The sequence below is a fragment of the Micromonospora sp. NPDC004551 genome, from assembly GCF_040609975.1.
GTDB lineage: Bacteria > Actinomycetota > Actinomycetes > Mycobacteriales > Micromonosporaceae > Micromonospora.
In genome coordinates this window covers 1-54,682 of the sequence record NZ_JBEXLM010000037.1, presented here as the reverse complement: position 1 = coordinate 54,682, position 54,682 = coordinate 1, and the positions used below count along the sequence as shown (strand labels likewise).

The window sequence follows — 54,682 nt, the reverse complement described above, 5'->3', positions numbered from 1 at the left end:
CTGAGCGGCGCGGACGGCGGCCAGGTGGGCGCGGGCGGCGTCGATCACCCGCTCGAGGGCGGCGTCCAGCTCACCGTGCTGGTCGGTCATGTGAGGCAGTCCCTTCGCGATGGGAGGTTCCGCGCCGGCGGCGGCGCGGCGGGCACCGTCAGCAGCTGCGGAGAAAGCGGTCCAGAACCCGCACGCCGAACTGTAGTCCGTCCAGCGGAACCCGCTCGTCGATGCCATGGAACAGGCCGGAGAAATTGAGGTCGGCGGGCAGCCGCAGCGGCGCGAAGCCGAAGCACCGGATGCCGAGCTGGGAGAACGCCTTGGCGTCCGTGCCGCCGGAGAGCATGTACGGCACCGGCCGGGCGCCCGGGTCCTCGGCACACAGGGCGGCGGACATGGCCTCGACCAGGTCGCCGTCGAAGGTGGTCTCCAGGGCGGGCTGGCGCTGGATGTACTCGATGGCGATGTCCGGCCCGACCAGCTCGCGCAGCTGCCGCTCCAGCAGCTCGCTCTGCCCGGGCAGGCTGCGGCAGTCGATGGTGGCGGTGGCCCGGCCCGGGATGACGTTGTCCTTGTAGCCGGCGGCCAGCCGGGTCGGGTTGGCGGTGTTGCGGATCGTCGCGCCGATGATGTTGGCGATCGGGCCGAGCTTGGCGATCGCGGTCTCCGGGTCGTCCGGATCGATCTCGATGCCGAGGACGTCGGAGACCTCCGCCAGGAACGCGCGCACGGTGTCGGTCATCACCACCGGGAAGCGGTGCCCACCGATCCGGGCCACCGCCTCGGCGAGCGCGGTGACGGCGTTGTCGTCGTGCACCATCGAGCCGTGGCCGGGGCGGCCCTTGGCGTGCAGGCGCAGCCAGTCGATGCCCTTCTCGGCGGTTTCGATGAGGTAGAGCCGCCGCTGCTCGTCGACGGAGTAGGAGAAGCCGCCGACCTCGCCGATGGCCTCGGTGCAGCCGTCGAAGAGGTGCCGGTGCCGCTGCGCGAGGAAGTGCGCGCCGTAGTCGCTGCCGGCCTCCTCGTCGGCGGTGAAGGCGAGCACGACGTCCCGGGACGGGCGGATCCCGGCGCGCTGCCAGCCGCGGACCACGGCCAGCACCATCGCGTCGAAGTCCTTCATGTCGATGGCGCCGCGGCCCCACAGGTAGCCGTCGCGGATCTCGCCGGAGAACGGGTGCACCGACCACTCGTCGGGGTCGGCGGGCACCACGTCGAGGTGGCCGTGCACGAGCAGCGCGTCCCGTCCCGGGTCGGTGCCGGGGATCCGGGCGACCAGGTTGGCCCGGCCCGGCGCGGACTCGATGAGTTCCGCGTCGACGCCGACCTCGGCGAGCTTCTCGGCGACGTACTCCGCCGCCCGGCGCTCCCCGACGCTGGTGTCGTTGTCCCCGGTGTTGGTGGTGTCGATGCGCAGCAGGTCGCGGCAGAGGTCCACGACCTCGTCGGTGGGGTCGGGCCGGGCGGAGGCGGGGTCGCTCGTCATCGCTTCTTCATACCAGCCGGTCCGGCCGGCCGGTCGACCCCGGTCGGGCCGCGGTTTCGCGGATCGCGGGCGCGGGTACCGCCGGACCACCACGCCCGTCGATCGGCTGTCCCGGGCCGGGGCGCGGCGTCAGACGCGCCGGGTGCGGATGGCCGTAGCCGCCACCTGAAGGAGGGCACCATGACCGTCCCCCTGCCGCCGTTGCCGCCCGCCGCCGACGACGCGTACCGGCCGGGCGGCCGGAGCCTGGCCGACCTCGTGGACCGGGAGCACCGCGCGCTGCTCGGGCTGGCCGCGCAGGCCACCGACGCGGCCCTGGAGCCGGCACGCCGCCGCGAGGTGCTGGACGTGCTGACGGCCGCGGTGTCCCGCCACCTCTCCGCCGAGGAGCAGTATCTCTTCCCGGCCGCCCGGGCCGCCGTCCCGGAGAGCGCCGAGCTGGTGGACCGGGAGATCGAGGCGGACGCCGCCCTGCTGACCGCGCTGAAGGGACTGTCCGGACCGGACGACCCGGCGGTGGCCGACGTCGCCGAGCGGGTGCGCCGGCACGTGAGCCGGGTCGCCGCGCTGGTGACGCCGTTGCGCGAGGTGGCCAGCGACGCGGAGCTGATCCGGCTGGGCAACCGGTGGGAGATCGCCGAGGAGGCCGCGCCGACGCGCCCGCACCCGGGCACCCCGGCCACCCCGCCGTGGAACAAGATCGTCGAGCCGGCGGTGGGTGTGCTGGACAAGGTGCGCGACGTGGTCAGCGGGCGGCGGACCCGGCTGGCGGACCTGGAGCGCCCGCGCGACCTCTGACCACTGCCCCATACAGCTATACCGATGCCCGAAGACCCTTCCGCGCAGCCGCTGGGTGGTCCTACCGTCACCCTATGAATCTGGAGCTGCGACACCTGCGGGTGGTGTGCGCGATCGCGGAGACGGGGAGCGTCACCAAGGCGGCCTCGACGCTCGGCCTGGCCCAGCCGGCGCTGACCGCCCAGCTCCAGCGCATCGAGCGGACCCTGGGCGGGCCGCTGTTCGAGCGGGATCGCCGGGGCGCCCGGCCCACGGCGCTGGGCGAGCTGGTGCTGGACCGGGCCCGGGTGCTGCTGCCGGCCATGAAGGGCCTGCAGGACGAGGCGGCGCGGCTGGCCGGGGCGGGCGACCGGCTGAGCCGCTACCGGTTCGGCGGGGTGAACAGCCCGATCCTCGGCCGGCTGGTGCACCGGCTCGCCGCCGAGCGCCCCGACGTGCAGATCACCACGTACGCGTCGTGGTCGGTGGACGAGCTGGCCCAGCTCGTGGCCGGCGGGCGGCTCGACTTCGCGCTCAGCGGGGTGTGCGGCGACGCCACCCCGTCGGCGGAGTCCGGGCTGAGCTGGCGGGAGGTGGCCGTCGACCCGGTCTTCGTGCTGCTGCCGCAGACCCACCCGATGGCCGGCCGCGACGAGGTGCGCCTCGTCGACCTGCGACGCGAGCAGTGGGTCGCCGCGCCCGGCGACGGGTGTTTCGGCGACTGCTTCGCCGCCGCCTGCGCCCGCGCCGGCTTCACCCCCCGCAAGGTCTACGAGGCGGACGTGCGGGCCTGCCTCGACCTGGTCGACGCGGGCGAGGCGGTGGCGCTGTGCCAGGCCACCTTCCGCCCCGTGGCCGGCCTGGTGACCCGCCGGCTGGCCGGGACGCCGCTGCGCTGGCGGCTGCTGCTCGGCTGGCACCCGGACGCCCCGGCGGCCCGGGTCGCCGAGCCGGTGCTGGAGACAGCGGTGTCGGCGTACACCGACGCGCTGGCGAACCACCCGGACTATCTGGCCTGGCTGCTGGCCCACCCTGACTTCGGCGCACAGCCGACTGGCGCGGGCGGGGTGCGAACCGCCTGAGCGCGGGTATCTGGGCGGCATGACTGATCTGTACCCGGCCGCCGACCAGCGGGAGCTGCTGCGCCAGGCGGCCGCCGCGCACACCGCCGCGTCCGCCGACCTGGAGGCGTTCCTGCGCCGGCTGCCCGAGGTTCCCGAGCCGGCCGACATCACCGAGTTCGCCAACCTGCTCAGCCGGGAGGAGCGGGCCCGCGGCGAGCGGCAGGACGCGGCCGACGCGGCAGGGCTGCAGCTGCCGAGCATGGAATCGGAGTAGACCGACGGCGGCACCCGGGACGCTCCCGGGTGCCGCCGTGTTGAAGGTCAGCGTTCGATGAGGACGTCGTGGCCGAGGTCGAGCAGGGAGTGCCGCCACTCGTCGTCGGCGTTGCCCCGGCTCGGCTTCGCCGCGCTGAGCGTGCGGATCCGTTCGATGGCGTCCCGCATCACCTCGATGTCCTCCGGGGTCAGGTCCACCTTGCGCTTGGTGAGCACCTGGAGGATCCGCCGCCCCGGTTCGGGCAGGTCGAGATCCGGGTTCGGGCCGAACGCCTCCTCCCCCGAGCCCCGGGTGAGCAGCCACCGCCGCAGCTGCTCGGAGGGGACGTTCACCTCGGCGTGGAAGTCGTCCCAGATCACCTCGACCTCTGGATCGAGTCGCGCCTCGCGTACCATCACGCCTCCTCTCCCGGCGGCGGCCCGGACGGCGTCGGGTCGCCCTCGTCCTTGTCGGTGTGCTGCTTCACGCCCTCCGGCGGCACCTTGACCCGGGCGGGGTTGGCCGTCGGGGGCGTGACGATGGGTTCGCTGCGCTCGGTGTCCTCCTGGGTCTCCTCGGGTTCGGTCATGTCCGCCCTCCGATCCGTCGGGGCTCGGGCGTCGTCCCTCATCGCGGATGGGACGTGGCCGCCGCGGTGTAGCCGCGGTCGCCGGCGGTCACGTCGAAGGCGAGCTGGCCCTCCCGGGCGTCGACGGTGATCTGCTGGCCGGGCGAGATCTCGTTCTCCAGCAGCATCCGGGACAGCCGGTTGTCGACCTCGCGCTGGATGACCCGGCGCAGCGGCCGGGCGCCGAACTCGGGCTGGTAGCCGTGCTCGGCGAGCCAGTCCACGCCGGCGGTGGTGAACTCGACCCGGATGTCCTGGGCGTGCAGCCGGCGGCGGGTCTCCTCCAGCAGCAGCCCGGTGATCTCGCGCAGCTGCTCGGCCTCCAACCGCTGGAAGATGATCACCTCGTCGATCCGGTTGATGAACTCGGGCCGGAAGTTCTCCTGCAGGCGGCGCATCAGCCGCTCGCGCAGTTCGCTGGTCTGCTGCTCGCCGGGCTCGCCGGCCCCGAAGCCGACGGTGCGCTGGGTGCCGGTGATCAGCTCCGAACCGAGGTTGCTCGTCATGATCAGCACGGTGTTCTTGAAGTTGACCGTGCGCCCCTGGCTGTCGGTGAGGCGGCCGTCGTCGAGCACCTGGAGCAGGATGTTGAACACGTCCGGGTGGGCCTTCTCGATCTCGTCGAGCAGCACCACCGCGTACGGGCGGCGGCGCACCGCCTCGGTGAGCTGGCCGGCCTCCTCGTAGCCGACGTACCCGGGAGGCGCACCGACCAGCCGGCTGACCGTGTGCCGCTCCTGGAACTCGCTCATGTCCACCCGGACCATCCGGTCGGCCTCACCGAACAGCGCCTCGGCGAGCGCCCGGGCCAGCTCGGTCTTGCCGACACCGGTGGGCCCGAGGAAGAGGAAGCTGCCCATCGGCCGGTCCGGGTCGGCCAGCCCGGTACGCGAGCGGCGGACCGCCTCGGCCACCGCGCTGACCGCCTCGTCCTGGCCGACGACCTTCTCGTGCAGGTGCCCCTCCAGGCGCAGGAGCCGGTCCCGTTCCTCCTCGGTGAGCTGGTTGACCGGGATGCCGGTGGCCCGGGAGACCACCTCGGCGATCTCCCGCGGCCCGACCTCGGGCACGTGGCTGGGGCCCTCGTCGCCGCGGGCGCGGCGGATCTGGTCCTCCAGTTCGGCCAGCCGGTCGCGCAGCGTGGACGCCCGCTCGTACTGCTCGTCGGAGACGGCCTGCTCCTTGTCCCGGCGTACGTCGTCGAGCTGCTGCTCCAGGTCGCGCACGTCGGCGGCGGGCGTGCGGGTGCGCAGCCGCACCCGGGCGCCGGCCTGGTCGATGAGGTCGATCGCCTTGTCGGGCAGGTAGCGGTCGGTGACGTACCGGTCGGAGAGCTCGGCGGCGGCGACCAGCGCCTCGTCGGTGAAACGGACCTGGTGGTGCGCCTCGTAGCGGTCGCGCAGCCCGCGCAGGATGGCGATGGTGTCCTCGACGCCGGGCTCGGGCACCAGCACCGGCTGGAACCGGCGGGCCAGGGCCGCGTCCTTCTCGATGCTCTTGCGGTACTCGTCCAGCGTCGTCGCGCCGATCACCCGCAGCTCACCGCGGGCCAGGGCGGGCTTGAGCATGTTGGACGCGTCCATACCGCCCTCGCTGCCGGCGCCGCCCGCGCCCACCAGGGTGTGGATCTCGTCCAGGAAGATGATCAGCTCCTCGCGGTGGGCGCGGATCTCGTCGATCACCTTCTTGAGGCGCTCCTCGAAGTCGCCCCGGTAGCGGGTGCCGGCGACCAGTCCGGCCAGGTCGAGCTGGATGACCCGCTTGCCGATGAGGGTCTGCGGGACGTCGCCGTCGCAGATCCGCTCGGCGAGCCCCTCTACGATGGCGGTCTTGCCGACGCCGGCCTCACCGATCAGCACCGGGTTGTTCTTCGTGCGCCGGGACAGGATCTCCACGGCCTGCTCGATCTCGTCGGCCCGGCCGATCACCGGGTCAATCTGGTCCATCCGGGCCAGGTCGGTGAGGTCCTGGCCGTACTGGTCGAGGGTGGGGGTGCCGCGGTCCGGCTTCGGGCCGGTCATCGGGCCGCGCTCGGCGCTGGCCGCCTGCAGCGACTCGGGCTGGATCCGCCCCGCGGCGAGCATCCGGCCGGCCGGCGACTCGGGGTTGAGCGGCAGGGCCATGAGGATGTGCTCGGGACCGATGTAGTTGGCGCCCATGGCCCGGGAGAGCTGGTGGGCGTCGAGCAGCGCCCGCTTGGCCGCCGGGGTGAGCGACAGGTTGGGCGGGACCTCACCCCTGGGCGCGCCGTCACCGCGCCCGCCGAGGGCGTTGACCAGCGCGTCCGGGTCGGCGCCGGCCCGCCGGACCAGGTCGCGCAGCGGCTCGCGCTGCAACGCCGCCCACAACAGGTGGTCGGTGTCCAGGTCATTGCTGTGCTTCTGGGCCGCGCGGCGGGCGGCGTCGGCCAGCATCTCCCGCGCGTCGGCGGTCATCAGCCGGGTGATGTCGACCCGGTGCGCCGGCCGGCGTCCCCCCTCACCCCGCCCGAAGTACCGGGCCAGGAACTCGTCCCACGGGTCGTTGCCGAAGTCACCGGGTCCCATCAGTTCTCCTCCGCAGTCGGTCGGCACGGCCGCCGGGGCGCGACATGAGCGCGGCACGGTCGGCGGTGGCTACCCGGCGGTCGGCGCGACAAACGCGGGCGGGTGGCACGCTGGGGACATGGAGACCACTCCCTTGCTGATCGTCGACGGCGCGAACGTGGTGGGTTCGCGCCCGGACGGCTGGTGGCGGGACCGGGCCGGTGCGGCCGCCCGGCTGCGCGACGCGCTGGTGCCGGTCGCCGCGGCGGGCGTGCCGCCGGAGCTGCCGCCGCCCGTCGAGGTGGTCCTGGTGGTGGAGGGCGCGGCCCGGAACGTCCCGGCGGTGCCCGGCGTCGCCGTGGTCTCCGCGCCCGGCTCCGGCGACGACACCATCGTGGCGCTGGTCGCGGCCGCGCCAGAGCGCCGGCGGGCGGTGGTCACCGCCGACCGGGAGCTGCGGGCCCGGGTGGGCGCGCTCGGGGCCGAGGTGTACGGGCCGCGCCGCCTGCCCCGCTGACCGGTCTCCGGCACTGCCGTACGTCCCGTGGGCGGGACCCGGCGGTCCGCCGGCGGGATCGGTCGGAACCGACCGTGCAGCGCCTTCCCGCACGTCAGGCCGGTAATCGGACACCCGGGCAGGAACGCCGCGAGGGTGGATGTTCGCCCACCCGTCGGGATGGGTTGTAATGGAGATCTCCCCCGCCCCCAGGAGGTCCCCCGTGGCGAGCGTCGCCGAGCTGAAGGCAGCGATCGATGTCGCTCTCCAGCAGATAGGAGACGGGCAGACAGCCGTGCAGGCGGCCGGCGAGAAGCTGGCCGAGGCACAGCAGACCCTGGCCGGCGCGCTGGAGGGCAGCGGCCACGAGACCGTCGAGGCGGCCCAGGCCTCGCTGACCCAGGCCAGCCAGGAGCTGGAGGAGTGCCTCGCCGCCACGCTGGTGGCGGTCGAGCAGGCGCAGCTCTACGTCGCCACCCTCTGAGGACCGGCCGTGTCCATCGTCGAGGACATCGGCGCGCAGGTCCGCGCCGCCGCCGAGGAACTGCCCCTGGCCCAGCTCGCCGCCGCGCTGGAGAAGTTCGGCCAGGCCACCGAGCGGCTGCGCTGGGTGCGCCAGGAGTCAGCCAACCCCATGGGGGTGCCGGAGCTCTCCGCCGCGACCGAGCACGCCGAGACCGCCGGGTACGCGCTGCGGGTGGCGCAGGAGCAGCTGTCGGCGTACCTGGCCGCGATCGGGCTGGCCGCCGACGGTGCGCCCGCGCCGACGGCCGGGGACCGGCGGCCCCGGCACGACGCACCCCGCGGCGACGTCGCGCCCCCGGCACCCGAGGCCGCCCCCGAGCGCGACGAGCAGCCCGCGGTACGCCGCTGGTGGGCGGTGCGGGTCGCGGAGCTCACCGGCGGCCGGGAAGGCGCGCCGGACGAGCCGGACGAGCGGGTCGAGGACTCCCGCGAGCTGCTGCGCCGGGTGGTGACCGGGATCCGCGCCGGCGACCGGGACCGGCTGCACCGGGAGCTGCGCCGGGCGCACGCCGACGTCGGGCTGGGACTGGCCGCGATCGCCCCGCCCATGCTCCGGGGCCTGGCCGGCGAACTGCTCGGCCACCCGCCGCGCGCCGACGACCTGGGCCGGCTGCGCCGGGAGCTGGACGGGCGGGTCCGCGACCTGCTGCCCGGCCTTCCGCCGCCGGTGCTCGACACCCTGCTCACCCGGGTCTGCCGGATGCCCCCGCCGCGCCGCGACGAGCAGGAGCAGCCGCACGCCGCCGACCCGGCCGTCACCGCCGGGGTGGTCACCGGAGTGCTGCTCGACCGGCTCGGCCGCGACCTGCCCAAGGACACCGACGACCGGGAGCCGTCCCGTGGCTGACGTCCGCGCGCAACTCGTCACGCGGGTCCGGGGGATGCTCTCCGAGGCCCTCGGCGCCACCCGCAACCGCCTCGCCGACGCCGACGCCGACCTGGCCGCCGGCCGCGACCGGCTGGCCCGGGTACGGCGGGCCGCCGCGGCCGTGCCCGAACGGGTGGGCGCGCAGCGGGACCGCCGGCTCGCCGAGATCGACACCCGGCACGCCGCCCGGATCGCCGAGCTGGCCCGCCGGGCCGCCGCCGCGGCCGGCCGGGAGGCACCCGGTGCGGCCTCCGCGCCGTGGGACCGCTGGCAGGCCACCCCCGCCGCCCGGGCCGAGCCACCCGGCGCGGTCCGGATCGGCACGGTACGCATCGCCGGCGCCGAGCCGGTGCCGGCACTGGTTCCGCTGCTCGACGCCGGACACGTGCACCTCGCCGGCAGCGACCGGGAGGGCGTCGCCGCGGTCGTGCCCGCGCTGCTGCTGCGCTCGGTCGGCCGGGCCGACCCCGGCACGGTCCGGCTCTTCGGGTACGACCCGGAGCACCTGGGCGGCGGGCTGGCCGGCTTCGCCCCGCTCGGCACCGCCGGGCTGCTCACCTTCGTCGGCCCCGGCGGCCTGGGCCGGCTGCTCGACGACCTCGTGGAGCAGATCCGCCGGATCAACGAGACCGTGCTGGCCGGCGAGTACGCGTCGCTGCGCGAGCTGGCCGCCGCGACCGGCCGGCGCCCGGAGCCGTGGCGGGTGGCGGTGCTGCTCGGCGGCGACGAGCTGACCCGGCACGAGCGCGGCCAGCTCGACCGGGTCGTGCGCACCGGGGCGGCCTGCGGTGTGCACCTGGTGGTCCGCGGCATCGACCTGCCCGACGGGCCGACCGTCACCCGGGTGGTCGTCGACCCGGACGACGCCCGGATCGGCGGCCTGCCGGTGGCGCTCGACGCCCCGCCACCGGCCACGCTGGTCACCGAGACCTGCCGCGACGTGGCCTCCCGGGTCAACGCCGGCCCGCCCCCGGCGCCCTTCACCGACCTGCTCCCCCCGACCGGGGAGTACTGGCGGGAGGACTCGGCACACGGGCTGACCGCGCCCATCGGCGAGGGCCCGCACGGGCGGCCGGTGCTGCTCACCCTCGGCGACTACCCGCCGCACGCGCTGATCGGCGGCCCGTCCGGCACCGGTAAGACCAACCTGATCTTCGCGTGGATCGGCGCGCTCGCCGCCCGCTACTCCCCCGCCGAGCTGGAGTTCTACCTGCTCGACTTCAAGGAGGGGGTGTCCTTCGCCCGGTTCGCCCAGGGCCGGCGGGACCCCAGCTGGCTGCCGCACATGCGGCTGGTCGGGATCAACGTCAACACCGACCGCGAGTTCGGGCTGGCGCTGCTGCGGTTCCTCGCCGAGGAGCTGCGCCGCCGGGCCGACGCCGCGAAGAAACACGAGGTCACCAAGCTGGCCGAGCTGCGCGCCGTGGACCCGACCGGGCACTGGCCACGGATCGTGGCCGTGGTCGACGAGTTCCAGGCGCTGCTCGCCGGCCGGGACGTGGTCGCCCGGGAGGCCGCCGACCTCCTGGAGGACCTGGCCCGGCGGGGCCGCTCGCAGGGCATCCACCTGGTACTCGCCTCGCAGGACGTGCGCGGCATCGAGGCGCTGTGGGGGCGACCCGCCCTGGTCGCCCAGTTCACCCTGCGCATCGCGCTGCCCAAGGCGCTACGGATCCTGGCCGAACGCAACGACGCCGCGCAGTCACTGCCCCGGCACCACGCCGTGGTCAACGCCGAGTCCGGACTGGCCGAGGGCAACGAGGTGGCCCGCATCCCGTCCGCCGGTGACTGGGAGACGTGGAGCCAGCTCCAGCACCGGCTGTGGCGGATGCGCCCGCAGGACGCCGCCCCGGCCCGCCTCTTCGACGGCGACGCGATCCCGAGGCTGGCCGAGGCGCCCGACTTCCGCGCGCTGACCGCCCCCGAACAGGGGGTACCCCGCAGCCCGGTGGCGCTGCTCGGCGAGATCATCGACGTGCAGGCCCGCTCGGCGGCGCTGCGCCTGCCCCGGGCCCCCGGGCGGAACCTGGCCGTGCTCGGCACCCGGGTCGACGAGGCGTGCGCCGTGCTCGACGCCGCCGCCCGCTCCCTCGCCCGGCAGTACCGCCCCGGCACCGCCCGGTTCTCCATCGCCTGCCTGGACCCGGACGCCGACCCGGCCGCCCGCGCCCTCTACGAGGACCTGGCCGACGACGCCGCCTGGTACGACGAGGAGACGGTGCCCGAGCTGATGGCCGAGGTGGGCGACACGCTCGGGAGCCCGGGCACCCCGCAGACCCCGCATTTCCTGCTGCTGTACGCGGTGGACGCGGCGGCCGGCCAGCTCGCCGGGAAGGCCGGCCGGCGGACCGGGCTGGAGCAGCTGCGCCGGATCCTGCACGACGGGCCGGAACGGCGTACCCACGTGCTGGCCTGGTGGCGCGGCGTGGCCCGGATGCGGGTGGACCTGGGCGGGCCGGCGGCGCGCACCGACCAGATCGGGGCCTGGGTGGCGCTCGACGTCCAGGGCGCCGAGCTGGGCTCCTCGCTCTATCCGGGCACCGGCGGGCCGGACTGGTACCCCCGCCCGTGGCGGGGCCTCTACTTCGACCGGGCGGTGCACCGCACCGGACAGGTGATCATCCCTTATGGTCCCTCCCGATGAACGAACCGGTCGCCAGTGAGACGTACGCCGCCCAGGTCCGCCGGCTCGCCGAGCTGACCGCCCGGGTGGCCGCCCAGCGTGCCGAGGCGCACGACTGGTACGCCCAGCAGGTCGCCGCCGCCGACCGCGCGGTGGCCGACGCCGCCGAGCAGGTGCGGCAGGCCGAGGCGGAGGTGGCGGAGGCGCAGCGGATGGTGGAGCGGGTGGACGGCGAGACCGCCCACCTGTGGGGGCAGCTCCGCGCCCGGATCGGCGCGGGCGGCCGGCGGCTGGGTGATCCGCCCGGGCCGGCCCGCGACGCCACCGGCGACCCGGTGCCGCTGCTGCGCGGGGTGCGCGAGCTGCTGGACCGGACCCGGCAGCCCGGTGAGCTGCCCGGTTCGGCGAACCCGCTGCTGATCGGGTGCGGGATCGGCGGCGCGCTGGTGGCGTACGCCCTGGGCGAGGGAGCCCGGGCGCTGGGCGCCGGCTCGGGCGGGGACCTGGCGGTCGGCATGCCGGTGTTGGCGCTGGTGGTGACGCTGCTCGGCCCGCTGGTGGGGCTGGCGCCGGCCCGGCTGCTCGCCGACCGCCGCCACGCCGTGCTGACCCCCCGCCCGATCCTCCTGGTCGCCGCCACCGGCCTGGCCACGACCGCCCTCCTGCTGGCCCTGACAGCCACCCGCTGACCGGGCCCGCCGCCGCCCGCCGCCCCGGACGCGGTCGATCATGAAGTTGGCGGCGTCGGCGACGGCGTGTCGTGCCGCCGACTTCATGATCACCGGGCCGGGGCCGGGCGCGGGTGGGCTCAGGCGGGGGTCAGGACGGCTTCCTTCAGGAGGCGGCGGGTCAGGACCAGGCGGTCGGCGTCGTCGTCCAGGCCGGGCAGGTCGCCGACCCGGGTCACCTCGCCGGCGAGCAGCGCGCGCAGCGCCGGCTCGCAGGTGCCGGGCAGGGTGATGGTGCGGTCGAACAGGCGCAGCGCCACCTTGCCGTCGGCGGCCGGGGTGAGCTGCCAGCGCAGCCCCGCGCGGGGTGCGACCCGGCTGTCCGCGTCCAGCGCGGCCAGGGCGGCGGCCTGCGCGAGGGGCTTGATCGGCGCCGGACGGGCGGCCGGCCAGGCCCGGGCGCGCAGCCGCGCGGCCACCGCCGCGGGGTCGGCCCGCAGGAGCCAGTCGCGCAGCGCCTCGACGGTCTCGGTCACCTCCGGCTCGATGGCGTCCGGGTCGGCCACGTCGACGCCGAACGGCAGCCCGGCGCGCAGCCGGGCGTCCTCGGCGGCGAGCGCCAGCAGTTCCTCGACCAGGGCGTACCGGGTCAGCGCCCGGATGCCGACGGTCAGGTGCAGGGAGCTGCACTCCTGCGCCTGTGCGCTGTGCAGCCAGCCGCGGGGCAGGTAGAGCGCGTCGCCGGGTTCGAGCACGACGTCCAGCGCGGGGCGGCCCTCGGCGACCGCGGAGACCTCGTCGGCCCGGCCACCCCAGGGCTGCCTCTCCAGCGGGTCGGGCAGCACCGGCGGGTGGATCCGCCAGTGCTTGCGTCCGTCCACCTGGAGCACGAACACGTCGTGGGTGTCGTAGTGCGTGGCGAACCCCTGGTTGCCGGCCGGGGTCAGGTAGGCGTTGACCTGCAACGGCTGGGCCAGCGCGGTGCCCAGGTCGCGGGCGAAGTCGACAAGCGCCGGCCAGATGCGGTGCAGGCCCTGGAGGACCAGGGTGGCGCCGTCGGCGTACTGGGCCAGGATCTTCTCGTCGAGGACCTGGTCGCCGATCTCCGCGCCCGCGCCGCCGCCGCCGGTCCAGCGCGCCGCCGGCACGAGCTCGCCCTCCTTGGCCACCCGCAGGAACGGGGTACGCAGGCCGCGCCGGCTCAGCAGCTCGTCGGCGTCGGCGGGGCTGAGCAGGTCGATGAAGCCGGCCGGGTTGGGCAGCTCGGCGGCGCGGGACAGCAGCGGGCTGCGCCCCCAGTGGTCGGCGGCGAACTTGGCGGGCTCGACCGCCACGCAGCGCGCGAGGGCGTCGGCCGCGGAAGACGGAACCGCCGGGCGGCCGTGGCCACCCGGCGGGTCGAGGTGCGTCGCGGTCATGCGTCAGGCGCTGCCGTCGGCGCCACCGTCGCGCTGACCGGGGGTCGCGCCGCCGTCCGCCGGACCCTCGGCGCTGCCGTCCGCGCCACCGTCGTGCTGGCCCGGGGTCGCGCCGCCGTCGGCCGGGCCCTCCGCGCCGGCGTCGGCACCCTGGTCCCGGCCGCGCTCCGCGCCACGGTCCGCGCCGCCGTCGGCGCCCCCGTCCTGCTGGCCCGGGGTCGCGCCACCGTCGGCCGGGCCCTCGGCACCGCCGCCGCCGGTGGTCTGCATGTCGTCGTCGTTGAGTGCCATGGGTGCTCCCTCGGTGTGCCGCCCCTGGTCGGGGTCCGTGTGCAGCGGGTGGTACCCCTCGCCCGATCTTCTCTAACCACACCGTAGACGCCCGGGAGGTGCCGTACGGACGGTTCGCCGGGCCCCGCGCCGCTCGCCGGGCGGCGGGGCGCGCCCGGTGCCAGGATGGCGGAAAAGGGAGCGGGAGGGAGGGGTGGCCGTGGAACAGCCGGAGCCGTTGACGCCGCTGGCCGAGGACTGGCAGCGGGTACTCGCCGTGGTGGCCCACCCGGACGACCTGGAGTTCGGCGCAGCCGCCGCGGTGGCCCGCTGGACGGGGCAGGGCAAGCAGGCGGCCAGCTTCGACCGCGGGGTGGCCTCGCTGCGGGCGCACGGGGCGTACCTGAGCGGGTTGGGCGACGGCGGTTTCGACGCCGAGGAGTTCCTCGAGGGGCTGGCCCGGCCGGCCGGCACCCGGCTGGGCGTCCGGTACGGGGCCGCCTTCGAGGTGTTCCGGATCGACCTCGCGTAGGCGGCCGGGATGATCCTGGTCGGCACCTCGGGCTGGCAGTACCGGGACTGGCGGGAGCGCTTCTACCCGGCGAAGCTGCCGCAGCGGCTCTGGCTGGAGCACTTCGCCGCGCGGTTCGCCACGGTCGAGGTCAACAACGCCTTCTACCGGCTGCCCGAGCGGGACACCTTCGTGGCCTGGCGGGACCGCACCCCGGACGACTTCTGGGTGGCGGTGAAGATGAGCCGGTACCTCACCCACATCAAGCGGCTGCGGGAGCCGGCCGAGCCGGTGGCCCGCTTCCTGGACCGGGCCACGGGGCTGGGCGATCGGTTGGGCCCGGTGCTGGTGCAGCTGCCACCCACCATGCGGGCCGACCCGGCGGCCCTGGCCGCCACGCTGCGACTCTTCCCCGCGCAGGTGCGGGTGGCCGTGGAACCCCGGCACCCGTCCTGGTGGACCGACGACACCCGGCGTGTCCTGGAGCGCCACCGGGCGGCGCTGGTCTGGGCGGACCGGCTGAGTCGCCCGATCACCCCGCTGTGGCGCACCACCGACTTCGGCTACCTGCGGCTGCACGAGGGCCGGGCCCGGCCGTGGCCCCGCTACGGCCGCGCCGCGCTGGCCACCTGGGTACGCCGGCTGGCCGCCGCCTTCCCGGCCGGCGAGCCGGCGTACGTCTACTTCAACAACGACCCGGGCGGCGCGGCGATCGTCGACGCGGTGGCCTTCGCCGGGCTGGCCCGGCGGGCCGGGCTGCCGGTCACCCGCACGCCGCCGGCCCGCCCCGCCGGTGCGGCGGAGCGGGCCGGGACGGTGTCGGTCACGGAATCATCTGCACCAGGTCGCGGGGCATCGCGGACTTGACGTCCTCCCACTCGCCCTGGGTCACGTGCTTGCGCAGGGTGTCCAGCACCACCTGCACCACCCGCTCCGTACCGCCCTCCACGTCGTACGGGAAGCCCTGCCGGGCCTCGTAGAGGAAGTCGTCGCGGTTCAGCTTGATCGGCACGTTCTCCGGCTGCCAGCCGTCGAAGTAGACGCCGCGCAGCAGCACCGGCAACTGTTGGGCGAACTCGACACTCTGCCCCACCGGCATCCGGTCCCGCAGCAGGTGCAGCACGGTACGCATCGCCGCGTAGGACTGGTTGCGCTGCTCCTTCGGCCAGCCGTACGCCGACTCGATCTCCTTGAGCATCACGTTCGTCTTGTCCAGCGAGGACTCGAACGCGGAAATCATCTGCTCAGCCATCTGCCCACCCCCGTGCGTCGGTTTCCCAGCGTCGGTCGTCGGTGCGTCGCGGTGGCCCGCTGGGCCCTCGCCAGAGCCGGGTCGGGCTGAACCGACCGGGCCGGCCGCCCCGCCGGGGCACGTCGGAGTTCCCGACCACGTGCAGCACCCCGCCGCGACGGCGGTCCGCTACGACCCGCACCGTCATGACCCCACCTCCTCCTCGGCCGCGCGGTCGTGTCGGTCGACGGACCGCGCACACCCTCCATGCTGCTGGCGCCCGGGGTGAGGCGGCCTCACCCGGGCCGGGTGAACCCGTCAGCCGACGTCGAGGAGACCGGCGAGGGTGGTGGCGTTGCGCTGGGCGTAGTCGCGGTAGCAGTTGTTCATGAGCACCTGGGTGCGCTCCGCCTCGCCGGCCAGCTCGCGCAGTTTCGGCGCCCAGTCGCGCAGTTCCCGGTCGGAGTAGTCGTAGCCGAACTTCTCGTGGATGTCCTTGCTCGTCCACTTGTCGCTGTGCCCGTGGAAACGGACCACCGCGAGGTCCGCGGTGGCCGCCAGCACCGGGGGTACGGACGACTTGTGTCCCTGCGGCATGTCCACGCAGACGAACGGCAGCTCGTGTTCCCGCAGGAAGCCCAGCGTCTCCTCGGCGTTGTCGCCGTCGAACCAGGAGGCGTGCCGGAACTCGAAGACCGGGCGCAGCGGCGCGCACCGGCGTGCCACCTCGATCAGGTACTGCTTGTTGTCCCGCCGGATGGTGAACCAGGGCGGAAACTGGAAGAGGACGGCACCCAGCTTGCCCGCCTCGACCAGCGGGTCCAGGGCGGACAGGAAGCGGGTCCAGACCTCCTCGTACGCCTGCGGCGGCAGGTCGTCCGGGTAGAGGTTCTTCTTCTCCGTCTCCGGGCGCAGGTCCTTGTAGAGCGCCGAGACCCGGGTCGGGTGCCCGGTCAGCATGCTGAAGGCCTTGACGTTGAAGGTGAAGCCGGGCGGGGTGCGTTCCGCCCAGAGCCGCGCGGTCCGCTCCGCCGGCGGCGAGTAGTAGGTGGCGTCCACCTCGACCAGCGGGAACTGCCGGGCGTAGTAGGACAGCCGCTTCTCCGGGGTGTCGGCGCTCGCCGGGTACCAGCCGGAGTCCAGCAGGGTCCGGTCGGTCCAGGAGGCGGTGCCCACCTTGATGTCACCCATGTGGCGAGTCCACCGCTACCGGGACCGACCGGCAACCCGGGCGACGCTCAGGCCGCCCGCCGCTCCCGGGTCTGCTTGCAGGACACGCACGAGGTGGCGGACGGGAAGATCTCCAGGCGCTCCACGGGGATCGGCGCGGAGCAGCCCTCGCAGAAGCCGTAGGTGCCCTCGTCGAGGCGGGCGAGCGCGTGCTCGAACTGGGCACGCCGGTCGAGGATGCTGCGCAGCAGGGACTGTGCGGTGTCCCGCTCGGCGGTCTTGGTGCCGCTGTCGGCCTGGTCGTCGCCGGCGGTGTCGCCGACCTCGACCAGCCGGAGCACCTGGCTCTGCAGCACGGCCTGCTCGTACTCCGCGGTCAGCTCGTCGTACCGCGACGTCAGGGACTGCCGGATCTGGTCGACCTCCGCCTGGGAGCGGCCCGTGGCTGTCGTGTCGTGGACGAGCATCGCTGCCTGCCTTTCCTGGGGCCTCATAACACCTCCGGGGCGCGAGCGCCCCGGAACGTGGTCCGATGGATGCACGGGCGCGATCACCCGTGCTCTGTGAGCCGGGCGATTACCCACCCGCTCCGCCGATCAAACCGTGGATTTCCGCGTTCTTCATCGCCGTTCGTGCGCAGTTGCGCCGCCCGGTCCCGCCCGATACGGGCGGCTCCGGGGCCGGACGTCCGGATGCCGGTCGTCCGCCCGGGTCAGGCCGCCTCCACCAGGGCGGGGCGCCGGGGGTCGTCGGCGCGGACCACCACGTCGGCGAAGGAGGCGGGGTCGACCTCGTCGGCGTACCGGGCGAAGGCCGGCAGGGTCCAGCGCAGGTCGGGGTCGGTCCGCCGGTCCAGCGCTGCCGGGGAGAGCACCAGGTGGACGGTGACGTCGAACGGGAGCCCGCCGCCGAGCAGCAGTGCGCCGCTGACCAGGACCACCCCGCCGGGCGGCAGGTCGACGTACGCGGCGCGGCTGGCCCGGTCGGCGGCGGCGTCCCAGAGCGACGGGAGCAGCCGGCCCGAGCCGTCCGGGCCGGCCGGGTCGAGCACCTCCCGGCGCAGGCCGGCCTCGTCGACCCAGCCCTCGTAGTACGCGTCCGGGTTGGTCCGCCCGTGCTCCAGGCGGGTCGAGGCGGGCCGGAGGAAGTCGGCGGCCCGGACGTGCAGCGCCGGGCGGCCCGCGGCGCGCAGCGGGTCGACCAGGGCGGCGGCGAGAGCGTCCGGCTCGGCGGCCGGCGGGCCGTCCACGGCCACCCGCAGCCGGCCGGGCACGGTGGCGCCGGCGAGGCGGTCGGTCAGCTCGGCGACGAGCAGCTCGGGGGTGATGGGACGGACGCGCATCCGACCATCCTGCCCGGCCGCCGGGACGGCTCACCACGCGATCGGCCGGGCGGTAGCGGCTCCGTCCCTGCGGAACGGGTCACGGTGCGATCGGCCGGGCGGGCGGGGCTCCGTCCGGAGGCGATCGGCAGGTGACAAGCGGACCGGGCGTCAGCCGGTGCGGTCGATGGTGACCCGGGCGTCGTCGGCGAGCCGGTAACCGACGCCGTAGACGGTGGTGACCAGCGGGACGTCCACCCCGACCTTGCCGCGCAGCCGGCGCACGTGCACGTCGACGGTGCGGACGCCGGCGTGCTCGTAGCCCCAGACGGCATTGAGAAGTTGCAGGCGGGTGAACACCCGGCGGGGATGGGCCACGAGGTGCAGCAGCAGGTCGAACTCCAGCCGGGTCAGCGGCAGCGGCTCGCCGTCGCGGAGCACGGACCGGGACGCGGCCAGGATGTGCAGGGTCGGGATGGTCGGCGCGAGGGGGCGCGCCGGGGAGCGGCCGGCCGGCACCGGGTCGGGGCGGCGCTCGGCCGGCGCGGTGCCGGTGCTGATCACGGCGTCGCCGCGTTCGAGGAGCTCACGGGCCGCGTCGAGCAGCCGGCGGGCGGCCGGGGTGAGCGACTCCTCGCCGGCCAGCGGGATGTTCAGGGTCACCGTGAGCACGGGTGTCGGGGTGCTGGCGGGGCGACGCTGGCCGCCGGGGGGACGACCGGGAACCGCGGGTTGGGACGTATGCCATCCGGCGCGCGACGATGCGGGGCTGACCGACATGGTCCTCCTTGGCTGGTCCGGGTATCTCCCCACGGCCCGGGACGCCGCTTCATCGATGCTTCCCGGCGCCTGTGCGAGGGTCAAGGGGCGGCCGCGTTGCATGAATGTGACAATTGACGAACACATCGGAGCCGGATGCTCGCTCTGCGTACGAGGCCGAGTTGATTACAGCAGAGCGACGAGTTGACCCGTTACGGGGGGTCCCCGCCCGGTTCACAGTGGCCGGTGCGGGCGCGAACGTGAACGCGGCGTACCCGGGGACCGGGTACGCCGCGCACCGGCCGGCGAGGGCTCAGCGCTCGCGGTCCACCACGATCCGGGCCTCGTCGGCGAGCCGGTAGCCGATGCCGTAGACGGTGGTCACCAGCGGTGTGTCGACGCCGAGCTTGGCCCGCAGCCGGCGCACGTGGACGTCGACGGTGCGGGCCACCGCGTGCTCGTAGCCCCAGACGTTGGCGAGCAGTTGCAACCGTGTGAACACCCGCCGGGGATGCTCGGCGAGGAAGAGCAGCAGGTCGTACTCGATCCGGGTGAGGGCCACCTCGGCCCCGTCGTGGCGGACCCGGCGGGTGCCGGTCAGGAGGCGTACGGTGCCGGGCTCCTCGGCGCCGGTGGACGGCGCGGGCGGCTCCGGCGGCGCGGCCGCGCGGCGGAGGTCCAGCACGGCGCGGGCGGCCTGGTGCTCCTCGGGCCGGAGCAGACCCTCGCCGGAGGCGGCGAGTTCGTCCAGCAGGTCGACCAGCCGGGCCAGGCCGGGCGTCAGCGCGCCCGCGCCCAGGTCGAGGGTGATGGTGAGGGTCGGTGCGGTACGCGGCCGGTGCGGCGTGCGCTCGGGACGGCCCGGCCGGGCCGGACGGGAGGAGATGGCGACGACGGACATGGGAGCCTCCTGTGCGGGCGGTCGCCCCGCCCCGCCGGGGGTGCGGCGGGGCGGTCAGCGGGGCGCCCGGCCGGCGGTGACCGGGGGCGCGGTGGACGAGGGTCGGAGCGGCGGGGTGGGGCCGAGGGTGGGCAGGCCGGCGATGCGCCAGGCGGCGAAGCCGCCCGCCACGTCGGTGGCCCGGTGCAGGCCGAGGTCCTGGAGGGCGGCGGCGGCCAGCGACGAGGTGTAGCCCTCCTGGCAGAGGACGATCAATGGCACGTCGTAGTCGACGGCCTGCGGCAGCCGGGCCGCGCAGCGCGGGTCGAAGCGCCACTCCAGGACGTTGCGCTCGACGGAGAGGGCGCCCGGCACGGTGCCGTGGGCGGCGCGCTGGCCGGCCGGCCGGATGTCCACCAGCAGCGCCCCGCCCCGGACCGCGAGGTGGGCCTGCTCGGGGTCGAGCCGGCGCAGCCGGGCGCGGGCGGCGGCGAGGATCTCGTCGATGCTCCGCGAGCCGGGTGGCGGGACCGGACAGCTCTCGGTGCGAAGGGGGGTCTGCGCCATCGTGGCGTCCTTTCCGGGTGCGGCGGTCGGGGATGGGAGTGCGGGCCGGTTCACCAGGCGACCCCGGCCTCGGCCACCTCGGCGACCAGGAGCCGCCCGGCGTCGAGGCGGTAGCGGGTCATCCGGCGCAGCGCGGGCCGGTAGACGTGCACGCTGACCGCCGGCTCGGCATTCCGGTTGGTGACCACGTGGACGTGCCGGGAGCCGAAGCGCCGGCCGGCGCCCGGGGCGAGCCGGTGCGGCTGCAACCGGCCGCCGCCGACCGTCTCCTCGGTGAGGGTGCCGGCGACGACCAGGAAGGCGCCCGAGGAGCCGCCGTGGTCGTGCAGGTCGGTGCCCTGCCCGGGCAGCCAGCTCAGCGCCCAGACCTCGTGCTCGGCGTCGGCCGCGAGCCGCGCGTACCACCGCTCGGCGCGGTCGAAGCGCAGCGGCACGGGCCAGCGGGTCGGATCGGCCCAGCGGGCGGCGACGGCAAGCAGGTCGGAGCTGGTCATGGGCGGGGCGTCCTCACGGGTACGGGGGCGACGTTGCCCGCCCAGCATAGTCTTTAAACCCTATGGGTTTAGTAGGTAATACCGGATGCTGGGACAGCTCGGCCCGTACGTCGGGAGGTCAGCGCAGGACGGGCGGGTCCACCCGGTAACCGGGGACCGACGGCCAGCGCACGGTGAGCACCACCGACTCGCGCTCGGCGTACCAGGAGTGGTCGACGCCCCGGCCCCAGACCACGTAGTCGCCGGGCGTGCGCAGCACCACCGTGCGGTCCGCCAGCTCGACCCGGAACGCCCCGCTGATCAGCACCAGCAGGGCGGTACGCCGCTCGCCGGTGGCCCACCGCGAGCGGGTCTCCCCCGCCGGGTGCACGCCCCACTTCACCTCGACCTCGGTGCTGTGCCGGACGTCGCCCGGCGGCTTGAAGTGGCCCAGCAGCCAGCCCGCGTCGGTCGCCCCGTCCACCGCCGCGTTGCCGACGTACACCCGATCGTCCATTCGCGCCCCCCGTGCCGGCTCGGCAAGCTACCAGGCGGGGCCGGTGAGGGCCCACTAGCCTGGACGGATGTCCCAGGAACTCGACGCCGAGGCGCTCGCCTTCGCCCACCGGATGTTCGACCTGGCGCGCGCCGGGACGACCGACGAGCTGGCGGCGAACGTGGACGCGGGGCTGCCGGTCAACCTCACCAACGCCAAGGGCGACACGCTGCTCATCCTGGCCGCGTACCACGCCCACCCGGAGACCGTGGGCGCGCTGCTCGCCCGGGGCGCCGATCCCGCCCGGACCAACGACCGGGGGCAGACCGCGCTGGCCGCGGCCGTGTTCCGCCGTGACACCGAGGCGGTCCGGGCGCTGCTGGACGCCGGCGCCGACCCCGCGCACGGCGACCCGTCGGCGGTCGAGACCGCCCGCTTCTTCGACCTGCCCGAGATGCTCGCTCTCCTCGGCGACCGGAGCTGACCGGTCCGGTGGTGGGGCACGACCGGCGGCGGGGCGGTATACAGGGGCGGTGGAGGATCCCGTACCCGAGCAGATGCGCGCGGCGGCCGGCGCGCTGCTGGCGGCGCTCGACGAGCCGGCCCGGCAGCGGGCCCGGCACGACTTCGACGACGAGCCGGCACGCCGGTGGCTGGAGTACCGGCCCCGGCCCCGCCCCGGCGTCAGCCTCGCCGACCTGGACGGCACCGCCCGCAAGGCGGCCCACCGGCTCCTCGCCACCGCGCTCAGCCCCGCCGCGTACGCCCAGGCCATGGCTGTGGTGGCGCTGGAGGAGGTGCTCGACCGGGCGGAGGGCTGGCGGCGCGGCCGGCACAGCGGTGACTACTGGGTGGCCGTCTTCGGCGACCCGGCGCGCGACGACCGGTGGGCCTGGCGGTTCGAGGGGCACCACCTGTCGGTCAGCATGACCGTTGTCGACGACCAGGTCTCCCCCGCCCCGATCTTCCTCGGCGCGAACCCGGCCACCGTCCGGCACGCCGGCCGGCCGGTCTCCCGGCCGCTCGGCCCGGAGGAGGACCTGGCCCGGGAGCTGCTCGACGCGCTGGGGCCGGCCGGCCGGGCCGCCGCGGTCGTCGCCGACGACGCGCCGGCCGACATCATCAGCGCCACCCGGCCCACCGCGCCGGGGCGGCTCGACCCGCTCGGTGTGCCCCGGGGCCGGCTCACCCCGACGGGCCGGGCGCTGCTCGACCGGCTCGTGGCGCTCTACCTCGACCGGCTCCCGCCCGAGCTGGCGGCCCGGGAGGCGGGCCGGCTCGCCGGCGGTGAGCTGCACTTCGCCTGGGCCGGCCCGGCCGGGCCGGGCCAGCGGCACTACTACCGGATCCAGGGCGACGACCTGCTGATCGAATACGACAACACCACCGAGGACGGCAACCACGCGCACACCGTGCTGCGCCGCCCGGCCAGCGACTTCGGCGCCGACGTGCTGGCCGCCCACCGCGCCGCCGCGCACTGACCGGGGTCAGGGGCGGCGGGCCTCGATGAGGAAGCGCCGGGCGTGCGCCACGAACGGCCCCTCGGCGCGGATGCGCTCGTGCAGGCGGCGCAGCTCGGCGCGGTAGCGGTCGACGGTGAATCCGGGCACGGTCCAGACCACCTTGCGCAGGAACCAGACCACCGCGCCGACGTCGTGGAAGACGGTTCGCAGGGTGGCGGTGCGCAGGTCCACCACGGTCAGCCCGGCCGCCTCGGCGGCGGCGACCGCCTGCTCGGGGTGGCGGCTGGCCGGTGGCGGCAGCGGCCCGAGGACGGCCTCGCTCAGCTCGCGCACCGTGCCGGCGCCGATCTGCTGGGACAGGTAGCTGCCGCCGGGCCGCAGCACCCGGGCGATCTCGTCCCACCAGGTGTCCACCGGATGCCGGCTCACCACGAGGTCGAACGCGGCGTCGCGGAACGGCAGCGGCGGCCGGTCGGCCACCTGCACCACGGTGGCCCCGATCCGGCGCAGGCTGCGCCGGGCGACCGGCACGTTCGGCGGCCACGCCTCGGTGGCGACCAGGAGCGGCGGCGGGGCCGGGACCTCGGCCAGCACCTCTCCCCCGCCGGTGTCGATGTCCAGCGCGGCGCGCACGGCGGCCATCCGGGCGGCGACCAGGCGGGAGTAGCCCCAGGGCGGGCGTTCCTCGGTGGCCCGGCCGGCCAGCCAGGAGAAGTCCCAGCCCTCGACCGGCGCGGCCGCCCCCTCGGCGATCAGCTCGTCGGCGTCGTGTGTGGTGTTCACCGGCCGAGCCTGCCGACCGGCGCCGCCGGCCGGCAAGGTCTTTTCAGATCTTCGGAATCTCCACGGTCGCGCCGGGGATGTCCCGCAGCGCCTCGAAGCCGGTCGGCTCGACCGCCCGGCCCCGGTCGAACTGCCGCATCAGCCGGGCGCCCAGCCACACGCCCACCGAGCCCACGGCCAGGGCGAGCAGTTCGGTGGCCACCTCGACGCCGGTGGCGCCGCGCTGCGGCGCGTGGGCCCGGATCAGGCAGGTCAGCAGGAACAGCGCCGCCATCGCGGCGTTGACCAGGTTGAACGTGATCGCGGTCCGGCGGGTCCGCCCTGCCCGCACATCCCACAGGTCGACCATCCCGGCGACCGTCGCGAGCGCCGCGGCGACCAGGGCGGCGACCGCCGTCCAGTAGCCCACCTCGCCGAGGAAGGCCGGGCCGCCGGCGACGTCGGCCAGGTCGAAGACCGTGGCGCTGACGAACAGTCCGAACGGGAACGTCACCAGCATCGGTTGGATCGGGTGCCCCTGCACCCGCAGCCGGCTCTCCATTGGTCCCTCCCCAGGTCGGAGCAGCTCACCAGTCCAGGGTGCTACCCGAGGCCCACCGGGGCGAAACGAATGTCGCTCAGTTGTCCCGGGGCCGGGAGACGGTGAGCACGAGCCGCTCGGCCACCTCGCGAAGCGGTATGTCCAACGAGGAGGCCGCGCTGCGGAGCACGTCCAGGGCCTCCGGGGCGGGGCAGCCGCGCTGCGTCATGATCACGCCGACGGCCTGCCCGACGACGCCGTCGGCCAGCGCCGCGGTGTCGAGCTGGTCGGCCTGGGCGGCCCGCCGCTCCCGGTCCCGGACGGCGGCCAGGAGCAGCCCGGCGTGCTCGGCGAGGAGCATGGCGGTGAGCTGGTGCCGCGGGGTGAGCGCGGCGGCCGACGCGGCGTAGAGGTTGATGGCGCCGATCACCTGCTCGTCCACGTCCACCGGCGCGGAGATCACCCCGTGCACGCCCAGCCCGCGTGCCCGCTCCGCCCAGGCCGGCCAGCGCGTCTCCCCGGCCAGATCGTCCGCGGTGATCATCTCGCGCCGCCGGATGGCGGCCATGGCCGGTGTGTCCGGGCCGTGCCGCAGGTCGTCCAGCTCGGCCCGCTGCGGGTCGGAGGCGGCCACCCCGGCGGGCTCACCGGCGCGCAGCGCCGTGAAACCGCAGCAGTCGACGCCGGGCACGGCGTCGCGGGCGATCCGGACCAGCCGGGCCAGCGCCTCGTCGAAGTCGGCGACCGCGATCAGGCCGGCGGTCAGTTCCCGCAGCAGCGCGGCGGTCTCCAGCACCCCGAGCGGGTCGGTCACGGGGTCCCGCATGTCGACGTTCACCGGGCCACGGCCTCCGCAACCTCCGCGTCGGTCCACGCGGTGTATCCGTCCGGCGCCGTTGCCTGTCCCATGGTCGCTACTCTCCCTGACTCGAAGCCCCGGCCTACTACCCTCCCAAACCGGGATCGAAACCGCGCAAAGGGGTCCCTTCCGGCGCCGTACGTGCCGGAAGGGACCCCTCGCGGACGGTCAGCGGGAACCGGAGATGAGCCGCCGCCCCACCGAGGCGATGAGCCGGTCCAGCTCCGAGCCGAACGGGTTGTCGTGCACCAGATACGTCCAGGTGGCGCTCGGCCGCACCAGCTTGGCGGCGTCCGGCTCCCACCCGTCGGAGAACTCGGTCTCCTCGAAGGTGGCGATGGTCCGGGTCTCGATCTCCGGCACCAGCGCGTTGAACGCCGGCACGGCGCTGCGGTGGAACTCGTCCAGCGGGTCGAGCCGCCCCAGCGCCCGCAGGTGCACACCCTCGCGGATCTCGGACAGCTCGGCCAGGTGATCGGCCCAGAGCCGGTCCAGGTGGTAGAGGGCGATCGTGCGGGCCACCTCGGCGAGCAGGTCCTCGTCCATCTCGCCGGCCTTCTCGGGCACCCGCTCCAGCAGCATCAGCGCGGCGATGTCGCTGGTCAGCAGGCGCTCCCGGCGCTCGGCGAGCGCCTTGCGCTGCTGCTCGATCACCACGCTGTAGCGCCAGGTGTTCCGGTGGATCTCGTGGTTGACGCCCTCGGCGACCCGCTGGGCGTGCTCCACGGCGTAGTCGACCTGCGGATCGGTGACCAGGCCGTCGGCGTTCATCCGCGGCGAGGCCGGGACGGTGTCGCCGGCGTGCCGGACGACCAGGTCGTCCTCCAGGCTCACGAAGAAGACCGAACCACCGGGGTCGCCCTGCCGGCCGGCGCGGCCACGGAGCTGGTCGTCGACCCGGCGGCTGTCGTGCCGGCCGCTGCCAATCACGTAGAGGCCGCCCAGCTCGGCGACCCGCTCCTGGTCGGCCTGGTCGCTGCCGCCCAGCCGGATGTCCACGCCCCGGCCGGCCATCTGCGTGGAGACGGTCACCGAGCCGTACGCGCCGGCCTCGGCGATGATCCCCGCCTCCTCGTCGTCGTTCTTGGCGTTGAGCACCACGCACGGGACCCCGGCCGCGTGCAGCCCCGCGGCGAGGCCCTCGGACTCCTTGACGTCGAGGGTGCCGACCAGCACCGGGCGCCCGGCCTCGTGACAGCGCCGGATCTCGTCGATCAGCGCCTCCTCCTTCTCGGCCCGGGTGGCATAGATCCGGTCCGGCTCGTCCTCGCGCACGCACGGGGTGTTCGGCGGGATCACCGCCACCTCGAGGCCGAAGAACTCGCGGAGCTGGTCGCCGACGAGGACCGCGGTGGCGGTCATCCCGCAGACCTTCGGGTAGAGCGCGATGTAGGCCTGCACGGTGATGGTGCCCAGCACCTCGCCCTCGGCGGTGGCGTCCAGGCCCTCCTTGGCCTCGACCGCCGCCTGGAGCCCGTCCGGCCAGCGGCGGCGCTGGGCCACCCGGCCGCGCATCTCGTCGATCAGCTCGACCGAGGACTCCCGGACGATGTAGTCGACGTCGCGGTGCAGCAGGGCGTGGGCGTGCAGCGCCACGTTGACCGCGGAGAGCTGCCCGACGTGCTCCTCGTCGTAGAGGTCGATGCCGCCCATCTTGGCCTCGACGGTGGCCAGGCCGGCCGAGGTGAAGGCGACGCTGCGACCGTCCTCGGCGACCGTGTAGTGCTTGCCCTTGCGCAGGCCGCGCACCAGCGCGGCGGCGGCGTGCACGGGGTCCTGCTCGCCGGGGACCGCGCCGGCGAGGACCATCGGCACCCGGGCCTCGTCGATGAGGATCGAGTCGGCCTCGTCCACGATCGCGGTACCCATGGGCGGCTGGACCCGGTCGGCCAGGTCGGTGACGAGCTGGTCGCGGAGGAAGTCGAAGCCGGCCTCGCTGACCGCCACATAGGTGACGTCACAGGCGTAGGCGGCGCGCCGCTCCTCGGGGGTGGACGCCTCGTTGACCCAGCCGACGGTGAGCCCGAGCAGGGCGTAGACCGGGCCCATCCACTCGGCGTCGCGGCGGGCCAGGTAGTCGTTGACGGTGAGCACGTGCACGGGGCCGTTGCCCATCCGGACGTGCCCGTAGGCGGCGACGGTCGCGGTCAGCGTCTTGCCCTCACCGGTGGCCATCTCGGCGACCTTGCCGGACAGCAGCGCCATGGCGCCGAGCAGCTGGACATCGTACGGCCGCTGGTCGAGGCCGCGGCGGGCCGCCTCGCGGCCGATCGCGCAGATCTCCTCGTAGCCTGCGGCCTGCCCGGCCGCCTCGGTCAGCTCCGCGTCGGAGAGCTTCTCCAGCTCCGCCTCGCGGGCCTCGATCGCCGGCAGCAGCTTCTCCAGCGGGGCCAGGTCGACGGTCGTTCCCGGGCGCTGGAGGAACCGCCGGAACCTGGTCTTCAGACGTTGCGACACACCCATGAGCGGCAACGGTACGCGAATCGGAGCCGATTGTGACACCCATGCGGCCCCACTGCCGGACGGTGCCCGAATTTCGGCATGTTTCCGCAGGTCAGGACGTTTTACCGCCTACCCGACGAGGAGCTGGTGGGTGGCCAGCTCGCGGTAGAGCGGGCTGGCCGAGGTCAGCTCGTCGTGGGTGCCCACGGCGACCACCCGGCCGGCGTCCAGCACCACGATCTGGTCGGCGTCGACCACCGTGGAGAGGCGGTGCGCCACGATCAGCAGGGTGCGGCGCACCGCGACGGCGTCGATGGCCCGGCGCAGCGCGGCCTCGTTGCGGGAGTCGAGGTTGCTGGTCGGCTCGTCGAGCAGCAGCACCGGCGGTCCGGCCAGCAGCGCCCGGGCGATCGCGAGCCGCTGCCGCTCCCCGCCGGAGAGCAGCACGCCACCCTCGCCGACCTGCACGTCCAGCCCGTCGGCCGTACGCTCCGCCAGGTGCCCGAGGTTGACCTCGTCGAGCACCGCGCGCAGCCGGTCGTCGGTGGCGTCCGGCGCGGTGATCAGCAGGTTGTCCCGGAGCGTGCCGGCGAGCACCGGGGCCTCCTGCTCGACGTAGCCGAGCCGGGCCCGCAGCGCGTCCCGGGGCAGGTCGCGCACGTCGACCCCGTCCAGGCGCAGCGCGCCCCCGGTCACCTCGTAGAAGCGCTCGACCAGGGCGAGCAGGGTGGACTTGCCGGCGCCCGACGGGCCGACCAGCGCGGTGCGGGTGCCGGCCGGCACGGTGAAGCTCACCTCGTGCAGCACCGGCGGGCCGCCCGGATAGCCGAAGCCGACCCGGTCGAACTCGAGCGTCGCCGGCCCGGTCGCGCGGGGCCGGCCGGTGATCCGCGCCGGCCGCTCGTCGGCCCCCTCCCCCGGCACGGCGAGGATCTCCTCGATCCGGGCCAGCGCGCCGAGCCCGCTCTGCAACTGGGTGTACGCGTGCACGGCCTGCCCGAGCGGCAGCACCAGGAAGAACAGGAACATCACGAACGCCACGAGGTCGCCCACGCTGATCGCCCCGGCCGCCACCCGCGCCCCGCCCACGGCCAGCACCAGCAGGAACGCGCCCTGCGTGGTGACCGTGCCGGCCGGACCCACCACGGCCTGCGCCCGGGCCACCCGCAGCCCCGCCGCGTACGCCTCCGTGGCGCTCGCCACCACGGTCGCCGTCTCCCGCCGCTCGGCCCGGCTGGCCCGGATGGTCCGGGCGGCGGAGATGGCCCGCTCGACGGCGGAGGTCATCTCGCCGACCCGTTCCTGGGCGCGGCGGGCCAGCCCGCGGACCCGCCGGGCGACGGTGAGGGCGAAGCCGACGCCGGCCGCGACAGCGGCGAGGGTCACCCCGAACAGCAGCGGGTCCAGCAGCAGCATGGCGATGCCGGCGCCGAGCACCATGACCCCGCCGGTGACGGTCTCGAAGAGGCCGGAGGTGACCACCGCCCGCAGCAGCGTGGTGTCCGCGCCGACCCGGGAGAGCAGGTCGCCGGTGCGGCGCCGGTCGTACTCGGCGATCGGCAGGCGCAGCAGGTGCCCGGCGAGCCGCCGCCGGGTGCCCAGCACGAGCCCCTCGGCGGTGCGCTGGAGCAGGTAGTCGCGGAGCCCGCCGAGCAGCGCGCCGGCCACCACGAGGGCCACCAGGCCGGCGACCAGGGCGGCCGCCGGGCGGCCGGCGGTGATCCGGTCGAGCACGCCCCGGGTGAGCAGGGGCTGCGCCAGCGCCGCGGCGGCGCCGGTGAACGACAGCGCGCCCACCGCAACGAGGGTGCCCCGGTGGGCGCGCAGGTAGGGCAGCAGGGCGGCGAGCCCGGGCGGGCGGCCGGCGTCGGTGCTCATGGCAGCACGGTAACCGGGCCGGCCCAGGCTCAGCCGGTGAGCACCACCTGCAGCTCGGACCGGCGCCGCTCGGCCAGGTCGGTGAGCACCGCCGGCGCCTCCTCCAGCGGCACCACGGCGGAGACGAGGTGCTTGCGGATCAGGTCGCCGTACTGGCGCAGCAGCTCGACGGTCTCGGCGGAGAGCCGCTCCCGGTCCCAGGTGGGGGCCAGCCCGCGCGGGACCCGGCCGATCTGGGCGCAGCGCAGCGACAGGCCGTTGTGGTGGAACTCCTCGCCCAGCCGGACCGCGTCCGCGCCGGCCTGGTAGAACGCCAGGTCGATCACCGTGCCCTGCGGGCGCAGCAGGCGCAGCGCGAGCTGGAGCGCCCAGTCCTGGCCGCGGCACTGGAAGACCACGTCCGCGCCCCGGTCGCCGGCGGCATGGTTCCAGCGGGTCTTCAGCACCACGGCCGGGTCGTCCGCCGCGGGGTCGAGGGTCTCCAGGCCGAGCGCCTCGGCCGCCTCCCGCCGGGCCGGGGTGGGGTCCAGGACCACCACGGAGGCGGCGCCGTGCCGCCGGGCCAGCAGCGCGGTGAGCAGCGCCACCACCCCGCTGCCGACCACCGCCACCCGCCGCCCCCGCACCCCGTCGCCGAGCGAGCGGACGTCGGTGCCGCACACGTCGGCGGCGGCGTGCAGCAGGCCGTTGGCGCAGATCGGGCCCATGTGGGCGACGTAGACGCCGAGCAGCGGGTCGAGGTCGTCGGGCAGCGGCACGAACCGCTCGGCGACCGGGTCGGCGACGTAGCCGCTGCGGTGGCCGTAGGTCATGGCGCCGACCGTGCCCACGGCGACGGCCGGGGTGCGGCTCTCCACCACCCGCCCGACCTGCATGTAGCCGAGCCGGGTGACCGGGTACGGCGTGCCGGCGCCGCCGGGCCGGAACAGGCCGAGGTCGGCGTTCCAGGTGACGTGCAGATAGGGGTTGGTGCCCTTGACGTAGCTCAGCTCGGTGCCGGCCGAGACCCCGCTGTAGAGGGTCTCCACCCGGAACGTGCCCTCGCGCAGCTCGGCCGCGTCCTGCTCGACCAGCTCGACCCGGCCCGGCCCGCTGACCACCACCACCCGGTCACGCATCGACGGTCACCCCCGTCGGCCCGGCCGGCGTGGCGTCGGCGACCGCGGCGGTGAGCCGCGCGGCCGGCCCGGTGGGCAGCGCCACCGCCCGTCCGGTACGCGCCGACTCGGCCACCGCCACGGCGAGCCGCTGCGTGCGCAGGGCCTCGGCGTACGGGACCCGGACGTCGTCGCCGATCCCCCGTACCGCGTCGACGAAGGCCCGGTCGACGGCCACCCGGGCGCCGTCGGGGTCGGCGGGCAGGTGCCGCTCGCCGTCGCCGTCGCAGACGGTCAGGCCGTCCTCGGCCAGCGACAGGGCCAGGCCGTCGGCGAGGATCTCCAGGCCGGCCCGGTGCTTCCAGCCCAGCACGCAGGCCGCCGCGAGCGTGCCGACCGCGCCGGAGGCGAAGCGCAGGGTGGCGGCCGTGACCGAGTCGATGTCCGCGCCGTCGACCGGCGGCGGGGTGCCGTCGCCGTACGCGGTCACCTCGGTCGCCTCGCCCACCAGCAGCCGGACCAGGTCCAGCACGTGCGCGGCCTGCTCGACGACCGGGCCACCGGAGCGGTCCCGCCGGGCCCACCAGGCGACCGGCGGCACCTTGTCCAGCCAGGCCCCGTTGACCATCCGCACCGGACGGCCGTCCAGCAGCCGCCGGGCCTCCTCGACCACGTGCAGGTAACGCCAGTGGTGGCCCACCCCGGTGAGCAGGCCACGCCGCTCGACCAGCGCGGCGACCCGCTCCGCGGTCTCCAGGTCCAGCGCCACCGGCTTCTCCACGAACATCGGCACCCCGGCGGCGATCACCGCCTCCTCGACCGGGCCGTGCGCGAATGGCGGCACGCAGACGTACACGGCGTCCGGGCCGGCGGCGAGCAGGTCGTCCACGTCGCGGAAGGCCCGGGCGCCGTGCGCGCCGGCGAGCGCCTCCGCCGCGTCCGGGGCGACGTCGGTCACCCCGAGCAGTTCCACGTCCTCGAAGCCGGTCAACACGCGGGCATGGCGCTGCGCCACCCCGCCGGCTCCGACCAGTCCCACCCGGCACGCGCGCATACTCCCGACCCTTCCACGACGGCACACTGCCGAGAGCACTCCCCGGACGGGGGCGTGGCCAAACGCGGACGGGCCCGCAATCAGACGTTCACCGCGCGGGAACCGACCGGTACCCGACTGGTGATCAGGTGTTCGGCATGATCCGGTTAGCACGGGCGGCGAACTGGGCAAACCAGGAGCCCGTGGTTCCGCCACAACCTGGGAGTGTGCCTGTGCGGGATACAGAGTCGGTCGTCTCACCCGTGGTGGAGGCCTGGGCCACGTACCGCACCACGTCCGCCGGCGACTGGCCGGCACGCCGCCTCGTGCGGGCCAAGGGCGCGAGCCGGGTCAGCGTCGTGCTGCCGGCGCGCGACGAGGAGGCGACCGTCGGCGCGATCGTGTCGACGATCCGCCAGCACCTCATGGACCGGGTGCCGCTGGTGGACGAGCTGATCGTGGTGGACTCGCGGTCCACCGACCGGACCGCGCAGGTGGCGCGCGCGGCCGGCGCCGAGGTGGTCAGCCAGGACGCGATGACGCGCGGGCTGCCCCGGCTCACCGGCAAGGGGGACGCGCTCTGGGCCGGGCTGGCGGCCGCGGAGGGCGACGTGGTCGCGTTCATCGACGCCGACCTGCGGGAGTTCCGGCCGCACTTCGTCACCGGGCTGCTCGGGCCGCTGCTCACCGACCCGTCGGTCGACTTCGTGAAGGGCTTCTACCACCGGCCCCTGGTGGGGGCGACCGGGGTGGAGGCCGACGGCGGGGGCCGGGTGACCGAACTGACGGCCCGGCCGCTGCTGAACCTGTTCTGGCCGGAGCTGGCGGGCTTCGTGCAGCCGCTCGCCGGCGAGTACGCGGGCCGCCGCGACGTGCTGGCGCAGGTGCCGTTCGTGTCCGGCTACGGCGTCGAGACGGCCATGCTCATCGACCTGCTGGAACTGGTCGGGCTGGACTCGCTGGCCCAGGTCGACCTGGGCGAGCGCAAGCACCGGCACCAGGACACCGCGGCGCTGGGCCGGATGTCCGCGCAGATCCTGCTGACCGTCTGGTCCCGGCTGCAGCGGCGCGGCTGGGCGGTGCCGGGCGTCGAGCCGACCGCCCTGCTCACGCAGTTCCGGCGGGGCGGCACGGACGCGCTGCCCAACCTGGACCGCGAGATCGTGGTCAGCGACGTCTCGATCGAGGAGCGGCCGCCGCTGGCGCAGCTGCGGCACCGGGTGCCACGGCGACGGGTCGCGGCGTGAGCGCGAGAAGTGAGCCGGGTTGGCGGGCCCCGCGGTCGCGCACCGGAACGAACGGCATGAGGGCCGCCCGAGGAAGGGACCGCGCACGATGACTCTCACCGTCCTGATGAACGCCGGTCCCTGGTTGTCCGTGCCGCCGCCCGGCTACGGCGGGATCGAGAACGTGGTCGCCACCCTGGTGCCGGAGCTGCGGCGGCTCGGCGTGCGGGTGGTGCTCGCCTCGGTGGACAGCAGCACCCTGCCGGTCGACGAGAAGATCTCGGTCTTCCCCGACGGGCAGTTCCACGCGCTGCAACGGCCGTACAACCAGGTCTGCGGGGTGGCCCAGGCGCACCTGCACGGGGTGGTCCGCGCGCTGCACACCCGCGACGACATCGACCTGGTGCACGACCACGTGGAGGCGGCCGGGCTGGCCACCCTGACGGCGATGGGCCCGGACGCCCCACCGGCGCTGCACACCCTGCACTGGGACCTGGCCAAGCACCCGGAGCTGTACGGCAACCTCGACGGCGGCGACCGGGTACGGGTCAACGGCGTCTCCGCCGCGCAGCTCGCCCGGGCGCCACGGGCCCTCCAGGAGCACTCCGTCGGCCACGTGCACCTGTCCACCCCCCTCGCGGTCGGGGCGGACCGCCGCCCGCCGGTCGAGAAGGGTGAGCACGTGGTCATCCTGGGCCGGATCAACCCGGGGAAGGGGCAGGACCTGGGCGCGCGGCTGGCGCGGCAGGTCGGCTTCCCGCTGGTGCTGGCCGGCCCGGTCGGCCCGTACCACCGGCCGGAGGACCTGGCCGCGGCGGGCGACGAGGCCCGGCAGAACCCGGACGTGCGGTTCTTCTACGACCGGGTGGCCCCGCACGTCGACGGCGACCTGGTGCGCTGGGTCGGCACGGTCGCCGGGCAGGAGCGCGACGACCTGGTGGCCGGTGCGCGGGCCTCGCTGTTCCCGCTGCGCTGGGAGGAGCCGGGCGGCACCGCGGTGGTCGAGTCGCTCGCGCTCGGCACGCCGGTGGTCGCCACCGCCCGGGGCTGCCTGCCCGAGCTGATCGAGCACGGCCGCACCGGGCTGCTCGCCGGCGACGAGGAGGAGCTGGGCGACCTGGTGCTGGCCGCCGGGCTGCTCGAGGAGGACGAGTGCCGGCGTGAGGCGGCCGCCCGGTTCACCCCGGAGCTGATGGCCCAGCGGTACGTGGAGCTGTACGAGGGGGTCCGCCGGCTCGCCGCCCGGTCGTTGCAGCCCGCCTGAGCCGGACGGTTCGCGGCGGGCGGCGTTTGCCCCCGGTGTGCCCGGGAAAGCCGCCCGGTCCCTTGTCTGGCGAGGAGGCCGGCATGACGAACTCGATGGCCCACTCCCGTGGGCGACGCAACCCGGCCGACGGCCGGGCGCCGGTACGCCGGGCCGCGGCGACCGTCGGCGTGCTCTTCCTGGTGATCGGCGTGCTGGGCTTCATCCCCGGCATCACCACCGACTACTACGACCTGAAGTTCGCCGGGCACGACTCCGAGGCGAAGCTGCTCGGGTTGTTCCAGGTCTCGGTGCTGCACAACATCGTGCACCTGCTGTTCGGCATCGCCGGCCTGCTGCTGGCCCGGACGGTCTCCGGGGCCCGGACGTTCCTGATCGGCGGTGGCGCGATCTACCTCGTGCTCTGGCTCTACGGCCTGGTGGTCGACCACAACAGCGGCGCGAACTTCATCCCGCTCAACGGCGCCGACAACTGGCTGCACTTCCTGCTCGGGATCGGCATGATCGCCCTCGGACTGGTCACCACCCGGGGTGGGAATCGCCGCTGACCGCCCCGGCCCCCGGGCTGATGTCCGGTTTCACCCGCCCCGGCGGCGGGTATCTCCCGGGTCCTCCGACGAGAAGGAAACGAGGGCCTGGATGTCGACCCGGATCAGGTGCGAGGTCCGCGACGAGACGCCGGTCACCGTCGTACGGCTGGCCGGCGCGCTCGACCTGGGCACGATGCGCTCGGTGCACACGGTCCTCGACCGGTGCCTCGCCGCGCAGCCGGACGCGCTCGTTGTCGACCTGGAGCGGCTCGACGTCGCCGACCCGCTAGCCCTGTCCGTCTTCGCCGCCGCGGCCCGCCGGGCCGCGGACTGGCCGGCCGTGCCCATGGTGCTGTCCGCCCCGCCCGCCGAGGCGGCGGCCAGGCTCGCCGAGACCACGGCCTGCCGGGTGGTGCCCGTCCGCCGGGACTGCGCGGAGGCGACGGCGCTGGCCGGTGCGGTGGCGGCCCCGCGCCTGCGGACCCGGCTGGAGCCGGTGGCCGGCGCCTGCCGGCGGGCCCGCGAGCTGGTCACCGAGGCGTGCGGCCGGTGGAACATCCCGGAACTGGCCGGCCCCGCCTCGCTGGTCCTCAGCGAGCTGGTCGGCAACGTCGTCCGGCACGCCGGCACCCCGATGCAGGTGACGCTGACGCTGCGCCGGCCGTACCTGCGGGTGGCCGTCATGGACGGCTGCCCGGCCGACCCGCGGGAGGCGACCGACCGCGACCTGCGCGCCGAGGGTGGACGCGGGCTGATGCTCGTCCGCGAGCTGACCCAGCGGTGGGGCAGCACCCCGGCGGGCGCGGGCAAGGTGGTCTGGGCCATGCTGCCCGCGAACTGACCGAATTCTCCGCTCTCGCCTGGTTTGATGGGCAGAGGGTCGGGTACGCGTGCCCGTCCTGTCTGTCGTCACACGGGGTGAGAAGCCATGCCTAAGCGGGTAGTCACGGAGCCACGAGACCGGGGGCCGGCGATCCTCGCGCCGGCCCGGTTCGGCGGCTATCCCGGCCCGGTCCGGGAGGCGGTCAAGGGCAACTCGCTGTGGCGGCTGCTGCGCACCACGGACGCGAAGCTGATCGGCCTGATGTACCTGATCACCTCGTTCGGGTTCTTCCTGATCGGCGGGGTCATGGCGCTGCTGCTCCGCGCCGAGCTGGGCGAGCCGGGGATGCAGTTCCTCTCCCCGGAGCAGTACAACCAGCTGTTCACGATGCACGGCACGATCATGCTGTTGCTGTTCGCCACACCACTGGTCTTCGCGTTCGGCAACTACATCGTCCCGCTACAGATCGGCGCGCCCGACGTCTCGTTCCCACGGTTGAACGCCTTCGCGTACTGGCTGTACCTGTTCGGCGGGACGATGGTGCTGGGCGGCTTCGCCGTACCGGGCGGCGCGGCCGACTTCGGCTGGTTCGCGTACACCCCACTCAGCAACGCCCAGCACAGCCCGGGCGTCGGCGGGAACCTGTGGGTGGTGGGTCTGGTCGTCTCCGGTCTCGGCACCATCCTCGGCGCGGTCAACATGATCACGACGATCATCACCCTGCGCGCGCCGGGCATGACGATGTTCCGGATGCCGATCTTCACGTGGAACCTGCTGCTCACCAGCGTGCTGGTCATCTTCGTGTTCCCGCTGCTCGCCGCGGCGCTCCTGGCGCTGGGCGCGGACCGGATCCTGCACGCGCACGTCTACGACCCGACCACCGGCGGCCCGCTGCTCTGGCAGCACCTGTTCTGGTTCTTCGGCCACCCCGAGGTCTACATCGTGGCGCTGCCGTTCTTCGGCATCATCACCGAGATCATCCCGGTCTTCTCCCGCAAGCCGATCTTCGGTTACACCGGTCTGGTGCTCGCCACCATCGCGATCACCGTGCTGTCGATGACCGTCTGGGCGCACCACATGTTCGTCACCGGGCAGGTGCTGCTGCCGTTCTTCAGCATCCTGAGCTATCTCATCGCGGTGCCCACCGGCGTGAAGTTCTTCAACTGGATCGGCACCATGTGGAAGGGACAGATCACCTTCGAGACGCCGATGCTCTTCGCCGTCGGCTTCCTGGTGACCTTCCTCTTCGGCGGCCTGACCGGCGTGCTGCTGGCCAGCCCGCCGGCCGACTTCCAGGTCTCCGACACCTACTTCGTCGTGGCGCACTTCCACTACGTGCTGTTCGGCACCATCGTGTTCGCCGCCTTCGGCGGCGTCTACTTCTGGTTCCCGAAGATGACCGGGCGGCTGCTCGACGAGCGGCTGGGCAAGATGCACTTCTGGACGATGTTCGTCGGCTTCCACATGACGTTCCTCGTGCAGCACTGGCTGGGCGCCGAGGGCATGCCCCGGCGGTACGCCGACTACCTGCCCGGCGACGGCTTCACGCTGCTGAACCAGATCTCCACCATCGGATCGTTCATCCTCGGCGCCTCGACGCTGTTCTTCATCTACAACGCCTGGAAGTCCTGGCGCTACGGCGCCATGGTGACCGTGGACGACCCCTGGGGCTTCGGCAACTCCCTGGAGTGGGCCACCACCTGCCCGCCGCCGCTGCGCAACTTCGACCGGATGCCACGGATCCGCTCCGAGCGGCCGGCCTTCGACGCCAAGTACGGCCCACTCGTCGCGAACCTGGGCCGCGACCTGCCACAGCGCACCACCAAGCCACCGCAGCAGATGGCCGAGGAGCTGCACCACGTGCCCTACACCCCGGAGTCGCCGGCCGCCGAGGGCGCGCACGGCGCCCGCGAGGCCGTCGAGTACCAGCCCGCACCCGAGTCCGGCGCCCGGCCGGTCGACGTGCCGGAGCCGGGCGAGGTGCTGCGGCCCGGCTTCGAGGGGGGCGACCAGCCGGACGAGACCCAGCTGGGCCCGCAGCGCAACACGCCGTCGGACCCACGCTGGGAACACCCCCGCGGACACGACGACAACCCGGAGCGCTGAGCGGGCCGGGAAACCGCGAGAGGAAGGGCCGGCGCCCGACGGCGCCGGCCCTTCCTCTCGTCGTACGCCGGTCGGTCAGTCGGCCGCCGGCAGCCCGGCCGCGGCCAGCGAGCGGCGCACCGCGGGCTGCACGCGGGTCAGCCGCAGCGGCACACCGGTGCGGGCGGCGGCGTCCCGGCCGGCCATCAGCGCGGCGATCCCGCCCGCGTCGAAGCCGCCCGCGCCCACCAGGTCGACCACCACCTCACGGGGCTGCCCGGTGACCGCCTCCAGCATGGCCTTGCGGAGCTGGTCGGCGCCGTCGCGGTCGACCTCTCCCCCGACCTCGACGACCACCCGGTCGCCGTTCTGCTTCACCGAGATCCGCGCCCGCGCCGGCTCGGACTCGGCGGCGCCGTTCTGCCAGGGCGGCGGCGCGTCGGCGAGCATCGCCTGCCGCAGCCAGGTCAGCGCCCGGGAGAGCAGCCGGGACACGTGCATCTGCGAGATGCCGAACCGGGCCGCGATCTCCGCCTGGGTCTGGTTGCCGTAGAAGCGCATGGCGAGGATCCGCCGCTCGCGCCAGGGCAGCCGATGCAGCAGGCCGCTGACCGTGACCCGGTCGTCGACCGACTCCAGGGCGTTGTCCGACTCGCCGACCAGGTCGCCGAACTCGGCGGAGCTCTCCCCGCCGACCGGCGCGTTGAGCGAGGCCGGGCTGTAGCCGGCGGCCGACTCCAGCGCGGCGAGGATCTCCTCCTCCGGCGTCTCCAGCCGCTCGGCCAGCTCGGCGACCGTGGGCGCCCGGGAAAGCTCGCTGGTCAGCGCCGCCGTGGCCTGCCCCACCTCCAGGATCAGGTCGCGCAGCCGGCGCGGCACGTGCACACCCCAGGTGCGGTCGCGGAAGTGCCGTTTGATCTCACCGACGATGGTGATCGCGGCGTACGCGGTGAACGAGCCGCGCTCCGGGTCGTACCGGTCGACGGCGTTCACCAGCCCGAGGCGGGCCACCTGCTCCAGATCCTCCAGCGGTTCCCCGCGCCCCCGGTACCGGCGGGCCAGCCGACCCGCGAAGGGCAGCGCGAAGCGGACCAGGTCGTCCCGTGCCTCCTGCCGCCGCTCGGGTGGCAGCCCGGCGATCCGTGCCGCGTACGCCAGCGCCGCCGCATCGAGGTCCTCCAGGCCCCGTTCGGTGGGTGGTGGTGTGGGTGTGGTGGTCTGTCCGAACATCCGCGCCTCCCTCAGGAAGGTCCCCCGCCCGGATCGGAACCGGTCGTGCGCGTGGTTTGGCCACGCACCGGGCCGGAAGTTGGGTTACGTGACGGAACGCCGGAAGCGGCGGCCGCCCGCCGCGCGGCGTCGTGGGCCGTTCCGCGGCGAGCGGTGTTCCCGCTCCGTAGGTACTCAATCACGGACCGCAGGATCGCGAGGATGTTTCGTCAGGTTGGTCGGCGACCCGCCGAGCGGGGTCTCAGGAGACCAGCAACCCCTGGTGGGCACCCGCGTCGCGCAGCGCGGCGAGGGCCTCGGCCATCCGCAACGGCGGCGGCACGGGCAGGTCGTACGGCTGGTTGCGCAACACCTCCGTGGCACGCCGCGTCGGGACCGCGGTGACCGGGTAGCCGCGCGCGGACCCCCGGTCCAGGGCGCGCCGACGGCGCCCGAACCCGGCCACGGCGAGCCACTGGGGCAGCCCCGCGAGAGCAGGCGAGCGGACCCCGGGCGGCTCCGGCAGCACGTCCACCGAGCTGAACGGCTCGCTGCCGGCGAGCCACCACTCCGCGCCCTGCACCCGGCGGCGGGTCGCGTTCTCGCACCAGTACGGCACCAGGCCCGCCCGCAGCACCTGCCACGGGTCGAGCAGCCGGCCGCACTCGACCACCAGGCGGTCGCCGGTCTTCCCGGCCCGGCGCAGCCAGCGCCGGTACAGGTCGGCCGTTGCGGCGCTGAGCGCGTCCGGCTGCGGGACGACGACCCGGTGCAGCGGGTGCCCGTGCCGGCCGCCCCACTCCCGGGCGTCGTGCTCGAAACCGGGCTCCACGCCGTTCTCGGCGAACGCCGCCGGCGAGGTGACGTCCGGCGGCGTCCAGCGCGCCCCGTCGCCGCCCGCCGAGCGGAGCACCTGGCGCAGCGCGTGCGCGTCCGGGTGGAAGTCGACCGGGTCGAGCCCGCTGGCCGGGCAGCCGACCTGGAAGCTGTGCCCGCTCCCCTCGTCCCGCACCGGCCAGGTGCGCGCGTCGTGCAGCAGCAGCACGGGCGCCCCGGGTTCCAGCCCCTCGGCCAGGAATCGGGCGTACGCCCCGGGCAGCGCCCGCCAGCGCACCGCGAGGGTCACCGTGGCGCCGGCCGACGCGCCCCGGCTGGCCGGGCAGTGCACCTGCCGGACGTGCACGCGGGCGTTGCCGGCGAGCAGCCGGCCGGCGAGCGCGGCCCCCTGGTCGAGCGCGGCGTCCGGCCGGTCCACCCCGCCCCGGGTCCAGTGCCCGGCCACCTCGAAGCCGGCGGGCAGCCAGGGCACCCCGAGCGCCACCGCCAGGTGCGCCGCCGCCCCGTGCGCCGAGCCGAGCACCGCACCGGGCCAGCGGCGGGCCGGGTACTGGTCGACGAACCAGCCGGCGACCCGCTCGGCGTCCACGTCAGCGACCTGGCCGGGGCTGAGCGCGGCCCGCCCGGCGGCCCGCGCCGCGGCGGCCCGGCGTACCGGCTCCGGGGCCCCCGTGAAGCGCGACAGCGGCCCCGGGTGGCCGAGGTCGCCGCAGTCGTCGCCGCGCAGCGCCCGGGCCGTCACCGCGACCAGCAGCCGGGCGGCGCTGCCCGCCGCCACCACCCGGTCTCCGGTCAGCCCGGCGTCGGCCGTCGTCGGCCCCACGGGCACCTTCCGCACCGGCCCCACCTTGCCTCGATCGCTCACCACGCGGCCCGGCTTCCCGTCCCTCTGGGGTCTAAACGGGGCATCCCCCCACGGGTCGGACCAATCAGCGGGCGGGCGGCGGCACCGCGCGCGGCACGCACCGGAGCCGTTCCGCCGTGCGCCGCCGTCCCGGGCGGAACGGGGGCGAAAGCAGCGGGGCGGGCGGTGCCACGACGGCCGCCGCGCCGGCCTCAGGCGGCGACATCACGGCAGCGGCCGGCACCGCCCTCGGGTGAGGACGGTGCCGGCCGCACGGATTCCGCTACACGAGGTCCTCGGCCTCCACGGCCGTCCCGGTCTCCAGCACCCGCTCGCGTACGCGCCGCGCGGCGGACCCGTCGGCGAACAGGCCGCGCAGGTCAGCCAGGGCCGGCTCGGGCGGGTTCAGCGCCACCGCCGGATCGACCACGGCCTCCAGGACGCTGGGCCGGTCCGCGGCGAGCACCTCGTCCCACGCGGGACCGACCAGGTCGGGGCGGTCCACCCGCACCCCGTGCAGGCCGAGCAGCCGGGCCCACCCGGCGTACGGCACGTCGGGCCGCCGGGCGGCGAACGCGCCGGCCGGGCGTCCGTCGCCCATCCCGGACTGGTCGCGGTTGTTCAGCACCAGCACCACCAGCCGGGGGTCCCGCCACTCCTGCCAGTGGTGCGCCACGGTGATCAGCTCGGCGAGCCCGTTGAGCTGCATGGCGCCGTCGCCGAGCAGCGCGACCACCGGCTCGTCGGGGCGGGCCAGCTTGGCGGCGACCGCGTACGGAAGGGCACAGCCCATCGAGCCGAGCGTGCCGCAGAGCTGGGCGCGGACACCCGGGGGCAGTTCCAGGTGGCGGGCGTACCAGTAGACGACCGAGCCCACGTCCACCGCGACGGAGCCGCGGCGCGGCAACCGGGTGGACAGCTCCTGGAGCACGAGCTGCGGGTTGATCGGCTCGGCCGGTGCGGCGGCCCGCTCGGCGGCGGCCTCCCGCCACCGGTCGACCGAGCTCTGCACCACGTCCCGCCACTGGGTGTCGGAGCGCTCCGGCACCCGGGCGAGCAGGGCGCGCAGCGTCTCGGCGGCGTCGCCGACCAGCGGCACGTCCACCGGGTAGCGGCCGCCGATCCGCCGCCCGTCGATGTCGATCTGGATGGTGCGTACCTGGCCCGGCATCGGGAACCAGTCGGTCCACGGGTTGTTGGTGCCGACCAGCAGCAGGGTGTCACAGCCGCCCATGAGCTGCGCGGCGGCCGTCGTGCCGACCTCGCCGAGCACGCCGGTGTGGAACGGCAGCCGCTCGTCCAGGACGGGCTTGCCCAGCAGCGAGGCGGCCACTCCCGCGCCGAGCCGGTCGGCGAGGGCCACCAGCTCGCCGGCCGCGCCGTGGGCGCCCTGACCGACCAGGATCGCCACCCGCCGGCCGATGCCGAGCAGCGAGGCGGCGGCGTCCAGATCGGCGTCGTGCGGCAGGACCCGGGCCAACGGCTCGCCCGGCGTCGCCGACATCACGCCGGCGGCCTGCGGCATGAGGTCGGGCACGGCGGCCAGCTGCAACGCGTACGGCAGCACCACACAGGTCGGGCTGCGGGTCGCCGCCGCGGTGCGGAACGCCTGGTCCAGCAAACTCGGCACCTGGTCGGGCGTGCGGCCGTAACGGACGAACTGGTTGCAGACATCGCCGAACAGGCGGCTCAACCCGATCTCCTCGTGCGCCCCGCCGAGCGGCCCGGTGATGTCCTCGCCGACGATCGCCACCACCGGCTTGCTGTCCAGCTTGGCGTCGTAGAGGCCGTTGAGCAGGTGCACCGCGGCCGGCCCCTGGGTGGCCAGGCACACCCCGATCTCGTCGGTGAACTTCGCGTGGCCGGTGGCCATGAACGCGGCGGTCTCCTCGTGCCGGGCCGGGATGAACTCCGGGTCCCCGCCCGCCGCGTCGAGCGCGCCGACCAGGGGGGCGATCGCCGCCCCCGGGTAGCCGAAGGCCCGGGGAACCCGCCAGGCCCGCAGCCGCTCGACCACCAGGTCCGCCACCGTACGGTCAGCCATTGCCGCGCCCGGGCGTGCCGGCGTCGACGTAGCGCAGGACGGCGCCGACCCCGTCGGTGAGCTCCGGCGCCTCCTCCGGCGCGAGCACGGTGAGCTCGGCGTCGGTGCCGATCAGGGCGCGCAGCAGCGCGGCGTCGGCGCGTACCTTCTGCGGGTCGGCCACGGACATGTCCCGCAGCTGCCGCGGGTCGGTGGCGATCTCCGTCGGTTCCGGCCCGACCCACAGCTCGCCGTCGGCGGACGCGTCGTCGACGATCAGCATGGTGTCGACCTGGTTGCGTTGCAAAGCGGCGACCACCGCGTCCAGGCCGGCGCCGACGTCCTCCTGCACGCCGAAGCGGTCCAGCGCGGTGGCGATCCGCTGGTCGGCGACCTCGGCGATGGTCTGCACGGTGATGTCGTCCATGAGGGTGTCGTCGGCACCGACCTGCTCGCGGGAGCCGGCGTCCGTGCGGACCAGCACGTCCTGCCAGCGCTCCGGCAGCTGGGCGGCGATCATCCCGGTGGCCCGGATGTCCCCGGCCACCACCACCACGTCGGCGCCGACCCGGTCGGCCAGCTCGGCGGTGGCCGCGGCGGCGTCACCGGCGTTGTGATGCCACGCCTCCATGGCGGCCCGCTGGTAGCGGGACTGCGACCAGCCGCCCGGCTGCACCCGCCGCAGCTGCCAGCTCTCCCGCCCCTTCACCGTGGCCCGGCGCGGCACCCCGCCCGCGCTGACCGCCACGGCATCGGCCCCGGTCCGGTCGGCCAGCACCCGCACCCAGGCGATCTGCTCGCCGCGCTGGGCGACCAGCGGCATGGTGTGCGGCAGCGCAGACCAGGTGGCCAGGTCGCGCAGCGGCGGCGCGGAGAGGTACTCGGTGAGCACCACCCGGCCCCGGTTGGCGAAGACCGCGATGCCGTAGTCGCCGGGCATCGGCGTGTGCCGGCGGACCACCTCCTCGACCGCCTCGACGGTCGCCTGGTCGGCGCCCTGCCCGATGAGGTCCCCCTTGAGCGCGCGCCAGCGCAGGTCGACCTGCGGGCGTGCGTCGTGGGTGTCCCGGGACGCGTCCAGGTACACCGAGCACCAGGGCCCGGGACGGTCGTAGAGCGGGCGCAGGAAGGACAGCTGCATGCTCGACCCCTTTCCAGCTCGGCCGCACGCATACCCGCGCGCCCCCGGATGTCACCTTCCGGGCCGGCCCGTGACCGGCGTTCATTCACGTCGTTCAACCCGGCGAGTCGATACCATCAGTGAACTCAACGGGACTCTCGGTGGTGAACATGGACACGGAGCCGCACCTCCGCCGCGCCGTCCACCCGACGGAACGGATCGTCACCGGCCGGCTGGTACGCCTCCTGGAGGGCTACGCCCGCGAGGTGCGGGTGGGCCAGCCGGTGCTGGTCGGGGTGCTGACCGCGGCAGGCGTGGTGGGGCTGCTGCTGCGCCTGGTGCGGGCGCTGCTCAGCAGCGGCGGCGGGGGCGCGCGGCGCAGCTTCAAGGAGTTGAAGAAGGGGCCGGAGTTCCTGGTCACCCCGGTCCGGGTGCGCGACACCGCCGACCGGCTGGTGGAGGTGGAGTTGCACGGCCACCTGCCGCAGAGCGCCCTGCACCCCGGCGATCACCTGCAGCTCACCCTGCGTCCGCAGCGTGACCCCGACCTGGCGCCCCGGATCGAGCGCATCGTCAACCTGACCACCGGCCAGCTGCTGACCCCGCGCACCGCGACGGTCTGGTCGCATCTGGGGCCGGCGCTGCTGCTCCAAGCCGTGCTCGGTGTGCTGCTGCTGGCGGGCGTCGCCGCCTGTTCGGCGCTCGGCTGAGGTTTCCGCCGCGGCCGGGCGGGGCACCGGGTCGCTCATGTTCCCCGGATTCACGCTGGAGCAGATCGACGTCGGCCCGGTCCGGCTGCGGGTCCGGCACGGCGGTTCCGGGCCTCCGGTGGTGCTGCTGCACGGACATCCGCGTACCCACGCCACCTGGCACCGGGTCGCGCCGCTGCTCGCCACCCGGCACACCGTGATCTGCCCGGACCTGCGTGGCTACGGCCGCTCCTCGAAACCCCCGAGCGATCCGGCGCACACCGTCTACTCGAAGCGGGCGATGGCCGGCGACGTGGTGGCGCTGCTCGACGCGCTCGGACATCCCCGCGCGGCGGTCGTCGGCCACGACCGGGGCTGCTACGTGGCCATGCGGACCGCGCTGGACCATCCGGACCGGGTGACCCGGCTCGGTGTGCTGGACGGCGTGCCGATCGGCGAGGCCCTGGCGCGGTGCGACGCCCGGTTCGCGGCCCGCTGGTGGCACTGGTTCTTCCTGGGCCAGCTCGCCAAGCCGGCCGAGCAGGTGATCAACGCCGACCCGGACGCCTGGTACGGCGGCTCACCGGAGGCCATGGGCGCGGAGGCGTACGCCGACTACCGCCGGGCCATCCACGACCCGGCCACGGTGCACGCCATGTGCGAGGACTACCGGGCGGGGCTCGGCCCGGACCGGGCGGCGGACGACGCGGACCGGGCCGCGGGCCGGCGGATCCGCTGCCCGGTGCTCTTCGCCTGGTCCGAGCGGGACGACATGGTCGACCTGTACGGCGACCCGGCGGCGATCTGGCGGGACTGGGCCGAGGACGTGCGCACGGCGTCGATCCCCTCCGGCCACCACATGGCCGAGGAGGCCCCGGCGGAACTGGCCGCCGTGCTCGGCGACTTCCTCGCCGGCTGATCCGCGGCCGTCAGCCGACCAGGGTGAGGGGACGCTCGGCGGCGGCCGGGGCGGCGAGGAGGCCGCGCCGGCGGGCCCAGCGCTCGAAGAGCACCGTGGCGAACGGCGGCACGGCGCAGGCCAGCGCGATCGCGGTGTGCCACAGCGACCACCGCCGCTGGCGGGCCACCACGAGCACCAGCAGCCCGTACGCCACGAAGAGCGCGCCGTGGACGGGGCCGAACACGTGCACGCCGATCTCGTTGCGCGGCGGCCCGTACTTGACGGCCATGCCGGCCAGCAGGGCGGCCCACGAGCAGGCCTCGGCGATCGCCGCCGCCACGAACAGCCGGGTGGTCATCTCGCGCATCCGGCCATGCTAGCCAGCGGTCCCGCCGAACCGGGCACGACACCGTGCGACGCGACAGGGATCACCGGCGGGACAGGTGGGTAGTAATGGGTCCCCCGGCTCTTTCGCCGCGTCGCGGTGACGTGCGAGGTTAGGGGGACCAACGGTGACAGGGTGGTGACCATGGGCGAGGACGTCGGCGTTCGCACCTTCAGCCGGGAGGACCGGGCCCGCTACCGCGACAAGGTGCGGCGTTGCCTGGACGTGTTCGCCGAGATGCTGCGCGAGTCCCGCTTCGACGTGGAGCGGCCGATGACCGGGCTGGAGATCGAGCTGAACCTGGTCGACGAGGCTTCCCAGCCGGCCATGCGCAACGCCGACGTGCTGGAGGCGATCGCCGATCCCAGCTTCCAGACCGAGCTGGGCCAGTTCAACGTCGAGATCAACGTCGCGCCGCGCCGGCTCACCGGCACCGGCACGGCCCAGTTCGAGGAGCACGTCCGGGCCAGCCTCAACGCCGCCGAGGAGAAGGCCCGCGCGGTCGGCGCGCACATGGTGATGATCGGGATCCTGCCGACCCTGCGCCCGGAGCACCTGACCGCCGAGACCCTCTCGGCCAACCCCCGTTACGCCCTGCTCAACGAGCAGATCTTCGCGGCCCGCGGCGAGGACCTGCGGATCTCGATCAGCGGGGTCGAACGGCTGGCCACGACGGCGGACACCATCACACCGGAGGCCGCCTGCACCAGCACCCAGTTCCACCTCCAGGTCAGCCCGGCCCAGTTCGCCGACTACTGGAACGCCGCCCAGGCCGTCGCCGGCGTCCAGGTCGCGCTCGGCGCGAACTCGCCGTTGCTGTTCGGCCGGGAGCTGTGGCGGGAGACCCGGGTGCCGCTGTTCCAGCAGGCCACCGACACCCGCGCCGAGGAGATCAAGGCCCAGGGGGTACGCCCGCGGGTGTGGTTCGGGGAGCGCTGGATCACCAGCGTGTTCGACCTCTTCGAGGAGAACGTGCGCTACTTCCCCGCGCTGCTGCCGGTCTGCGACCCGGAGGACCCGGCCGAGACCCTGGCCGGCGGCGGCGTGCCGAAGCTCGCCGAGCTGCGACTGCACAACGGAACGATCTACCGGTGGAACCGCCCGGTCTACGACGTGCTGAAGGGGCGGCCGCACCTGCGGGTGGAGAACCGGGTGCTGCCCGCCGGGCCGACCGTGCTGGACACCGTCGCCAACGGCGCCTTCTACTTCGGCCTGGTCCGCGCCCTCGCCGAGTCCGACCGGCCGCTCTGGTCGCAGATGTCGTTCAGTGCGGCCGAGGAGAACTTCACCAACTGTTCCCGCCACGGCATCGACGCCCAGGTGTTCTGGCCGGGGCTCGGCTACCTGCCGGTGACCGAGCTGGTGCTGCGCCGGCTGCTGCCGCTGGCCCACCACGGGCTGGACCGGTGGGGGCTCGACCCGGCCGAGCGGGACCGGCTGCTCGGCATCATCGAGCAGCGCTGCCTGACCGGCCGCAACGGTGCCACCTGGCAGGTGGAGACGCTGCACCGGCTGGAGTCCGCCGACCACCTGGACCGGCCGGAGGCGCTGCGCGAGGTGGTCCGCCACTACGTCGACCTCATGCACAGCAACCGCCCCGTGCACGAGTGGCCGATCCCCTGACCACCGCGGTGGGCAGCCGCGAGCGCAACTGAGCACGGGGGGAGACGCCCGGCCGGCGATCCGCCCCGAGGATGGGGAACGGCCACCGATCCGCACGGATCGATGGCGTCCGGTTCCGTCCCCCACCGCGAGGAGCGCTCCGTGACGCAGACCCACCGGCCCCCACGGCTCCCCGACCAGCAGGCCCGGCCCGCACGCACGCCCGTACGCGTCGGCACCTCCACCTTCGTCAACGGTCACTTCCCCCGCCGACGGGGTCTCATCGCTCTGCTCGGCGTCCTCGGCGGCTTCCTGCTGACCGTGGTCTGGTCGGCCGAGTTCGTGGACCAGACCATCGGCGACAACGTGGCCAACACCCTGCTGGGCCACGACGCGAAGGAGACCCCGATCCAGGGGATCGCCGCGGGCGTGCTGTTCGCCTTCGTCTCCGGCATCGCCGGCACCTTCACGGCCTGCAACATCGCCGCCTTCGGCGCCCTCGCCCCGCTGACGGGCAGCACCGGGGGCCGGTGGAGCCGGTTCGCCGCGCCCCTGCGGCCGCTCGGCTGGATGGCGGCCGGCATGATCGCCGTGTCGGCCGCGTACGGCGCCGTGGTCGGCCTCGTCGGCACGTCGATGCCGCAGTTCCCCACGGCGCCGACCACCGCCGGCGGCCTGTCGCCGCGCAGCATCCAGTCCATGGTGGTGTTCGGGGTGATCGGTCTGATCATGCTCTATCTCGGGCTGGCCTCGCTCGGCGTGCTGCCGGACCCGTTCGCACGGATCGCGCGGCGCCACCCGAACGCGCCGATGGTGTTCATGGGCGCGCTGATCGCCGGTTTCCTCATCGGGCGGCCGTTCCCGCTGTTCCGGCAGATGTTCCGCGACGCCGCCGAGAGCGGCAACCCGCTCTACGGCGCGGCGGCGTTCACCCTCCAGTCGATCGGCAACATCGTCATCATGGCGGTGCTGTTCCTGCTGCTGACCTGGGTCGCCGGCTCCCGGCTGCAACGCTGGTTCGCCGCCCGCCCGAGCCGCCTCGCGGTGCTGACCGCCGTCGCGTTCCTCGTCGCCGGAGCCTTCACGTTCCTCTACTGGGACGTCCGGCTGCTCGCCCGCCGCGAGATCATCCCCTGGTATCCGACGGCGCCCTGGGCCTGACCGGGCGGCGCGGGGGCCGGCGCCACGCCGGCCCCGCGCCCCGCGTCAGAGCGCCACGATCGCGGCGGACTCCGGCGGCAGCTCGATCCCGTCGCGCATCACGGTGACCCCCTCGGAGGTGGCGAGCAGCACCCGGCGCACCACGCCGGGCAGGTTGATCCGCTGCGGCTTGCCGGCCAGGTTGGCCACCACGAGGCAGCCGCCCCGCCGCATCAGCAGGAACTGGTCGCCGTGGCGGACGTCGACCTGGCCGAGCCGGGGGTCGGACAGGTCGGGACGCTGCTTGCGCAGCGCGATGAGCCGCCGGTAGAAGTCGTACATCTCCCGGTGTTCGGGCTTGTCGAGCTCGGCCCAGTCGAGCCGGGACCGGACGAAGGTCTGCGGGTCCTGCGGGTCGGGCACGTCGCCCGGCGGCCAGCCGTGCGCCGCGAACTCCCGCCGGCGCCCGGCCGCCACGGCGGTGGCCAGCTCCGGCTCCGGGTGGCTGGTGAAGAACTGCCACGGGGTGCTGGCCGCCCACTCCTCCCCCATGAACAGCATCGGGGTGAAGGGCGCGGTCATCAGCAGGGTGGCGCCGACGCGCAGCAGCCCGGCGGAGAGGGTCTGGGAGATACGGTCGCCGGTGGCGCGGTTGCCGATCTGGTCGTGGTTCTGCAGGTACGCCACGAACCGGTGCCCGGGTGTGCGCTGCCGGTCGACTGGCCGGCCGTGGCTGCGGTTGCGGAAGCTGGACCAGGTGCCGGCGTGGAAGAACGCGCCGGTCAGCACGTCGGTGAGGCATTCCAGGGAGCCGAAGTCGCCGTAGTAGCCCTGCCGTTCGCCGGTGAGCAGGGTGTGCAGCGCGTGGTGGGCGTCGTCGTTCCACTGGGCGTGCAGCCCGTAGCCGCCGGCCTCCCGCGGGGTGATCAACTTCGGGTCGTTGAGGTCGCTCTCGGCGATCAGCGACAGCGGGCGGCCCAGGTGGGTGGAGAGGGCCTCCACCTCGGTGGCCACCTCCTCCAGGAGGTGGGTGGCCCGGGAGTCGGGCATGGCGTGCACGGCGTCCAGCCGCAGCCCGTCAACGTGGTAGTCGCGCAGCCACATGAGCACGCTGTCGACGATGTAGCGGCGTACCCCGTCGGAGTGCGGCCCGTCCAGGTTGACCGTGCGGCCCCAGGTGTTGCTCTGCTCGGTGAGGTACGGCGCGAAGCGCGGCGCGTAGGCCCCGGAGGGCCCGAAATGGTTGTAGACGACGTCGAGGATCACCCCCAGCCCCTTCGCGTGCGCCGCGTCGACGAAGCGCTTGAGCCCGTCCGGCCCGCCGTACGGCTCGTGCGGCGCGTACCAGCAGACGCCGTCGTAGCCCCAGTTGTGCTCGCCGTTGAAGGCGTTGACCGGGAGCAGCTCGATCAGGTCGACGCCGAGGTCGACCAGGTGGTCGAGGCGGCCGATCGCCGCGTCGAAGGTGCCCTCCGGGGTGAAGGTGCCGATGTGCAGCTCGTAGAGGACGCTGCCGGGCAGCTGCCGGCCGGTCCAGCCCTGGTCGGTCCAGCCGAATGCGGCGTGGTCGTAGCGGCGGCTCGGCCCGTGCACGCCCTGTGGCTGCCAGGCCGACCGGGGGTCGGGCAGGGCCTGGTCGTCGTCGTCCAGCAGGAAGGCGTAGTCGGTGCCCGGACCGGCGCCGGGCACCTCGACGCGCCACCAGCCGTGCGGCCCGGGGCGCATGTCGTGGTCGGCCACGCCGGGCAGCCGCAGCCGCACCCGGGCGGCTTCGGGCGCCCACACGGTGAACTCGGTCATGCGGCAGCCTCCACGGAGTCGGTGGGGACGAGGAGGGCGACGGGATAGGTGCTCAGCAGATCGTGCATCAGCAGCTCAGACCCACTGTAGACCCGACCGGTGAACACGTCGGTAACACTGTTGCCGGAAATCGCCAGCGTCGTGTCGCGCCAGCCGCCGTCGCGGGCCAGCCGCAGCGGCAGGCGGGTCGCCACCGCGATCGCGCCGCCCCGGTCGAAGGCCACCGCGTGCGCGCCGGCCGGCCCGTGCGCCGGCACCGGCCGGTAGCCGGTGAACAGCTCCGGGTGGTCCCGGCGCAGCCGCAGGGTCCGCGAGACGACGAGCAGTTTGGCCGCGCCGTCGGCGGCCACCGCGGGCCGCCGGCCGGCGTCGAGCCGGGCCAGCAGCTCCCGGCGTACGGCGAAGTCGACCGGGCGGCGGTTGTCCGGGTCGACGAGCAAGTTCTCCCACAGCTCGGTGCCCTGGTAGGTGTCCGGGACCCCGGGCATGGCGAGCTGGACCAGCTTCTGCCCGAGCGAGTTGGACCAGCCGGCCGGGGTGATCTCGGCGGCGAACGCGGTGAGCTGGGCGTGCAGCTCCGGGTCGTCGTACATCCGGTCGACCAGGGCGTGCAGCTCGTGCTCGAACGCCGGGTCGGGGTCGGCCCAGCTGGTCGACACGGACGCCTCCCGGGCGGCCTTCTCCGCGTACCCGTGCAGCCGCTCGCGCTCGACGGGCCAGGCCCCGACGGCGGTCTGCCACAGCAGGTGGGCGAACGCGGGGTCGGCGAGCGGCGCGCGGGACATCCAGTCGGACACCTGCTCGGCCCAGCGCCCGGGCAGCTCGGACAGGGCCGCGAGCCGGGCCCGAACGTCCTCGCCGCGCTTGGTGTCGTGCGTGGAGAGCGTGGTCATGCTCGCCGGCCAGCGCACCTGCCGGGCGGCGGCGAAGCGGTGGAACTCGGCCGGCGGCACGCCGAAGTGGGCGGGGCTGCCGCCCACCTCGTTGAGGGCGACGAACCGGCTCCACCGGTAGTAGGCGGTGTCCTCCACGCCCTTGGCCATCACCGCCCCGGAGAGCTGCGGGAACCGGGCGGCCAGCTCGTGGCCGGGGTCGCGGAGCCGGGCGGTGACCTCGTCCAGCACGGCGGTCAGGTCGGGGCGGCGGCGGCCCGCCTCGGCGCGGGCGGTGGCGAGGTGCCGGGCACCCTCCGGCGGGTAGCCGCGGTAGACCGGGAAGGCGGCGGCCAGCTCGGCGAGGGCCGCCCGGACCTGCTCGGCGGGCAGTTCCGGGACGAGGGCGGCCAGCCGGGTCAGCTCGGCGGCGAGCAGCCGGGTGGCGGCGGCCAGCTTGGTGTCGTGGGTGAGGTCCTGCCAGGAGGTGTGCCGGCCGGTGAGCCGGCCGTCCAGCGCCGTGAAGTCCGCCTCGGCGTCCGGGTCGACGAAGAGCCCGCCCGCCGCGGCCAGGGCGTCGTAGCCGGTGGTGCCGTCGACCGGCCAGTCCGGCAGCTCCTCGCCGTACTCCAGGATCTTCTCCACGACCAGCCACGCGCCGGGCGCGGCGGCGCGCAGCCGGGCCAGGTAGCCGGCGGGGTCGCGCAGCCCGTCCGGGTGGTCGACCCGGATGCCGTCGAGGTCGCCGGCGGCGGCCCAGCGCAGGATCTCGGCGTGGGTGGCGCGGAAGACCTCCGGGTCCTCCACCCGCAGCCCGGCCAGGTCCGAGACGGCGAAGAACCGGCGGTACGTCAGCTCGCTGTCGCCGCGCCGCCAGTCGACCAGCTCGTAGTGCTGCCGGTCGTGCACCTCGCGCGGCGTCCCCTCGCCGGTGCCGTCGGCGATCGGGAAGCGGTGCTCGTGGTAGCGCAGCTCCCCGTCGACCACCTTGAGATCGTCGAGCGCGCCGGGGGTGTCGGCGAGCACCGGCAGCAGCAGCCGGCCGCGGTCCCAGTCGATGTCGAACCAGTCCGCGTACGCCGAGGCGCGGCCCCGGCGCAGCACGTCCCACCAGGCCGGGTTGGCCGCCGGCCGGGCCACCCCGGCGTGGTTGGGCACGATGTCCACGACGAGGCCGAGCCCGGCCGCGCGCAGGGCCCGGACCAGCCGCTGCCGACCGCCCTCGCCGCCGAGTTCCGGGTTGACCGCGCGGTGGTCGACCACGTCGTAGCCGTGCTGCGAGCCCGGGGTGGCGGTGAGCAGCGGCGCGCTGTAGAGGTGGGTGACGCCGAGGTCGGCCAGGTAGCCGGCCAGGTCGGCGGTGGCGTCGAGGTCGAAGCCGGGGCGCACCTGGACGCGGTAGGTCGACCCCACCCGCGTCGTCGTCGCCGTCGTTCCGTCGGGGTGGGGGCTGTCGGACATGGTCAGGCCGTCCTCTCCAGGACCAGCAGCGAGCGGTCGGGGACGCAGACGCTCCCGCCCGCCTCGACCGCGAGGGTCTTCTCCGGATCCGGGTCCGCGGTGCTGATGACCTGCTCCCACCGCTGCCCGAACTCGGCCGGTGGCAGGGTGAAGTCCAGCGGCGCGTCGTGCGCGTTGAACAGCAGCAGGAACGAGTCGTCGCGGTGGCGCTGGCCGTACTGGCCGCGTTCCGGGATGCCGTCGCCGTTGACGAACAGGGCCACCGAGCGGCCGAAGTCGTTGCCCCAGTCCTCGCCGGTCATCTCCCGCCCGTCGGGCGTGTACCAGGCCAGGTCGGGCAGGGCGGTGCCGGCGGCCCGGCCGCCGACCGGCAGCCCGGTGAAGAACCGCCGGCGGCGGAACACCTGGTGCCGGTTGCGGAACTCGATGAGCCGCTGGACGAAGGCCAGCAGCTCGGAGTCGGCCCGCGCCCAGTCCACCCAGGCCAGCTCGCTGTCCTGGCAGTAGGCGTTGTTGTTGCCGAGCTGGGTGCGGCCCAGCTCGTCGCCGTGGCCGAGCATCGGCACGCCCTGGGAGAGGATCAGGGTGGCCAGGAAGTTGCGCCGCTGCCGGGCGCGCAGGGCGAGCACGGCGGGGTCGTCGGTCTCCCCCTCGACGCCGCAGTTCCAGGAGCGGTTGTGGCTCTCCCCGTCCCGGTTCTCCTCGCCGTTGGCCTCGTTGTGCTTGTCGTTGTAGGAGACCAGGTCGTTCAGGGTGAACCCGTCGTGGCAGGTGACGAAGTTGATGCTGTGGAACGGGCGGCGCCCGTCGTCCTGGTAGAGGTCGGCGGAGCCGGAGATCCGGGAGGCGAACTCGGCCAGGGTGGCGGGCTCGCCGCGCCAGAAGTCCCGCACGGTGTCCCGGTACTTGCCGTTCCACTCGGTCCACTGCGGCGGGAAGTTGCCGACCTGGTAGCCGCCGGGGCCGACGTCCCACGGTTCGGCGATCAGCTTCACCCGGCCCACCACCGGGTCCTGCTGCACCACCTCGAAGAAGGTCGAGAGGCGGTCCACCTCGTAGAACTCCCGGGCCAGGGTGGCCGCGAGGTCGAAGCGGAAGCCGTCGACGTGCATCTCGGTGACCCAGTAGCGCAGCGAATCCATGATCAGCTGAAGCGAGTGCGGGCTGCGCACGTTGAGGCTGTTGCCGGTGCCCGTGTAGTCGACGAAGTAGCGCCGGTCCTCCTCCGAGAGGCGGTAGTAGCTCGGGGTGTCGATGCCCTTGAAGCTCAGCGACGGCCCGAGGTGGTTGCCCTCGGCGGTGTGGTTGTAGACCACGTCGAGGATGACCTCGATGCCGGCCGCGTGCAGCGCCTTGACCATGCCGCGGAACTCCTGCACCTGCTGGCCGAGCCGGCCGAGCGCCGAGTAGCCGTGGTGCGGGGCGAAGAAGCCGATGGTGTTGTAGCCCCAGTAGTTGCGCAGCCCCAGGTCGGCCAGGCGGTGGTCGTGCACGAACTCGTGCACCGGCATCAGCTCGACCGCGGTCACCCCGAGCCGCTTGAAGTAGTCGATCATCACGGGTGAGGCGATCGCCGCGTACGTGCCGCGCAGTTCCTCGGGGATGTCGGGGTGGCGCATGGTCAGGCCGCGCACGTGCGCCTCATAGATCACCGAGTGGTGGTAGGGGGTGCGCGGCGGCTTGTCGTTGCCCCAGTCGAAGTACGGGTTCACCACCACCGACTTCGGCATGAACGGCGCCGAGTCGGTGTCGTTGCGCCGGTCCGGATCGCCGCCCACCTCGTAGTCGTAGACGGCCGGGTCCCAGGTGACCTCGCCGTCGACCGCCTTCGCGTACGGGTCGAGGAGCAGCTTGTGCGGGTTGCACCGCAGCCCGTTGGCCGGGTCCCACGGCCCGTGCACCCGGTAGCCGTAGCGCTGGCCGGGCTCGACGCCCGGCAGGTAGGCGTGCCAGACGTAGGCGTCGACCTCGCGCAGCTCGACCCGGCGCTCGGCGCCGGTGTCCCACTCGTCGAACAGGCAGAGCTCGATCTTCTCCGCCACCTCGGAGAAGATCGCGAAGTTGGTACCCATCCCGTCGTAGGTGGCGCCGAGGGGATAGCTCTCGCCCGGCCAGACCTGCATGTCGCTCCTTCGGCCATGATCATGAGCGCACCGGACGGGCGGGCCGGCCGGTGCGCACGCCGCTAATGCCCCGCCGCACGCTCCGCCAATCCACCCGTTCGGACGGTAACCGAAATCCACCCACCTGAGGCCGGCCCGACCCTCAGGTGTCGTCCGTCACGATCGCCCTATTTCGGGATGCGGCTTCGCGCCGGATGCCTTTACCTGGATAACGGACACGCGTGCCCGCGCAGGTCCGCCCGGCCGTTCGGCCGCCCCACCACGCTCCCAACGCCGCCAGTGACGCCGGCGCGTACCAGCATGCATGGACGGAGATCGATGTGACCACCCTGCGGGTCGGCGCGCAGCCCGCCACCGCGACGGACCGGACCCACCGGCCCACCCTCACCTCCCGCCCCACCATCCCGCCCCAGCCCGGCGTGCCGCCCCGGACGCGGCGCATCCTCATGCTGTCGTGGGAGTACCCGCCGGTGCTCGTCGGTGGCCTCGGCCGCCACGTGCACGCGCTCTCCGTCGCCCTGGCCGCCGCCGGCCACGAGGTCACCGTCGTCACCCGGCACGCCGAGGGCGCGCCGCTGGAGGAGTACGCCGACGGCGTGCGGATCGTCCGCGCCGCCGAGGACCCGGTCACCTTCCCCCTCGCCACCGGCTCGCTGCTGGCCTGGACCAT

General features: G+C 74.7%; 53 protein-coding genes (1 of these 53 cut by a window edge). 22 read left to right on the top strand and 31 right to left on the bottom strand.

All coding sequences use genetic code 11. The features are described from left to right. Together ABZW14_RS30185 and ABZW14_RS30180 are read right to left on the bottom strand one after the other, a co-directional pair. Positions 1–90, bottom strand: partial view of a hypothetical protein gene (locus ABZW14_RS30185; protein ID WP_091265982.1) — the 5' portion only. 564 nt of this gene lie to the left of the window's left edge; 90 of the gene's 654 nt are visible here — the first part of the coding sequence; it begins with the start codon at positions 88–90; the stop codon falls past the left edge of the window. A 58-nt stretch (positions 91–148) separates the two neighbouring features. Continuing rightward, positions 149–1,477, bottom strand: a complete 1,329-nt coding sequence (locus ABZW14_RS30180; protein ID WP_355353171.1) for a M20/M25/M40 family metallo-hydrolase — start codon at positions 1,475–1,477, stop codon at positions 149–151. A gap of 180 nt (positions 1,478–1,657) precedes the next feature. Here ABZW14_RS30180 and ABZW14_RS30175 point away from each other — a divergent pair, with 180 nt between their 5' ends. The 3 genes from ABZW14_RS30175 to ABZW14_RS30165 all read left to right on the top strand — a co-directional run bounded on the left by ABZW14_RS30175 (position 1,658) and on the right by ABZW14_RS30165 (position 3,592). Next, positions 1,658–2,275, top strand: coding sequence for a hemerythrin domain-containing protein (locus ABZW14_RS30175; RefSeq protein WP_355353168.1), 618 nt, complete (start codon positions 1,658–1,660; stop codon positions 2,273–2,275). Between the two features lie 74 nt (positions 2,276–2,349). Beyond that, on the top strand, positions 2,350–3,336 hold the full coding sequence (locus ABZW14_RS30170; protein WP_355353165.1) for a LysR family transcriptional regulator: 987 nt from the start codon (positions 2,350–2,352) through the stop codon (positions 3,334–3,336). 19 nt (positions 3,337–3,355) lie between these two features. Next, positions 3,356–3,592, top strand: a complete 237-nt coding sequence (locus tag ABZW14_RS30165) for a hypothetical protein (RefSeq protein WP_091265994.1) — start codon at positions 3,356–3,358, stop codon at positions 3,590–3,592. Positions 3,593–3,639: 47 nt separating this feature from the next. Here ABZW14_RS30165 and ABZW14_RS30160 read toward each other — a convergent pair whose 3' ends face one another. From ABZW14_RS30160 to ABZW14_RS30150, 3 genes are read right to left on the bottom strand one after another with little or no spacing between them, the layout of a single operon-like run. Next, complete coding sequence (locus ABZW14_RS30160) at positions 3,640–3,990, bottom strand: DUF3140 domain-containing protein (RefSeq protein WP_355353161.1); 351 nt, start codon at positions 3,988–3,990, stop codon at positions 3,640–3,642. Next, complete coding sequence (locus tag ABZW14_RS30155; protein ID WP_355353158.1) at positions 3,990–4,163, bottom strand: hypothetical protein; 174 nt, start codon at positions 4,161–4,163, stop codon at positions 3,990–3,992. Before ABZW14_RS30155 ends, ABZW14_RS30160 begins: the two co-directional genes overlap by 1 nt. A gap of 38 nt (positions 4,164–4,201) precedes the next feature. Next, a complete protein-coding gene (locus tag ABZW14_RS30150) occupies positions 4,202–6,748 on the bottom strand; it encodes an ATP-dependent Clp protease ATP-binding subunit (RefSeq protein WP_355353155.1) in 2,547 nt (848 codons plus the stop codon). A 118-nt stretch (positions 6,749–6,866) separates the two neighbouring features. Between ABZW14_RS30150 and ABZW14_RS30145 the strand changes: the two genes are divergently transcribed. The 5 genes from ABZW14_RS30145 to ABZW14_RS30125 all read left to right on the top strand — a co-directional run bounded on the left by ABZW14_RS30145 (position 6,867) and on the right by ABZW14_RS30125 (position 11,928). Then, on the top strand, positions 6,867–7,244 hold the full coding sequence (locus ABZW14_RS30145) for a hypothetical protein (protein ID WP_355353152.1): 378 nt from the start codon (positions 6,867–6,869) through the stop codon (positions 7,242–7,244). A gap of 202 nt (positions 7,245–7,446) precedes the next feature. After that, complete coding sequence (locus ABZW14_RS30140; protein ID WP_030504016.1) at positions 7,447–7,707, top strand: hypothetical protein; 261 nt, start codon at positions 7,447–7,449, stop codon at positions 7,705–7,707. A 9-nt stretch (positions 7,708–7,716) separates the two neighbouring features. Continuing rightward, entirely contained in the window at positions 7,717–8,595 is an 879-nt protein-coding gene (locus ABZW14_RS30135) for a hypothetical protein (protein WP_355353149.1), read from the top strand. Then, a complete protein-coding gene (locus ABZW14_RS30130) occupies positions 8,588–11,260 on the top strand; it encodes an FtsK/SpoIIIE domain-containing protein (RefSeq protein WP_355353146.1) in 2,673 nt (890 codons plus the stop codon). Before ABZW14_RS30135 ends, ABZW14_RS30130 begins: the two co-directional genes overlap by 8 nt. Beyond that, a complete protein-coding gene (locus ABZW14_RS30125; protein ID WP_355353143.1) occupies positions 11,257–11,928 on the top strand; it encodes a hypothetical protein in 672 nt (223 codons plus the stop codon). The genes ABZW14_RS30130 and ABZW14_RS30125 overlap by 4 nt, the downstream gene beginning before the upstream one ends. 119 nt (positions 11,929–12,047) lie before the next feature. Here the strand turns inward: ABZW14_RS30125 and ABZW14_RS30120 are convergent, their stop codons facing one another. Together ABZW14_RS30120 and ABZW14_RS30115 are read right to left on the bottom strand one after the other, a co-directional pair. Then, positions 12,048–13,325 (bottom strand): cupin domain-containing protein, encoded by a 1,278-nt coding sequence (locus tag ABZW14_RS30120; protein ID WP_355353140.1) that lies wholly within the window; start codon positions 13,323–13,325, stop codon positions 12,048–12,050. Positions 13,326–13,328: 3 nt separating this feature from the next. Beyond that, on the bottom strand, positions 13,329–13,616 hold the full coding sequence (locus ABZW14_RS30115; protein WP_091266016.1) for a hypothetical protein: 288 nt from the start codon (positions 13,614–13,616) through the stop codon (positions 13,329–13,331). Between the two features lie 199 nt (positions 13,617–13,815). Between ABZW14_RS30115 and ABZW14_RS30110 the strand changes: the two genes are divergently transcribed. Next, positions 13,816–14,127 (top strand): hypothetical protein, encoded by a 312-nt coding sequence (locus ABZW14_RS30110; RefSeq protein ID WP_355353136.1) that lies wholly within the window; start codon positions 13,816–13,818, stop codon positions 14,125–14,127. Between the two features lie 9 nt (positions 14,128–14,136). Beyond that, on the top strand, positions 14,137–14,973 hold the full coding sequence (locus tag ABZW14_RS30105; RefSeq protein ID WP_355353133.1) for a DUF72 domain-containing protein: 837 nt from the start codon (positions 14,137–14,139) through the stop codon (positions 14,971–14,973). On the opposite strand, the gene ABZW14_RS30100 is transcribed toward ABZW14_RS30105, so the two are convergent. The 9 genes from ABZW14_RS30100 to ABZW14_RS30060 all read right to left on the bottom strand — a co-directional run bounded on the left by ABZW14_RS30100 (position 14,930) and on the right by ABZW14_RS30060 (position 21,024). Continuing rightward, entirely contained in the window at positions 14,930–15,358 is a 429-nt protein-coding gene (locus tag ABZW14_RS30100) for a DUF2267 domain-containing protein (protein WP_355353130.1), read from the bottom strand. The two genes, ABZW14_RS30105 and ABZW14_RS30100, sit on opposite strands and share 44 nt — an antisense overlap. A gap of 297 nt (positions 15,359–15,655) precedes the next feature. Next, positions 15,656–16,528 carry a DUF72 domain-containing protein gene (locus ABZW14_RS30095; protein WP_355353127.1) on the bottom strand — a complete coding sequence of 291 codons (873 nt, stop codon included), beginning with the start codon at positions 16,526–16,528 and terminating at the stop codon, positions 15,656–15,658. A gap of 47 nt (positions 16,529–16,575) precedes the next feature. Then, positions 16,576–16,974 carry a TraR/DksA C4-type zinc finger protein gene (locus ABZW14_RS30090; RefSeq protein ID WP_355353124.1) on the bottom strand — a complete coding sequence of 133 codons (399 nt, stop codon included), beginning with the start codon at positions 16,972–16,974 and terminating at the stop codon, positions 16,576–16,578. Positions 16,975–17,219: 245 nt separating this feature from the next. Next, on the bottom strand, positions 17,220–17,849 hold the full coding sequence (locus tag ABZW14_RS30085) for a uridine kinase (protein WP_355353121.1): 630 nt from the start codon (positions 17,847–17,849) through the stop codon (positions 17,220–17,222). Positions 17,850–17,999: 150 nt separating this feature from the next. Further along, a complete protein-coding gene (locus tag ABZW14_RS30080; protein ID WP_355353118.1) occupies positions 18,000–18,608 on the bottom strand; it encodes a winged helix-turn-helix domain-containing protein in 609 nt (202 codons plus the stop codon). A 292-nt stretch (positions 18,609–18,900) separates the two neighbouring features. Further along, positions 18,901–19,488 carry a winged helix-turn-helix domain-containing protein gene (locus ABZW14_RS30075; protein WP_355353115.1) on the bottom strand — a complete coding sequence of 196 codons (588 nt, stop codon included), beginning with the start codon at positions 19,486–19,488 and terminating at the stop codon, positions 18,901–18,903. A 54-nt stretch (positions 19,489–19,542) separates the two neighbouring features. After that, on the bottom strand, positions 19,543–20,034 hold the full coding sequence (locus ABZW14_RS30070) for a rhodanese-like domain-containing protein (protein ID WP_355353112.1): 492 nt from the start codon (positions 20,032–20,034) through the stop codon (positions 19,543–19,545). A gap of 50 nt (positions 20,035–20,084) precedes the next feature. Then, positions 20,085–20,528 (bottom strand): cysteine dioxygenase family protein, encoded by a 444-nt coding sequence (locus tag ABZW14_RS30065; protein WP_355353109.1) that lies wholly within the window; start codon positions 20,526–20,528, stop codon positions 20,085–20,087. A 118-nt stretch (positions 20,529–20,646) separates the two neighbouring features. Further along, positions 20,647–21,024, bottom strand: a complete 378-nt coding sequence (locus ABZW14_RS30060; RefSeq protein ID WP_355353106.1) for a signal peptidase I — start codon at positions 21,022–21,024, stop codon at positions 20,647–20,649. Between the two features lie 67 nt (positions 21,025–21,091). Here ABZW14_RS30060 and ABZW14_RS30055 point away from each other — a divergent pair, with 67 nt between their 5' ends. Together ABZW14_RS30055 and ABZW14_RS30050 are read left to right on the top strand one after the other, a co-directional pair. After that, positions 21,092–21,487, top strand: coding sequence for an ankyrin repeat domain-containing protein (locus ABZW14_RS30055; protein ID WP_355353103.1), 396 nt, complete (start codon positions 21,092–21,094; stop codon positions 21,485–21,487). A gap of 49 nt (positions 21,488–21,536) precedes the next feature. Continuing rightward, entirely contained in the window at positions 21,537–22,484 is a 948-nt protein-coding gene (locus ABZW14_RS30050) for a DUF3500 domain-containing protein (protein ID WP_355353101.1), read from the top strand. A 6-nt stretch (positions 22,485–22,490) separates the two neighbouring features. Here ABZW14_RS30050 and ABZW14_RS30045 read toward each other — a convergent pair whose 3' ends face one another. From ABZW14_RS30045 to ABZW14_RS30015, 7 genes are all read right to left on the bottom strand, one after another. After that, positions 22,491–23,249 (bottom strand): class I SAM-dependent methyltransferase, encoded by a 759-nt coding sequence (locus ABZW14_RS30045; RefSeq protein ID WP_355353098.1) that lies wholly within the window; start codon positions 23,247–23,249, stop codon positions 22,491–22,493. Positions 23,250–23,292: 43 nt separating this feature from the next. After that, on the bottom strand, positions 23,293–23,790 hold the full coding sequence (locus tag ABZW14_RS30040) for a DUF2231 domain-containing protein (RefSeq protein ID WP_355353095.1): 498 nt from the start codon (positions 23,788–23,790) through the stop codon (positions 23,293–23,295). Positions 23,791–23,866: 76 nt separating this feature from the next. Continuing rightward, positions 23,867–24,595, bottom strand: a complete 729-nt coding sequence (locus ABZW14_RS30035) for a GAF and ANTAR domain-containing protein (RefSeq protein WP_355353092.1) — start codon at positions 24,593–24,595, stop codon at positions 23,867–23,869. A 201-nt stretch (positions 24,596–24,796) separates the two neighbouring features. Next, positions 24,797–27,091: an accessory Sec system translocase SecA2 gene (secA2, locus tag ABZW14_RS30030; RefSeq protein ID WP_355353089.1), complete on the bottom strand. Its 2,295-nt coding sequence runs from the start codon at positions 27,089–27,091 to the stop codon at positions 24,797–24,799. A 108-nt stretch (positions 27,092–27,199) separates the two neighbouring features. Beyond that, positions 27,200–28,948 (bottom strand): ABC transporter ATP-binding protein, encoded by a 1,749-nt coding sequence (locus ABZW14_RS30025; protein ID WP_355353086.1) that lies wholly within the window; start codon positions 28,946–28,948, stop codon positions 27,200–27,202. Between the two features lie 29 nt (positions 28,949–28,977). Continuing rightward, positions 28,978–30,066, bottom strand: coding sequence for a zinc-binding dehydrogenase (locus tag ABZW14_RS30020; protein ID WP_355353083.1), 1,089 nt, complete (start codon positions 30,064–30,066; stop codon positions 28,978–28,980). Continuing rightward, complete coding sequence (locus ABZW14_RS30015) at positions 30,059–31,099, bottom strand: Gfo/Idh/MocA family oxidoreductase (RefSeq protein ID WP_355353080.1); 1,041 nt, start codon at positions 31,097–31,099, stop codon at positions 30,059–30,061. Before ABZW14_RS30015 ends, ABZW14_RS30020 begins: the two co-directional genes overlap by 8 nt. 245 nt (positions 31,100–31,344) lie before the next feature. On the opposite strand from ABZW14_RS30015, the gene ABZW14_RS30010 reads away from it, so the two are divergent. The 5 genes from ABZW14_RS30010 (at position 31,345) to ctaD (ending at position 37,027) form a co-directional block, all read left to right on the top strand. Beyond that, positions 31,345–32,325 carry a glucosyl-3-phosphoglycerate synthase gene (locus tag ABZW14_RS30010; RefSeq protein ID WP_355353190.1) on the top strand — a complete coding sequence of 327 codons (981 nt, stop codon included), beginning with the start codon at positions 31,345–31,347 and terminating at the stop codon, positions 32,323–32,325. Positions 32,326–32,413: 88 nt separating this feature from the next. Next, complete coding sequence (locus ABZW14_RS30005; protein ID WP_355353077.1) at positions 32,414–33,568, top strand: glycosyltransferase; 1,155 nt, start codon at positions 32,414–32,416, stop codon at positions 33,566–33,568. A 95-nt stretch (positions 33,569–33,663) separates the two neighbouring features. Beyond that, positions 33,664–34,116: a DUF4383 domain-containing protein gene (locus ABZW14_RS30000; protein WP_355353187.1), complete on the top strand. Its 453-nt coding sequence runs from the start codon at positions 33,664–33,666 to the stop codon at positions 34,114–34,116. A 91-nt stretch (positions 34,117–34,207) separates the two neighbouring features. After that, positions 34,208–34,939 (top strand): ATP-binding protein, encoded by a 732-nt coding sequence (locus tag ABZW14_RS29995; RefSeq protein ID WP_355353074.1) that lies wholly within the window; start codon positions 34,208–34,210, stop codon positions 34,937–34,939. Positions 34,940–35,026: 87 nt separating this feature from the next. Continuing rightward, positions 35,027–37,027 (top strand): cytochrome c oxidase subunit I, encoded by a 2,001-nt coding sequence (gene ctaD, locus ABZW14_RS29990; RefSeq protein ID WP_355353071.1) that lies wholly within the window; start codon positions 35,027–35,029, stop codon positions 37,025–37,027. Between the two features lie 75 nt (positions 37,028–37,102). Here ctaD and ABZW14_RS29985 read toward each other — a convergent pair whose 3' ends face one another. The 4 genes from ABZW14_RS29985 to ABZW14_RS29970 form a co-directional block, all read right to left on the bottom strand. Next, positions 37,103–38,236: a SigB/SigF/SigG family RNA polymerase sigma factor gene (locus ABZW14_RS29985; protein WP_355353068.1), complete on the bottom strand. Its 1,134-nt coding sequence runs from the start codon at positions 38,234–38,236 to the stop codon at positions 37,103–37,105. 241 nt (positions 38,237–38,477) lie between these two features. Continuing rightward, positions 38,478–39,890 (bottom strand): hypothetical protein, encoded by a 1,413-nt coding sequence (locus ABZW14_RS29980; protein ID WP_355353065.1) that lies wholly within the window; start codon positions 39,888–39,890, stop codon positions 38,478–38,480. Between the two features lie 289 nt (positions 39,891–40,179). Next, positions 40,180–41,940, bottom strand: coding sequence for a thiamine pyrophosphate-binding protein (locus tag ABZW14_RS29975; protein WP_355353062.1), 1,761 nt, complete (start codon positions 41,938–41,940; stop codon positions 40,180–40,182). Further along, positions 41,933–43,060, bottom strand: coding sequence for a Vms1/Ankzf1 family peptidyl-tRNA hydrolase (locus ABZW14_RS29970; protein WP_355353059.1), 1,128 nt, complete (start codon positions 43,058–43,060; stop codon positions 41,933–41,935). Before ABZW14_RS29970 ends, ABZW14_RS29975 begins: the two co-directional genes overlap by 8 nt. A gap of 140 nt (positions 43,061–43,200) precedes the next feature. Between ABZW14_RS29970 and ABZW14_RS29965 the strand changes: the two genes are divergently transcribed. Together ABZW14_RS29965 and ABZW14_RS29960 are read left to right on the top strand one after the other, a co-directional pair. Next, positions 43,201–43,749 carry a hypothetical protein gene (locus ABZW14_RS29965; protein WP_355353056.1) on the top strand — a complete coding sequence of 183 codons (549 nt, stop codon included), beginning with the start codon at positions 43,201–43,203 and terminating at the stop codon, positions 43,747–43,749. Between the two features lie 37 nt (positions 43,750–43,786). Continuing rightward, the gene (locus ABZW14_RS29960) at positions 43,787–44,647 is read left to right on the top strand and encodes an alpha/beta hydrolase (protein ID WP_355353053.1); all 861 of its coding nucleotides are present in this window, start codon (positions 43,787–43,789) and stop codon (positions 44,645–44,647) included. 10 nt (positions 44,648–44,657) lie between these two features. Here the strand turns inward: ABZW14_RS29960 and ABZW14_RS29955 are convergent, their stop codons facing one another. Next, entirely contained in the window at positions 44,658–44,996 is a 339-nt protein-coding gene (locus tag ABZW14_RS29955) for a DUF3817 domain-containing protein (RefSeq protein WP_355353050.1), read from the bottom strand. A 162-nt stretch (positions 44,997–45,158) separates the two neighbouring features. Between ABZW14_RS29955 and ABZW14_RS29950 the strand changes: the two genes are divergently transcribed. Both ABZW14_RS29950 and ABZW14_RS29945 read left to right on the top strand, forming a co-directional pair. Next, entirely contained in the window at positions 45,159–46,637 is a 1,479-nt protein-coding gene (locus tag ABZW14_RS29950) for a glutamate--cysteine ligase (protein WP_355353047.1), read from the top strand. A 141-nt stretch (positions 46,638–46,778) separates the two neighbouring features. Beyond that, positions 46,779–47,777 (top strand): hypothetical protein, encoded by a 999-nt coding sequence (locus tag ABZW14_RS29945; RefSeq protein WP_355353044.1) that lies wholly within the window; start codon positions 46,779–46,781, stop codon positions 47,775–47,777. A 45-nt stretch (positions 47,778–47,822) separates the two neighbouring features. On the opposite strand, the gene treZ is transcribed toward ABZW14_RS29945, so the two are convergent. From treZ to glgX, 3 genes are read right to left on the bottom strand one after another with little or no spacing between them, the layout of a single operon-like run. Then, positions 47,823–49,556 (bottom strand): malto-oligosyltrehalose trehalohydrolase, encoded by a 1,734-nt coding sequence (gene treZ / locus ABZW14_RS29940; protein WP_355353041.1) that lies wholly within the window; start codon positions 49,554–49,556, stop codon positions 47,823–47,825. Further along, positions 49,553–51,889 carry a malto-oligosyltrehalose synthase gene (gene treY, locus ABZW14_RS29935; protein ID WP_355353038.1) on the bottom strand — a complete coding sequence of 779 codons (2,337 nt, stop codon included), beginning with the start codon at positions 51,887–51,889 and terminating at the stop codon, positions 49,553–49,555. Before treY ends, treZ begins: the two co-directional genes overlap by 4 nt. 2 nt (positions 51,890–51,891) lie before the next feature. Further along, positions 51,892–54,012: a glycogen debranching protein GlgX gene (glgX, locus tag ABZW14_RS29930; protein ID WP_355353035.1), complete on the bottom strand. Its 2,121-nt coding sequence runs from the start codon at positions 54,010–54,012 to the stop codon at positions 51,892–51,894. 320 nt (positions 54,013–54,332) lie between these two features. On the opposite strand from glgX, the gene ABZW14_RS29925 reads away from it, so the two are divergent. Next, positions 54,333–54,682 (top strand): glycogen/starch synthase (locus ABZW14_RS29925; protein ID WP_355353032.1); only part of this gene is annotated, 350 nt, incomplete at its 3' end.

What these genes read in the sequence shown, in the direction of transcription:
- ABZW14_RS30180 (WP_355353171.1), bottom strand. Translation starts at nt 1,477, where the DNA reads ATGACGAGCGACCCCGCCTCCGCCCGGCCCGACCCCACCGACGAGGTC.
- ABZW14_RS30175 (WP_355353168.1), top strand. Translation starts at nt 1,658, where the DNA reads ATGACCGTCCCCCTGCCGCCGTTGCCGCCCGCCGCCGACGACGCGTAC.
- ABZW14_RS30170 (WP_355353165.1), top strand. Translation starts at nt 2,350, where the DNA reads ATGAATCTGGAGCTGCGACACCTGCGGGTGGTGTGCGCGATCGCGGAG.
- ABZW14_RS30165 (WP_091265994.1), top strand. Translation starts at nt 3,356, where the DNA reads ATGACTGATCTGTACCCGGCCGCCGACCAGCGGGAGCTGCTGCGCCAG.
- ABZW14_RS30160 (WP_355353161.1), bottom strand. Translation starts at nt 3,990, where the DNA reads ATGGTACGCGAGGCGCGACTCGATCCAGAGGTCGAGGTGATCTGGGAC.
- ABZW14_RS30155 (WP_355353158.1), bottom strand. Translation starts at nt 4,163, where the DNA reads ATGACCGAACCCGAGGAGACCCAGGAGGACACCGAGCGCAGCGAACCC.
- ABZW14_RS30150 (WP_355353155.1), bottom strand. Translation starts at nt 6,748, where the DNA reads ATGGGACCCGGTGACTTCGGCAACGACCCGTGGGACGAGTTCCTGGCC.
- ABZW14_RS30145 (WP_355353152.1), top strand. Translation starts at nt 6,867, where the DNA reads ATGGAGACCACTCCCTTGCTGATCGTCGACGGCGCGAACGTGGTGGGT.
- ABZW14_RS30125 (WP_355353143.1), top strand. Translation starts at nt 11,257, where the DNA reads ATGAACGAACCGGTCGCCAGTGAGACGTACGCCGCCCAGGTCCGCCGG.
- ABZW14_RS30120 (WP_355353140.1), bottom strand. Translation starts at nt 13,325, where the DNA reads ATGACCGCGACGCACCTCGACCCGCCGGGTGGCCACGGCCGCCCGGCG.
- ABZW14_RS30115 (WP_091266016.1), bottom strand. Translation starts at nt 13,616, where the DNA reads ATGGCACTCAACGACGACGACATGCAGACCACCGGCGGCGGCGGTGCC.
- ABZW14_RS30105 (WP_355353133.1), top strand. Translation starts at nt 14,137, where the DNA reads ATGATCCTGGTCGGCACCTCGGGCTGGCAGTACCGGGACTGGCGGGAG.
- ABZW14_RS30100 (WP_355353130.1), bottom strand. Translation starts at nt 15,358, where the DNA reads ATGGCTGAGCAGATGATTTCCGCGTTCGAGTCCTCGCTGGACAAGACG.
- ABZW14_RS30095 (WP_355353127.1), bottom strand. Translation starts at nt 16,528, where the DNA reads ATGGGTGACATCAAGGTGGGCACCGCCTCCTGGACCGACCGGACCCTG.
- ABZW14_RS30090 (WP_355353124.1), bottom strand. Translation starts at nt 16,974, where the DNA reads ATGCTCGTCCACGACACGACAGCCACGGGCCGCTCCCAGGCGGAGGTC.
- ABZW14_RS30085 (WP_355353121.1), bottom strand. Translation starts at nt 17,849, where the DNA reads ATGCGCGTCCGTCCCATCACCCCCGAGCTGCTCGTCGCCGAGCTGACC.
- ABZW14_RS30080 (WP_355353118.1), bottom strand. Translation starts at nt 18,608, where the DNA reads ATGTCGGTCAGCCCCGCATCGTCGCGCGCCGGATGGCATACGTCCCAA.
- ABZW14_RS30075 (WP_355353115.1), bottom strand. Translation starts at nt 19,488, where the DNA reads ATGTCCGTCGTCGCCATCTCCTCCCGTCCGGCCCGGCCGGGCCGTCCC.
- ABZW14_RS30070 (WP_355353112.1), bottom strand. Translation starts at nt 20,034, where the DNA reads ATGGCGCAGACCCCCCTTCGCACCGAGAGCTGTCCGGTCCCGCCACCC.
- ABZW14_RS30065 (WP_355353109.1), bottom strand. Translation starts at nt 20,528, where the DNA reads ATGACCAGCTCCGACCTGCTTGCCGTCGCCGCCCGCTGGGCCGATCCG.
- ABZW14_RS30060 (WP_355353106.1), bottom strand. Translation starts at nt 21,024, where the DNA reads ATGGACGATCGGGTGTACGTCGGCAACGCGGCGGTGGACGGGGCGACC.
- ABZW14_RS30055 (WP_355353103.1), top strand. Translation starts at nt 21,092, where the DNA reads ATGTCCCAGGAACTCGACGCCGAGGCGCTCGCCTTCGCCCACCGGATG.
- ABZW14_RS30040 (WP_355353095.1), bottom strand. Translation starts at nt 23,790, where the DNA reads ATGGAGAGCCGGCTGCGGGTGCAGGGGCACCCGATCCAACCGATGCTG.
- ABZW14_RS30035 (WP_355353092.1), bottom strand. Translation starts at nt 24,595, where the DNA reads ATGCGGGACCCCGTGACCGACCCGCTCGGGGTGCTGGAGACCGCCGCG.
- secA2 (WP_355353089.1), bottom strand. Translation starts at nt 27,091, where the DNA reads ATGGGTGTGTCGCAACGTCTGAAGACCAGGTTCCGGCGGTTCCTCCAG.
- ABZW14_RS30025 (WP_355353086.1), bottom strand. Translation starts at nt 28,948, where the DNA reads ATGAGCACCGACGCCGGCCGCCCGCCCGGGCTCGCCGCCCTGCTGCCC.
- ABZW14_RS30020 (WP_355353083.1), bottom strand. Translation starts at nt 30,066, where the DNA reads ATGCGTGACCGGGTGGTGGTGGTCAGCGGGCCGGGCCGGGTCGAGCTG.
- ABZW14_RS30015 (WP_355353080.1), bottom strand. Translation starts at nt 31,099, where the DNA reads ATGCGCGCGTGCCGGGTGGGACTGGTCGGAGCCGGCGGGGTGGCGCAG.
- ABZW14_RS30005 (WP_355353077.1), top strand. Translation starts at nt 32,414, where the DNA reads ATGACTCTCACCGTCCTGATGAACGCCGGTCCCTGGTTGTCCGTGCCG.
- ABZW14_RS30000 (WP_355353187.1), top strand. Translation starts at nt 33,664, where the DNA reads ATGGCCCACTCCCGTGGGCGACGCAACCCGGCCGACGGCCGGGCGCCG.
- ABZW14_RS29995 (WP_355353074.1), top strand. Translation starts at nt 34,208, where the DNA reads ATGTCGACCCGGATCAGGTGCGAGGTCCGCGACGAGACGCCGGTCACC.
- ctaD (WP_355353071.1), top strand. Translation starts at nt 35,027, where the DNA reads ATGCCTAAGCGGGTAGTCACGGAGCCACGAGACCGGGGGCCGGCGATC.
- ABZW14_RS29985 (WP_355353068.1), bottom strand. Translation starts at nt 38,236, where the DNA reads ATGTTCGGACAGACCACCACACCCACACCACCACCCACCGAACGGGGC.
- ABZW14_RS29975 (WP_355353062.1), bottom strand. Translation starts at nt 41,940, where the DNA reads ATGGCTGACCGTACGGTGGCGGACCTGGTGGTCGAGCGGCTGCGGGCC.
- ABZW14_RS29970 (WP_355353059.1), bottom strand. Translation starts at nt 43,060, where the DNA reads ATGCAGCTGTCCTTCCTGCGCCCGCTCTACGACCGTCCCGGGCCCTGG.
- ABZW14_RS29960 (WP_355353053.1), top strand. Translation starts at nt 43,787, where the DNA reads ATGTTCCCCGGATTCACGCTGGAGCAGATCGACGTCGGCCCGGTCCGG.
- ABZW14_RS29955 (WP_355353050.1), bottom strand. Translation starts at nt 44,996, where the DNA reads ATGCGCGAGATGACCACCCGGCTGTTCGTGGCGGCGGCGATCGCCGAG.
- ABZW14_RS29950 (WP_355353047.1), top strand. Translation starts at nt 45,159, where the DNA reads ATGGGCGAGGACGTCGGCGTTCGCACCTTCAGCCGGGAGGACCGGGCC.
- treZ (WP_355353041.1), bottom strand. Translation starts at nt 49,556, where the DNA reads ATGACCGAGTTCACCGTGTGGGCGCCCGAAGCCGCCCGGGTGCGGCTG.
- treY (WP_355353038.1), bottom strand. Translation starts at nt 51,889, where the DNA reads ATGTCCGACAGCCCCCACCCCGACGGAACGACGGCGACGACGACGCGG.
- glgX (WP_355353035.1), bottom strand. Translation starts at nt 54,012, where the DNA reads ATGCAGGTCTGGCCGGGCGAGAGCTATCCCCTCGGCGCCACCTACGAC.